This is a genomic window from Leisingera aquaemixtae (assembly GCF_019801145.1).
Classification (GTDB): domain Bacteria; phylum Pseudomonadota; class Alphaproteobacteria; order Rhodobacterales; family Rhodobacteraceae; genus Leisingera; species Leisingera aquaemixtae_A.
The window spans coordinates 1-42,983 of record NZ_JAHVJQ010000016.1 but is presented as its reverse complement, the minus strand read 5'-3'; the positions used below and the strand labels follow the sequence as shown (position 1 = coordinate 42,983).

Annotated in this window: 42 protein-coding genes, 1 tRNA gene and 4 pseudogenes; 14 read left to right on the top strand and 33 right to left on the bottom strand. The window is 62.6% G+C overall.

Going from position 1 to position 42,983, the window contains the following annotated elements:
• Window positions 1–40: 40 nt before the first annotated feature.
• Window positions 41–117 (top strand) — tRNA-Met (locus KUW17_RS22360).
• Here KUW17_RS22360 and KUW17_RS23435 read toward each other — a convergent pair.
• Window positions 96–371: a hypothetical protein gene (locus tag KUW17_RS23435; protein WP_261397363.1), complete on the bottom strand. Its 276-nt coding sequence runs from the start codon at window positions 369–371 to the stop codon at window positions 96–98. The genes KUW17_RS22360 and KUW17_RS23435 overlap by 22 nt on opposite strands.
• Window positions 372–478: 107 nt before the next feature.
• On the opposite strand from KUW17_RS23435, the gene KUW17_RS23430 reads away from it, so the two are divergent.
• Window positions 479–640, top strand: coding sequence for a hypothetical protein (locus KUW17_RS23430; RefSeq protein ID WP_261397362.1), 162 nt, complete (start codon window positions 479–481; stop codon window positions 638–640).
• Between the two features lie 51 nt (window positions 641–691).
• On the opposite strand, the pseudogene KUW17_RS23425 reads toward KUW17_RS23430, so the two are convergent.
• The 3 genes and pseudogenes from KUW17_RS23425 to KUW17_RS22345 all read right to left on the bottom strand — a co-directional run.
• Window positions 692–1,720 (bottom strand): annotated as a pseudogene (locus KUW17_RS23425) (recombinase family protein); the annotation flags it as partial.
• A 223-nt stretch (window positions 1,721–1,943) separates the two neighbouring features.
• Window positions 1,944–3,596 carry an ABC transporter substrate-binding protein gene (locus tag KUW17_RS22350; RefSeq protein WP_222482519.1) on the bottom strand — a complete coding sequence of 551 codons (1,653 nt, stop codon included), beginning with the start codon at window positions 3,594–3,596 and terminating at the stop codon, window positions 1,944–1,946.
• 104 nt (window positions 3,597–3,700) lie between these two features.
• Window positions 3,701–5,359, bottom strand: a complete 1,659-nt coding sequence (locus tag KUW17_RS22345; RefSeq protein WP_222482518.1) for a BCCT family transporter — start codon at window positions 5,357–5,359, stop codon at window positions 3,701–3,703.
• Window positions 5,360–5,478: 119 nt separating this feature from the next.
• Here KUW17_RS22345 and KUW17_RS22340 point away from each other — a divergent pair, with 119 nt between their 5' ends.
• Window positions 5,479–6,411 (top strand): LysR family transcriptional regulator, encoded by a 933-nt coding sequence (locus tag KUW17_RS22340; RefSeq protein ID WP_222482517.1) that lies wholly within the window; start codon window positions 5,479–5,481, stop codon window positions 6,409–6,411.
• 170 nt (window positions 6,412–6,581) lie between these two features.
• Here the strand turns inward: KUW17_RS22340 and KUW17_RS22335 are convergent, their stop codons facing one another.
• The gene (locus tag KUW17_RS22335; protein ID WP_222482516.1) at window positions 6,582–7,103 is read right to left on the bottom strand and encodes a winged helix DNA-binding protein; all 522 of its coding nucleotides are present in this window, start codon (window positions 7,101–7,103) and stop codon (window positions 6,582–6,584) included.
• A gap of 169 nt (window positions 7,104–7,272) precedes the next feature.
• Here KUW17_RS22335 and KUW17_RS22330 point away from each other — a divergent pair, with 169 nt between their 5' ends.
• From KUW17_RS22330 to KUW17_RS22305, 6 genes are read left to right on the top strand one after another with little or no spacing between them, the layout of a single operon-like run.
• Complete coding sequence (locus KUW17_RS22330; RefSeq protein WP_222482515.1) at window positions 7,273–8,244, top strand: TRAP transporter substrate-binding protein; 972 nt, start codon at window positions 7,273–7,275, stop codon at window positions 8,242–8,244.
• A 58-nt stretch (window positions 8,245–8,302) separates the two neighbouring features.
• Window positions 8,303–8,851: a TRAP transporter small permease gene (locus tag KUW17_RS22325; RefSeq protein WP_222482514.1), complete on the top strand. Its 549-nt coding sequence runs from the start codon at window positions 8,303–8,305 to the stop codon at window positions 8,849–8,851.
• 9 nt (window positions 8,852–8,860) lie between these two features.
• Window positions 8,861–10,156: a TRAP transporter large permease gene (locus KUW17_RS22320; protein ID WP_222482513.1), complete on the top strand. Its 1,296-nt coding sequence runs from the start codon at window positions 8,861–8,863 to the stop codon at window positions 10,154–10,156.
• Window positions 10,156–10,902, top strand: coding sequence for a 5-oxoprolinase subunit B family protein (locus tag KUW17_RS22315; RefSeq protein ID WP_222482512.1), 747 nt, complete (start codon window positions 10,156–10,158; stop codon window positions 10,900–10,902). Before KUW17_RS22320 ends, KUW17_RS22315 begins: the two co-directional genes overlap by 1 nt.
• The gene (locus tag KUW17_RS22310) at window positions 10,899–11,915 is read left to right on the top strand and encodes a biotin-dependent carboxyltransferase family protein (protein WP_222482511.1); all 1,017 of its coding nucleotides are present in this window, start codon (window positions 10,899–10,901) and stop codon (window positions 11,913–11,915) included. The genes KUW17_RS22315 and KUW17_RS22310 overlap by 4 nt, the downstream gene beginning before the upstream one ends.
• 9 nt (window positions 11,916–11,924) lie before the next feature.
• A complete protein-coding gene (locus tag KUW17_RS22305; protein WP_222482510.1) occupies window positions 11,925–12,698 on the top strand; it encodes a LamB/YcsF family protein in 774 nt (257 codons plus the stop codon).
• Window positions 12,699–13,499: 801 nt separating this feature from the next.
• Here KUW17_RS22305 and KUW17_RS22300 read toward each other — a convergent pair.
• From KUW17_RS22300 to KUW17_RS22290, 3 genes are all read right to left on the bottom strand, one after another.
• Window positions 13,500–14,165, bottom strand: a complete 666-nt coding sequence (locus KUW17_RS22300; RefSeq protein WP_222482509.1) for an acyl-homoserine-lactone synthase — start codon at window positions 14,163–14,165, stop codon at window positions 13,500–13,502.
• Between the two features lie 61 nt (window positions 14,166–14,226).
• Window positions 14,227–14,862 carry a helix-turn-helix transcriptional regulator gene (locus tag KUW17_RS22295; protein WP_222482508.1) on the bottom strand — a complete coding sequence of 212 codons (636 nt, stop codon included), beginning with the start codon at window positions 14,860–14,862 and terminating at the stop codon, window positions 14,227–14,229.
• A gap of 200 nt (window positions 14,863–15,062) precedes the next feature.
• Window positions 15,063–15,407, bottom strand: a complete 345-nt coding sequence (locus KUW17_RS22290; RefSeq protein WP_222482507.1) for a helix-turn-helix domain-containing protein — start codon at window positions 15,405–15,407, stop codon at window positions 15,063–15,065.
• 227 nt (window positions 15,408–15,634) lie between these two features.
• Between KUW17_RS22290 and KUW17_RS22285 the strand changes: the two genes are divergently transcribed.
• Window positions 15,635–15,937, top strand: a complete 303-nt coding sequence (locus KUW17_RS22285; protein ID WP_222482506.1) for a hypothetical protein — start codon at window positions 15,635–15,637, stop codon at window positions 15,935–15,937.
• A 737-nt stretch (window positions 15,938–16,674) separates the two neighbouring features.
• On the opposite strand, the pseudogene KUW17_RS22275 reads toward KUW17_RS22285, so the two are convergent.
• Window positions 16,675–17,359: pseudogene (locus KUW17_RS22275) on the bottom strand (IS3 family transposase); the annotation flags it as partial.
• A gap of 63 nt (window positions 17,360–17,422) precedes the next feature.
• On the opposite strand from KUW17_RS22275, the pseudogene KUW17_RS23420 reads away from it, so the two are divergent.
• Window positions 17,423–17,574 (top strand): annotated as a pseudogene (locus KUW17_RS23420) (IS3 family transposase); the annotation flags it as partial.
• Between the two features lie 128 nt (window positions 17,575–17,702).
• Here KUW17_RS23420 and KUW17_RS22270 read toward each other — a convergent pair.
• The 4 genes from KUW17_RS22270 to KUW17_RS22255 form a co-directional block, all read right to left on the bottom strand.
• On the bottom strand, window positions 17,703–18,476 hold the full coding sequence (locus KUW17_RS22270; protein ID WP_222482505.1) for an IclR family transcriptional regulator: 774 nt from the start codon (window positions 18,474–18,476) through the stop codon (window positions 17,703–17,705).
• Window positions 18,477–18,489: 13 nt separating this feature from the next.
• Window positions 18,490–19,848 (bottom strand): TRAP transporter large permease, encoded by a 1,359-nt coding sequence (locus KUW17_RS22265; RefSeq protein WP_222482504.1) that lies wholly within the window; start codon window positions 19,846–19,848, stop codon window positions 18,490–18,492.
• Entirely contained in the window at window positions 19,848–20,516 is a 669-nt protein-coding gene (locus KUW17_RS22260) for a TRAP transporter small permease (RefSeq protein WP_222482503.1), read from the bottom strand. The genes KUW17_RS22265 and KUW17_RS22260 overlap by 1 nt, the downstream gene beginning before the upstream one ends.
• Window positions 20,517–20,617: 101 nt before the next feature.
• Window positions 20,618–21,850, bottom strand: a complete 1,233-nt coding sequence (locus KUW17_RS22255; RefSeq protein WP_222482502.1) for a TRAP transporter substrate-binding protein — start codon at window positions 21,848–21,850, stop codon at window positions 20,618–20,620.
• Between the two features lie 104 nt (window positions 21,851–21,954).
• On the opposite strand from KUW17_RS22255, the gene KUW17_RS22250 reads away from it, so the two are divergent.
• Window positions 21,955–23,559 carry a GMC family oxidoreductase gene (locus KUW17_RS22250; protein WP_261397361.1) on the top strand — a complete coding sequence of 535 codons (1,605 nt, stop codon included), beginning with the start codon at window positions 21,955–21,957 and terminating at the stop codon, window positions 23,557–23,559.
• A 92-nt stretch (window positions 23,560–23,651) separates the two neighbouring features.
• Here KUW17_RS22250 and KUW17_RS22245 read toward each other — a convergent pair.
• The 12 genes and pseudogenes from KUW17_RS22245 to KUW17_RS22190 form a co-directional block, all read right to left on the bottom strand.
• Window positions 23,652–23,834, bottom strand: a pseudogene (locus KUW17_RS22245) (integrase core domain-containing protein); the annotation flags it as partial.
• A 459-nt stretch (window positions 23,835–24,293) separates the two neighbouring features.
• A complete protein-coding gene (locus tag KUW17_RS22240; RefSeq protein ID WP_222482501.1) occupies window positions 24,294–25,421 on the bottom strand; it encodes an alpha-hydroxy acid oxidase in 1,128 nt (375 codons plus the stop codon).
• Window positions 25,421–25,975 (bottom strand): sulfopyruvate decarboxylase subunit beta, encoded by a 555-nt coding sequence (comE, locus tag KUW17_RS22235; RefSeq protein WP_222482500.1) that lies wholly within the window; start codon window positions 25,973–25,975, stop codon window positions 25,421–25,423. Before comE ends, KUW17_RS22240 begins: the two co-directional genes overlap by 1 nt.
• The gene (comD, locus tag KUW17_RS22230) at window positions 25,972–26,478 is read right to left on the bottom strand and encodes a sulfopyruvate decarboxylase subunit alpha (RefSeq protein WP_027256510.1); all 507 of its coding nucleotides are present in this window, start codon (window positions 26,476–26,478) and stop codon (window positions 25,972–25,974) included. Before comD ends, comE begins: the two co-directional genes overlap by 4 nt.
• Before the next feature lie 37 nt (window positions 26,479–26,515).
• Entirely contained in the window at window positions 26,516–26,926 is a 411-nt protein-coding gene (locus KUW17_RS22225; RefSeq protein WP_222482499.1) for a universal stress protein, read from the bottom strand.
• Window positions 26,927–26,956: 30 nt separating this feature from the next.
• Window positions 26,957–27,937 carry an alcohol dehydrogenase catalytic domain-containing protein gene (locus KUW17_RS22220; RefSeq protein ID WP_222482498.1) on the bottom strand — a complete coding sequence of 327 codons (981 nt, stop codon included), beginning with the start codon at window positions 27,935–27,937 and terminating at the stop codon, window positions 26,957–26,959.
• On the bottom strand, window positions 27,934–28,695 hold the full coding sequence (locus tag KUW17_RS22215) for an SDR family NAD(P)-dependent oxidoreductase (protein ID WP_222482497.1): 762 nt from the start codon (window positions 28,693–28,695) through the stop codon (window positions 27,934–27,936). Before KUW17_RS22215 ends, KUW17_RS22220 begins: the two co-directional genes overlap by 4 nt.
• Entirely contained in the window at window positions 28,688–29,995 is a 1,308-nt protein-coding gene (gene hisD / locus KUW17_RS22210; RefSeq protein ID WP_222482496.1) for a histidinol dehydrogenase, read from the bottom strand. The genes KUW17_RS22215 and hisD overlap by 8 nt, the downstream gene beginning before the upstream one ends.
• 12 nt (window positions 29,996–30,007) lie before the next feature.
• Window positions 30,008–31,336 carry a TRAP transporter large permease gene (locus KUW17_RS22205; RefSeq protein WP_222482495.1) on the bottom strand — a complete coding sequence of 443 codons (1,329 nt, stop codon included), beginning with the start codon at window positions 31,334–31,336 and terminating at the stop codon, window positions 30,008–30,010.
• Between the two features lie 12 nt (window positions 31,337–31,348).
• On the bottom strand, window positions 31,349–31,861 hold the full coding sequence (locus KUW17_RS22200; protein WP_065266141.1) for a TRAP transporter small permease: 513 nt from the start codon (window positions 31,859–31,861) through the stop codon (window positions 31,349–31,351).
• 110 nt (window positions 31,862–31,971) lie between these two features.
• Window positions 31,972–33,117, bottom strand: coding sequence for a TRAP transporter substrate-binding protein (locus KUW17_RS22195; RefSeq protein WP_222482494.1), 1,146 nt, complete (start codon window positions 33,115–33,117; stop codon window positions 31,972–31,974).
• A 22-nt stretch (window positions 33,118–33,139) separates the two neighbouring features.
• On the bottom strand, window positions 33,140–33,325 hold the full coding sequence (locus KUW17_RS22190) for a hypothetical protein (protein WP_019296365.1): 186 nt from the start codon (window positions 33,323–33,325) through the stop codon (window positions 33,140–33,142).
• Between the two features lie 132 nt (window positions 33,326–33,457).
• Between KUW17_RS22190 and KUW17_RS22185 the strand changes: the two genes are divergently transcribed.
• Window positions 33,458–34,486, top strand: coding sequence for a LacI family DNA-binding transcriptional regulator (locus KUW17_RS22185; protein WP_222482493.1), 1,029 nt, complete (start codon window positions 33,458–33,460; stop codon window positions 34,484–34,486).
• A 763-nt stretch (window positions 34,487–35,249) separates the two neighbouring features.
• On the opposite strand, the gene KUW17_RS22180 is transcribed toward KUW17_RS22185, so the two are convergent.
• From KUW17_RS22180 to cofG, 8 genes are all read right to left on the bottom strand, one after another.
• Entirely contained in the window at window positions 35,250–35,873 is a 624-nt protein-coding gene (locus KUW17_RS22180) for a TetR family transcriptional regulator C-terminal domain-containing protein (RefSeq protein ID WP_222482492.1), read from the bottom strand.
• Between the two features lie 167 nt (window positions 35,874–36,040).
• On the bottom strand, window positions 36,041–37,081 hold the full coding sequence (locus KUW17_RS22175) for a TIGR03842 family LLM class F420-dependent oxidoreductase (RefSeq protein WP_222482491.1): 1,041 nt from the start codon (window positions 37,079–37,081) through the stop codon (window positions 36,041–36,043).
• A 24-nt stretch (window positions 37,082–37,105) separates the two neighbouring features.
• Window positions 37,106–37,774: an NADPH-dependent F420 reductase gene (gene npdG / locus KUW17_RS22170; RefSeq protein WP_222482490.1), complete on the bottom strand. Its 669-nt coding sequence runs from the start codon at window positions 37,772–37,774 to the stop codon at window positions 37,106–37,108.
• On the bottom strand, window positions 37,771–38,544 hold the full coding sequence (gene cofE, locus KUW17_RS22165) for a coenzyme F420-0:L-glutamate ligase (protein WP_222482489.1): 774 nt from the start codon (window positions 38,542–38,544) through the stop codon (window positions 37,771–37,773). Before cofE ends, npdG begins: the two co-directional genes overlap by 4 nt.
• Entirely contained in the window at window positions 38,541–39,200 is a 660-nt protein-coding gene (gene cofC / locus KUW17_RS22160) for a 2-phospho-L-lactate guanylyltransferase (protein ID WP_222482488.1), read from the bottom strand. Before cofC ends, cofE begins: the two co-directional genes overlap by 4 nt.
• A complete protein-coding gene (cofD, locus tag KUW17_RS22155) occupies window positions 39,197–40,165 on the bottom strand; it encodes a 2-phospho-L-lactate transferase (RefSeq protein WP_222482487.1) in 969 nt (322 codons plus the stop codon). Before cofD ends, cofC begins: the two co-directional genes overlap by 4 nt.
• The gene (gene cofH / locus KUW17_RS22150; protein WP_222482486.1) at window positions 40,162–41,433 is read right to left on the bottom strand and encodes a 5-amino-6-(D-ribitylamino)uracil--L-tyrosine 4-hydroxyphenyl transferase CofH; all 1,272 of its coding nucleotides are present in this window, start codon (window positions 41,431–41,433) and stop codon (window positions 40,162–40,164) included. Before cofH ends, cofD begins: the two co-directional genes overlap by 4 nt.
• Window positions 41,430–42,572, bottom strand: a complete 1,143-nt coding sequence (gene cofG, locus KUW17_RS22145; protein WP_222482485.1) for a 7,8-didemethyl-8-hydroxy-5-deazariboflavin synthase CofG — start codon at window positions 42,570–42,572, stop codon at window positions 41,430–41,432. Before cofG ends, cofH begins: the two co-directional genes overlap by 4 nt.
• Before the next feature lie 259 nt (window positions 42,573–42,831).
• Here cofG and KUW17_RS22140 point away from each other — a divergent pair.
• The coding region (locus tag KUW17_RS22140) for a hypothetical protein (RefSeq protein ID WP_222482520.1) at window positions 42,832–42,983 on the top strand (152 nt) is incomplete at its 3' end.

The following is a 42,983-nucleotide window of genomic DNA, read 5'->3' as shown; positions in this document are numbered from 1 at the left end:
AAAATCCAAACATCTCTCTAAACGATACAAAAACACCTGACGCGGGATGGAGCAGCCAGGTAGCTCGTCAGGCTCATAACCTGAAGGTCGCAGGTTCAAATCCTGCTCCCGCAACCAACGTTCGCGAAAATCGCATCACCACGCACGGCGTCGAGTTCTCTCGGCGCCGATTTGCGTAGCATCTCCAACAGGTTGCCCTCGATCGAGAGCCAGTGGCCCTGCGCATCTTCGTCCCAATGCACCACCACACGCTCGACGAACTCATGCAGTTCATCGGCGGCCCGGCCGGCAACAGCCTCGTCCGACAGCGATGCTGCCAGGTCCGCCACCATCGCCCGGTTGAGTTCCGGCAGTTCCTCGGGCAGCTCCACCTGCGGCGAACATACTCAGCGCGTTTGTCCCTCATTGCTGTCAGTTCCTCATGCACGGCGTTCAGGCGCTCATTGATCACCGGTGAGAAGGCCCCGTCTTCAATGGCTTGCAGGAGGTTGCGTTCCTTCGTCTCCAGTTCGTGCAGGCGGGCGTCGTGGATGCGCAGCCTTTCCTCGGCGGCGCCCTGGCTCTCGACGAGACGCTTATGGAACCGTTTCCGGAAGTGCTCGTAGGCCTCGGGCTTCATCAGCTCGCCCCGCAGGCCTGACAGTACGAGAGGCTGGGCTACGCTCTCCCGAAGGCCCCGAAACCCGGTGCAGACGCTGGGACCCATCTCCTTGGCGTTGGCGCAGTAGTAGGTCTTGTATTTGCCGCTCCCGGCGACGGTAATCTTGCCGCCGCAGAGGCCGCAGTGCAGGAGGCCGGACAGGAGGTACTTCCTCCGGCGAAGGGTCTGCCCGGCCGAGAGCTTGTTGCGGTCGCTGGCTTTGATCTTTGCGCTGCGCTTCGACAGGGCGGCTTGCCGGGCTTTCACTTCATCCCAGAGGTCCTGGTCGATGATGCGCAGTTCAGGTACCTCGGCGGTACGCCATTCGCTCTTCGGGTTCGGTTGAGCAACGCGCTTCTCTGTCTGAGGGTTCTTCACAAAGGTCTGCCGGTTCCACACCAGCCAGCCGATGTAGAGTTCATTGTTGATGATGCCGTTGCCCCGCTCCCGGTTTCCGTTGATTGTGTTCTGTTTCCAGCGTCCTGACGACCGGCGATTGGTGCGCGCAGAGGGGGAGGGGATCCCCTCTTCATTCAAGCGATTGGCGATGGCGATCGGCGAGAGCCCTGCGGCATAGTCTCGGAAGATGCTGCGCACCACGGCGGCTTCGATCTCGTCGATCGCGCGTTTGCCTTTGACCGGCGCGCCGCGCTCGTCAGTGCCCTGCTGGTAGCCATAGACCTTCCCGCCGGCGCTAAAGCCTTGTTCGACGCGGCCTTCCAGCCCTCGATGGGTCTTTTGAGACAGCTCTTCCACGTGCATCGCCGAGAACATGGCGGAGAGGCCCAGCGTCAGCGCGTCGACCTTTCCCCGGTTGGAAGAGTGGATCTCAACGCCGCGGAAGCGGGCGCTTTTGTAGAAGGCGGCGATATGCTCCGGGTCTCGGGAAATGCGGTCGATGGATTCGGCCAGAACCACATCAAAACTGCCCCTGGCGAGGTCTGCCGATAGACGCTGGAAGTCTGATCGTGCGCGGCTCACGGTCCCGCTGATGGCGCTGTCAGCGTAAGGGTCTGTAACCTCCCAGCCGCGCTCTCTGGCGTAGCGCTCGCTCAGCTGGAACTGATCCTCGACCGACATCGGGTTCTGCATGTCGGTGGAGTAGCGTGCGTAGAGGGCAACGCGGTGCGGGCGTCCCAGCCCCGGATTTGGTCCTTCCGGACCAAGGCGCCGGTCACGCCCGGACTGGCAGACTTTTGCTCCGCCCCGTGGTCGACTTTCTCACCGCCGTTCTCACGCAGAAAGCGCGCGCCATTACCGGCGCACGCTTTGTTGCTTTCAGGAAAATGGTCAGAGGCAGTGGTCAGGCCTCAAGAGCCAACTTGTGGACGTGGATTTCATTGATCGGGTGGCTCTCGGCGCCGATGACGCCGGGGCGCGCATGGCGGTAGAGCGAGCGCCAGTAAGGCTGGATGATGGTCCCGTCCTCACGCATGAACTGCTCGATCTTTTCCATATGGCCGCGGCGGGTGTCGGCATCGGCAATGGCCGAGGCGGCTTCCAGCATGCTGTCGAACTCTGCGCTGGCGAGGCCGGTTTCGTTCCAGGCCACCCCGGTCTTGTAGGCTAGCGTCAGCACCTGCACCCCCAGCGGGCGGTGGCCCCAGTCGGTGGAGCTGAACGGGTACTTGTCCCAGTCGTTCCAGAAGGTGTTGCCGGGCAGCACGGTGCGTTTGACCTTGAGGCCTGCATCGCGCATCTGCGCCGCCAGCGCATCGGTGGTATTACGCCGCCAGTCATCGTCGATCGAGATCAGCTCGTGTTCGAAATCGAGCATCCCGGCCTCTTCCATCAGCTTGCGCGCGGCCTCGGCGTCGCGCACCGGGGCGCCGATGTCGGCGTATTCCGGGTGGATCGGGCAGACATGGTGGTTCTCGGCCAGGGTGCCGCGGCCATCGTACCCCAGCTCCAACAGAACCTGGTTGTCGCAGGCCAGCGCCAGCGCGCGCCGCACCCGGGCGTCGGCATAGGGACTGGTCCCTTCCACAATGGCGTCGCGGTTGGTGCGCAGCACCAATGTATTGGCTGAGACGGACTCGCTCACGTTCCAGCCGATGCCGGTGAAGATGTCGACATATTCGCCCACGGTCTCATAGACCATGTCGATCTCTTCGGCCTCGGCGGCGGACAGGTGGGTGGCACCGTCGGTGCCGAAGTCGATAAATTCGATCCGGTCCAAATGGGCGCCTTCGCCCCACCATTCGTGATCGGTGTTCTTCTCCAGCACAACTTTCACGCCGACTTCGTATTCGACCAGCTTGTAAGGCCCGGTGCCGACCGGATCGGCGCCCGGATCGCCCGACCAGCCGTCCGGCACGATGGCGGCGGGGTATTCGGTCACCGCCGGGATGATGGTGATGTCCGGGCGGGTCAGTTTCAGTTTCAGCGTCAGGTCGTCGATGATCTCCAGCGCGCCCTCGGCCGGGCCGTCACCCTCCTCGTTCTGCAGCGAGCCCATGCGGGCAGCCATCGAGTTGCCTTCCCATTTGCCATCGCACCAGCGGGCAAAGTTATAGGCGACGTCCTTGGCGGTCAGGGTGCCGCGGCCGTCGTTCCAGTTCACGCCCGGGCGAATGTGCAGCAGGTATTCGGTGGCATCCTCGTTGACCTCCCAGCTTTCCAGCAGGCGGGGTTCAAAGGTGCCGTCGGCGTTGTATTGCACCAGGTATTCCAGGTAGCCGCGCACAAGATTGCCCAGTTGCGGCCAGTTGAACAGCGGCGGATCCAGCAGCGCGCGCACCACCTGCTGGATGCGGATGGTGCCGCCTTCCTGCACATTGGCTGCCGCCTGCACCGGCTGGCTGAGGCCGATCATGCCGTAGGCGGCAGAGGCGGTAACCCCCAGCGCGGTGGCCCGGCTCAGAAATTCGCGGCGGTCCAGCTTGCCTTCAGCCGCTTCCTCAGCGTGCATCCGGACGGCGGGGTGGAGAGTTTCCCTGTTGTAGTATTGTGTCATTTTGCTTCCTTTGTTGCTGTGCTCAGCGCCAGAAAGGGTGCGGGCAGAGGTACGGTGGTTGGAACGGCAGCCCTGCCCGCTGGCCGCCATCCCCGGGGAGAACCTTATTCGGCGGGCTCTTGGGTGATAGTGGCGGCCACGCCTGCCTGTGCGCGGCGGCCGTCGTTGTAGATCGCCTTGATCAGGGCGGCGCATTGCAGCACCATTACCAGCGAAAAGGGCAGTGCGCCGATCACCATCGCGGTCTGGATTGCCTTCAGGCCACCGACCAGCAGCAGCGCTGTGACCACCGCACCCAGCGCCACACCCCAGAACAGGATATGCGGGCGGGCCTTGGGGCCTTCATCACCGGCGGCGTTGATGGTGTTGACGATCAGCACGGCGCTGTCTGCAGTGGTCACCAGATAGGTCATCAGCAGAACCACGATCATCACCGACATCGCCCAGCCCAGCCAGGGCGACAGCATGTATTGTACCATAGCAAAGATCTTGTCGCCATCCGGCGCGCTGGAGATCTGGCCGCCTGCGCCGCCGTACAATTCCAGGTCGATAGCGGTACCGCCGGCCCAGGTGAACCAGACGAAGCACATCAGCGAGGGCACGATCATGGCACCCAGCACGAACTCGCGGATGGTGCGGCCCTTGGAGATTCGGGCCAGGAACAACCCGACAAAAGGCGCAAAGGCAATCCACCAAGCCCAGTAGAACACCGACCAGCCGCCCTGCCAGCCTTCCAGTTTCGATGCCACACTGTCCGGGTTGCCGTCGCCGGTCCAGACGCGGAAGCTCATATCCGGCAGCGCCGCCAGATAATCCCACAGGCCGACAACCAGCGCCTGCAGGCCAAAGAAGGTGGAGCCGAACAGCAGGAAGAAGCTCAGGAGCGCAATGCTGAGCACCATGTTCAGGTTGGACAGCCACTTGATGCCCTTGCCGACCCCGGACAGCGCCGAGGCGGTGGAAGCAGCCATGATCACCACAATGGCAACCAGCACACCGGTGGTGTTGGCGGTGCCTGCCTCATTGGTCAGACCTGTAATACCGATCCGGGTAAGGCCGGAGACAAACTGCTCCACCCCGAAGCCGAGGGTTTGCGCAACGCCGAGAATGGTGGCGACAACGGCGACGATGTCCACCAGATGACCGATCGATCCGGACAGGCGGGCGCCGAACAGCGGCGTCAGCGAGGAGCGCATGGTTAGCGGCAGGCCGCGGCGGTAGCTGAAGAACCCCAGCGCCAGCCCGGCAATGGCATAGCAGGCCCAGGCGCCCAGGCCCCAGTGCAGGAACGACCACTTATACGCCATACGGATATTGTCGGCGGTGCCGCCGTTGGTCAGCCCCTGGATCACTTCCGGGTTGTTGTTCCAGTGGTAGATCGGCTCGGCCACCGCCCAGGTCAGCATGCCGACCCCGATGCCGGCCCCGAACATCATCGAGAACCAGGAGAAGTTGGAGAATTCCGGCGCGTCGCTTTGCTGGCCCAGCTTGAGCCGCCCGGCGGTGGGCCAGATCGCCAGCGCGATGCAGCACAGCACGAACAGCGCCACGGTCCAGATGTACCAAGCGCCGAAGGAAGCGAGGATGAAGCCGTTGATCGAGTTCAAGACCGCACCCGATTGTTCCGGGAAGGCAATCGCCCAGACCACCAGCCCGCCGATCATCAGCTTCGATGAAATGGTGACGATCTGGCTGAAGCCCCGGTAAAATCCGCTGTCGGACGTGCCGATCGGCAGATCCGTTAAAGGAGGTTTTATTGACATGCAGTTTCCCTGTCTTTTCTGATCTGCCAGGAGATGCCGCCGGGGCTGCGGCCTTAGCAGAACTTACGCAGGGCATTTTCTGTTATAAAAATTCGCCCTTTTGCAGTAGGCAATAATTTATGAACGACATTAGCGGAATTAATAGGAGGCTGAGCTACAGCCTGGTTGCGCTGCACACCTTCGACCTAGTCGCCCGGTATGGCAACTTCACCGGTGCCGCCGAAGCGCTGGGGCTGACGCAGTCTGCAGTATCCCAGAAAATCAAGGGGCTGGAAACGGAACTGGGCATAGCCTTGTTCAAGCGCGAGCACCGTGGCGTGTCGCTGACGAACGAGGGCGTCCGGCTGCTCAATGTTGTCCGCCCGGCAATGACGCAGATGGGAAATTCCGTGGCCTCGCTGCTGGAGCGGAAGTCGAAGCCAAGGGTGCGGATCTCGGCCGATTTCGCCTTCTCCAGTTTCTGGCTGCTGCCCCGGCTGTCGCATCTGCGGTCTGAACTGGGGGATGAGATTGAAATCCAGATCCTGGCCTCGCAGGTGCCCCCGACCGATTACGGAGAAGATTGCGACATCAAGATTCACGTCGCCCCGCGCGGCAGCATGGCGGACGGCGATGTCATGCTGCTGCAGGAAAGGGTCGCGGCTGTTTGCAGCCCTTCCTATCTTGATGCCCACGGCCCAATCACGGCGTCAGCCAAGCTGCTGGACTGCCACCTTCTCAGCCTGTCGAAACCGGCCTCGGCGGAATGGCAGACCTGGCAGGGCTGGTTCGACAGTCTTGGCATCGCGGGGGAGCGGTCCAAGAATTATATCAGCTTCAACAACTACGACATGGTGGTGCAGTCGGCGGTCTCCGGCGATGGCATCGCGCTGGGGTGGCTGGGACTGATCGACAACCTGCTGGCAGACGGCAGGCTGGTGCAGGTGACCGGGGATGTCGTGGCCAGCGATGCCGGGTACGTGATGTCACGCGATTACTCAAGCCGCCTGCGCGGCCCGAACCTGGTGTTCGAGTGGATTGCAGCACATACGGCCAACCTGACGCTCAGGTGACCAATCCGGATCTGAGAGGCTTTGGCGTAAACCCATGTCTTCCCCATTGGAAAGCCGTGGCGGCATCGTGCGGTACCAGCACATCGGTCAGCCAGAGAAGGTTGAGCCAATCACCACTCGCTTTTTTGCCGTTGAACAATGCCGAACACGTGAAATCAATGGGTCCGGAGCTATAGTGACGCTGCTGCGCGGCTGGCCTGGTCGTAGTGGCCAGACAGTGCACGCAGGCTGCGGGCCAGCTCGCGCAGGTCCTTACCCGGCAGTTCAGCCGAGTCCAGTCCATCCAGCAGGCAATGGCGGCGGATGTCACGGTAGGCGGCGCAGAGGTCCGCGCCCTCTGCCGAGGTGCGGTAGAAAACCTCCTTGCCGCGTTTCTCCGAGTCCAGCAGCCCGGCCTTCAGCAGTTTGCGCAGCCCGTAGTTCACTGTGTGACTGTCTTCAATGTTGAGCAGGAAGCAGATGTCGGACAGGCGCTTGTCCTTGCCGCGGTGGTTGACGTTGTGAAGGATCAGGATTTCCAGCGCGCTGAGGTTGGGTTGCCCGGCAGCTGTCATGCAGCGGGTCATCCAACGCGAAAAGGCGTTATAAGCCACGATCAGGCCGTATTCCAGTTCCGACAGCTCCCAGCCTTCACCTTCGGCCAGATGGCGCGAGGAGACGATTCGGCGGGATTTTGGCAATTTTTTACTCACTGAATGCCCTTTCTTTGTCAGTAAAACCCCGGTGTTTTGCCTATGTCTGAATATAAAAGGGCAAGATTTCAAGGGGATCAAGCAGGTATTTGGGATATGCTTGCATAACGTTGACAAAATGTAAGCGTTATGAGTACGAAATATGAGTATATCGCATTGGGAGGAGAAAATGCAGATCACGCGTATGCTGGGCAGCGCTGCTGTCCTGATTGCCGGGCTGTCGGTTTCGGCGCAGGCGGCAACCTGGGACATGCCGACCCCTTACCCGGACGCCACGTTCCACACCAAGAACATTGCTGAGTTTGCCGGTGACGTCGCCGAGGCCACTGCTGGCGGGCTGGAGATCAAGGTCCATTCGGCCGGCTCCCTGTTCAAACACCCTGAAATCAGCAAGGCGGTGCGCAGCGGCCAGGTGCCTGCGGGTGAGTTCTTTCTGTCACTGCTCGCCAATGACAACCCGGCGTTCGGCGCCGACTCGCTGCCGTTCCTGGCCACCAGCTATGAAGAGGCCGAGCGCCTTTGGGCGGCGCAAAGGGGCGTAATCGACGGGTTGCTGGACGAGCAGGGACTGATGGCGCTCTACGCGGTGCCGTGGCCGCCGCAGGGGCTGTACACCACCAAAGAGATCAACAGAGTTGACGATCTGGCGGGACTGAAGTTCCGCACCTACAACGCGACGCTCGAGCAGTTCGCCAACTTGGCGGGCGCCGCGCCAACCCAAGTTGAAGTTCCGGACATCCCGCAGGCCTTCAGCACCGGCCGGGTCGAGGCGATGATCACCTCGCCCTCCACTGGTGTGAATTCCAAGGCCTGGGACTTCCTGACCCACTACACCGACATCCAGGCCTGGATCCCTAAGAACATCGTAGTGGTCAACAAGCGCGCTTTCCGCCGTTTGGATGAGGCCACTCAGGCCGCGGTCCTGGAAGCCGCGGCTGAGGCCGAGGCGCGCGGCTGGGAGATGAGCCGGGCCGAAACCACCGGCCAGATCGAGGTGCTGAAGGAAAACGGCATCACCGTGTCTGAACCCTCGGCAGAGCTGATGGAAGGCCTGCGCGCCATTGGCGCCCAGATGCTGGAGAATTGGAAAGGCGAGGCCGGCGAGGCCGGAGCCACCCTGCTGAACACTTACCAGCAGTAACCGCAAAACGGCCGGACGCCGGCTGCGGCGTCCGGTCTCCTGGGGAGGAGGAGCAGCCATGCGGACTGTGCTCGATTTCATCTACCGTGCGGCCGGGGGGCTGGCAGCACTTTTCATCGTCTCTATCGTGGCACTGGTATTTGCACAGGTGTGCCTGAACTTGGCCGACAAGGTCGCGGTGGCACTGCTTGGCAGCGGTATAGGGCTGACGATCCCGTCCTATGCCGACTTCACCGGCTTTTTCCTGGCAGCCTCGACCTTTCTGGCACTGGCCTATGCGCTGCGTGCAGGCGGCCATATCCGGGTGACGCTGCTGACCAACCGCCTGCCAACGCGCGCCCGCGGGGCTGTGGAGACCGCCGTGACCTTTCTGGCGCTGGCGATGAGCGGATATGCCACCTGGTACATGGGTCTGCTGCTGCTGGAGTCGCTGGAGTTCGGCGACCGAAGCGCGGGCATGGTGTCGGTGCCGCTGTGGCTTCCGCAGGCACCGGTTACCCTGGGCCTTGGCATCCTCACCCTGGCGCTGGCGGACGAGCTGGTCTGCATGCTGCGCGGCGCGCTGCCCTCCTGGGAGGGCAAGGGCGAAAACCTTCTGAGCGAATAGGGGATCATCATGTCGGTTGCCGCGCTTTCCATCATTCTTCTGGTCCTTCTTTTCCTGTTCCTGGGTGCAGGCCTGTGGGTGGCCTTTGCCCTCTTGGGCGTAGGCATTGCCGCCATGGCGCTGTTCACCGAGGCGCCGCTGGGGCTGGTGATGGCCACCACCATGTGGGGCCACAGCAACTCCTGGGCTTTGGCGGCGCTGCCGCTTTTCATCTGGATGGGCGAGATCCTGTTCCGCTCGCGCCTGTCGGAGGACATGTTCACCGGGCTTTCGCCCTGGATGAACCGGCTGCCGGGGCAGCTGCTGCATGTGAACGTCTTTGCCTGCGGGATCTTTGCCGCGGTGTCGGGGTCGTCCGCTGCAACCGCCGCCACCATCGGCAAGCTGTCGATCCCGGAGCTGGCCCGCCGCGGCTACCCTGAGAAGCTGGTGATCGGCACGCTTGCCGGTTCTGCAACGCTGGGGCTGCTGATCCCGCCGTCGATCATCCTGATCGTCTATGGCGTGGCGACCGAGCAATCCATCGCCCGGCTGTTTGTCGCGGGCGTGCTGCCCGGCGTGCTGCTGGTCGGGTTGTTCGTGGGCTATGTGGTGGTCTGGGCGCTGCTCAACCGCAACAAGCTGCCGACAGAGGACATCGCCGCCAACTTCCGCGAGAAGCTGAAGCGCGCTCGCAGGCTGCTGCCGGTGGTGCTGCTGATCGGCGGGGTGATCGGCTCCATCTATGCAGGCATCGCTTCGCCCACCGATGCCGCCGCTGTTGGCGTAGTGCTGGCGCTGCTGTTGTCGTGGCAGAGCGGCTCGCTGACCCGGCAGAGCTTCACCGAGGGGCTGATGGGGGCGACCGTCACCTCCTGCATGATCGCCTTTATCCTGGCAGGCGCCTCGTTCCTGACCGTGGCGATGGGCTTCACCGGGATTCCACGCATTCTGGCGGAGTGGATTGGCTCGCTGAACCTGTCGACCTTCACTTTGCTGGCGGCGCTGACCATCTTCTTTGTGATCATGGGCTGCTTCCTCGACGGAATCTCCGTGGTGGTGCTGACGGCGTCGGTGATCATGCCGATGGTGCTGGAAGCGGGCATCGATCCGCTGTGGTTCGGCATCTTCCTGGTGATCGTGGTGGAGATGTCGCAGATCACCCCGCCGGTCGGCTTCAACCTGTTTGTTCTGCAGTCGCTGACCGGGCGGGACATACTGACCGTGGCCAAGGCGGCGCTGCCGTTCTTCTTCCTGATGATCGTGGCGCTGGTGCTGATCGTGCTGTTCCCGACAATCGTGACCTACCTGCCGGAGCAGATGTGATGACTGAGGTGAGCACAGCACCGCCTCTCACCGAAGTCCGCACGGTGGGTGTGGACGGGATGCTGGTGAGCTTTGGCAGCCGCCTGAGCGAGCCTGCCAACCGCGCCGCCCTGGCGTTTCGCGCCGCGCTGGCGGAGGAAAGCTGGGACGGGGTCGAGGAAGTCTCAACCTCGCTGGTGTCAGCTTATGTGCGGTTCGACCTGCGGTACCTGGACCATGCGGGCTTGCGGGCGCGGCTGGGGGCGCTGCTGGCGCAGCGCGACTGGTATGCGGCCGCGCTGCCCCGCCAGCGCCGCCTTTGGCGGATTCCGGCGGTGTTCGGCACAGAGCTGGCGCCGCAACTGCCGCAGGCGGCAGAGGCCGCGGGCATGACAGAGGCAGAGGCGGTGGCCTCGCTATCGGCGGCACGGGTGCGGGTGCAGACCATCGGCTTTGCCCCCGGCCAGCCCTATCTGGGCGAGCTGCCGGAGGCCTGGGACATCCCGCGCCAGACCCAGCTGACCACCCGCATTCCCGAAGGTGCGCTGGCGGTGGCGATCCGGCAGCTGGTGCTGTTCTCGGTGGCCACGCCCACCGGCTGGATGCACGCGGGCCAGACCGCGGTGCGGCTGTTCCACCCGGATGCGGAGGAGCCGTTCCTGCTGCGCCCCGGCGATGAGGTGCAATTCACACCGGTGACGCCGGAAGAGCTGCAGGGATTGCGTCGCGATCCGCTGGGCGGCGCCAAGGGGGAGGCGCTGACATGAGCGGTACATTGACCGTCTTACGCGCCGGACCACGGGTGACGGTTCAGGACAGCGGCCGCCCGGGCTGGCTGGAATACGGGGTCTCGCGCGGCGGCGCTGCCGACCGGCTGGCGCTGGCCGAGGGCGCGGCGCTGCTGGGGCAGGGCGCGGATCTAGCGGCGGTCGAGATGGCCGGTATGGGCGGCGAGTTTCAGGCGAACAACGATCTGCGCATTGCCCTGACCGGCGCGCCGATGCGGGCGAGCATCGACGGTGCCGCTGTGGCCTGGAACGCCAGCTACTTGTTGCCCGCGGGCGCGCGGCTGGCCATCGGCATGGCACGCAGCGGCAGCTTTGGCTATCTGCACGTGGGCGGCGGCATTGAGACACCGGAGCTTCTGGGCGCGCGTTCGGCGCATCTGGCAGGGGGCATTGGCACGCCGCTGGCAGAAGGGGAAGTGCTGGAAACCGGTCCTGACAGCGGCCGCACCACCGGGCTTGGGCTGGCGCCCGAGAACCGGTTCGAGGGCGGCACGGTGCGGGTTGTGCCCAGTCTGCAGACGGCGCTGTTCCCGCAAGCTGAGCTTTCGCGGTTCGAGCAGTCAACCTTCCGCCGCGGCGCCAGAGGCAACCGCATGGGTGTGCCGCTGGAGGGCAGTGGCGTGGGCTTCCGCCCTGAAGGCGCGCGCACGGTGGTGTCGGAGGTGATCGTGCCTGGCGATATCCAGGTGACCGGCGATGGCACGCCTTATGTTCTGCTGTCGGAATGCCAGACCACGGGCGGCTATCCGCGGATCGGCACGGTTCTTCCTTGCGATCTGCCCGTGCTGGCGCAGGCGGCGGCGGGAGTGGCGCTGAAGTTCCGTTTCATTGCGCTGGAGGAAGCGGTGGCGCTGGAGCGGGCCGAGGCGGAGCGGCGTAAGGGTCTGGGCAGCCTGTGCTTTCCGCTGATCCGGGACCCGCGCACCATGTCCAACCTGCTGTCCTATCAGCTGATCAGCGGCGCGATTGCCGGTGAAGATGATGTCGTGTGAGGAGATGACATGACCAGGACTGTCGATCTGAATGCCGACATGGGCGAAAGCTTTGGCAGCTGGTCCTTAGGAGATGATACCGGGCTGCTTGATATCGTGACCTCGGCCAATATCGCCTGCGGCTTTCACGCGGGCGATCCGGATGTGATGGCCGCGACTATGAAGAATGCGGTGGTCAAGGATGTTGGGATTGGCGCGCATCCGGGCTTTCCCGACCTGCAGGGCTTTGGCCGCCGCCGGATGTCAGTGTCCTATGGGACGCTGGGCAACATGGTGCGCTACCAGCTGGGTGCAGCGCAGGCAATGGCGCGCGCAGCCGGAGGTGCAGTGCGGCATCTGAAGCTGCACGGGGCGCTGGCCAATATGGCCTCGGAAGACATTGGGATGGCGCGGGCCTGCTATCAGGCGGCCTTGTCAGTCGATCCGGCGATCATCGTGATGGTGCTGGCGGGCACCGCCCAGCAGCAGGCAGCACAGGAAGTGGGGTGCAACACTGCGTGCGAGATCTTTGCCGACCGCGCCTATAACGACGATGCGACGCTGGTGGACCGCAGCCTGCCGGGCGCTGTGATACATGACCCGGCAGAGGCTGGGCGGCGGATGGTAGAGATGGTGCGCGAGGGAGCCATAATAACAGCCAGCGGAAAACGGATCGGAACCCGGATCGACACCATCTGCCTTCATGGTGACACCCCGGCAGCCCTTGCAATTGCAGTTGCCGTGCGCAGTGCGCTGCAGGACAGTGGCATAAGCCTTGCCAAAACCAATGGCGCGGCACTTTAAGTTTCCGATAGAAACCGCTTTCCGCAGCCTGCCTGAATTGCCCCCTATGATCAGCATTAGTTCTGCAAGCCAGGCTATGACCGGGACTGTCCTGTCACCTAGCGGGAATTTCCCGTGGTCTTGAGCAAGGGCAAGGGAGTGATCCTGAACGTGACATTGGGCGACCGTTCCAGCCATGATGTCTGATCTCGCCCGAAGCCCCATTCCCTGCCTGGAACCAAGCAGGGGATGAGACATCCAATGCTGTATTCCCTGCAAAGCCTCGGACTGCCGAAGGACTGAGTTCTAAAGCCGCGCCGCTGGACATTGCAATCGCTTTTATCGGATGACCGTAAAGCACTAGGCAGCCAAAACGGGCCAGCCCGCCTTCTTGAACTTTTGGACGAGCAGGCTTGGTTCCGGCGGCGCGGGTACGAGCCAAACACGATTTCACGGACGTGGCGAAAACCTTTGATGACAGGCTGCACCGCAGCAAATCGAACTCTTGACCAATGTCTGCAAAGAGCCGTCCTTCACTCGGGTGGGATATTCCAAATGGCGGATGCTGCATCGTTGCTGAAATCAGCTGTAGCCCATACTGGTCATCAGCCAGTGCTCAAGCCTTAGCGCGTGAAGCGTGGGGCAAACAGCACTGACCGACCATTCAATTTGGGGCTTAGATTGGCTGCAGAGCGGGGTGGGTATTCCGGGGTGATCCGGCTTTCGAGTCCGGGAGCATCCGGCTACCCGTAGTGATCTAACCCGGCCACCTAAAGCCGAACAGTCAAAAGCTAAGCATGGACATTGAACCAGTATTTTTTGTTAGGCGGCTCCTTGTAGTTGCAGCGGTGCGACGGGCAGGGAGCCAGGCGAAATGTAGTGAGCGGCCAGATCCTGGTTGACCGCGGGATTGCAGGCCATCAGAAACGGCCGGTACTCGCGCCCGTCGTCGCCGCAGATGTAGCGGGCGGCCTCTTTCCGGACTTTGTAGCCGAACCGTTTCAGCAGCAGCCCCAGGCCGCGGGGCGACAGGGACATCATTTCGGATGCCCCGAAGCTGAACGCCGCCATGCACAGTCCGGCGACGACGAGCTTGGTTTCGATGGAAGGCTGTGCCGTGTCCGCGCGGGTTTCGTCCATGACGAACCGCGTGCATTCCCAGGTCCGGTTTGTCTCCGGGTACTCGCTGAGCAGCCCTCCGGGGATGCCCTGGATCTTGCCGTCCCTAGCGTCCTTGAGCATGTAGCTCCAGTATCCGTCACTATCGCCGCATGAGGCGGCGCGGGCTCCGGCAATGATCCGGCTGCCCCTCGTCACGAGGGAATAGATAGCTCCCGGCCGGTCGTACTGATCCAGCTCGAAGGTTCCGTCGTGATGCAATCCCCAGCCTAGTTCGTCTACCAGCTTTTGTTTGCGCAGCGCGAGGAAGCCTTGGTACTCCGCTTTGAAGGCGGACCGCTGTTCGAATGGAAAGATGTGTAATTGCATGGCGCTCTCCTAATTGCAGCGCCATGTTGAAACGGCCTTAGCCGTTTGAAATATTCAACCTTCAGATTAGTTTGAATTTTATCACTTGTGATATGAGCTGCGCGCTTGTTTTCGCTTCAAGCGCCTGCAGGGCGGTTCTACGTCTTGCCCGGACGGTTTCCAGCTTCACGCCCAAACGGTCCGCGATTTCCTGATCCTTGCAGCCGCCGCACATCAGGCGGAGGACATCCTTCACCGGCTCCGTCAGCGTAACCGGGTTTGACGGCTCGTACTCCAGTGCGTGAAGCGCGTGCAGAGCTGTGCGCGCGATCCGCAGGTCCTCTTTGCCCCACTCAGGGCCGGAGCAGCTCAGAACCGAGACACGCCCGTCAGCGCTGATCGCCAGGGTATTCCCGTGGTGCAGCCCATAGTTCGCGGCATCTTCAAAAAATGCTCTGGATGACGGGAAAAGGCGTTCAAGCTCCTTCCAGGTTGCCTGGCCGGTGCTGCTCAGCCCGAATTGAATAGTCGGATCTATCAGCAGGTAACCCTGATCGACATATCTGTCTATCCAGCGCTGGTTGTAGGTGCTGTGAACAAAGACCGGCTCTACGCCGTCAAAGCCGACTCCGATGGAATAGCCGCATTCCGATAATTGATCCAATGACCTTAAAAGAACGCCCCGAATATCACTTCTCATATTGTGAACCACACGCATAGTATGCAACTTAGTTCAAACATATCGTTTTAGGCGATTATCACAAATGATAATTTTTCATCAGGCCGGAGGGGGAAGTGCAAAGAGACAAAATTACCGCATCCACTCTTGAAACGCTCTTGCACTCAGTTGCTGCCGCCAATCGGGAATGGCCAAGTCAGGGAACCCATTTGTTTATTAAAATCATTGAAAGGATAGAGCTAGCGCGAGCGGGCGCTGTTGATAAGCCGGCTGACTAGCTTGGCGTCGTCCTCGGTAAGTTCCGCCGCCTTGCTTAGAACACTGCGATCAACTGAATCCGTTTCTTCAGAAAAGAGATAGGCCATGTCGATATTCGCCGCTTCACAAATCCGCATGATACGTACCACAGTGGGATTGAAGCGCCCGTTCAACACTTTGCTGACGTATTCGGCGTTGTTGCCTGCGGCTTCAGAGATCTCGCCATAGTCGAGGCCGCGGATGTCCAGCGCCTGGCGCAGGCGCTGCCTCCAACGCTCAGCCTTTACATCATTCGCGGGGTGCGAGCTTACATCTTGTCCAGTCATGCCAGCATCATACATAGAACTACCCCGTCAGCAATTAGAATTATACTTCGGTTTTTAGCAGCATGATCTTGAGTGGGGTAGAAGTATATATCTGGGGGGCAGATCTAACGTGTGGAGCCAGTAGAATTTTACGCCTATCGTGCCGTTTCACTGGAGCAGTGCCGGTTCAGAAGGGGGATCACCGCGACAGGCCCGGCCTGCCCAGAAATTGCCAGGAGTGTTCTTGAATGAGTGCCAATACCGTTAGCTACAAAAAAACGCAGTTCGAGCGGATACAAGCCGTGATCGCCGCCGCCAAAGACTATGCCGAGGCCCGCGAAGCATTTGCAGTTGCCTCTAAGGGCCTGGCACGGTCGCGCCGCCAGAACCCAGGTAATCCTGACCAATACGCGGACGAACTCGACGAAGCCGCGGATTCCGTGGGTAAGGCGCAAGCACGAGTCGCAGATCTTGTTGCTGAATTGGTTGCTGACGGCTCTTTGGAAATTCTGAGTGAGTCTATTGCTTGCGAAACCAAGAGGCTTTCATAGTATTCAGGGTGTTTCTGGGACGAGCCCGGCGATACATGCTGCTGTTGTCACATTCTGCGTCTTGCTGACTTTCGCCCATACTGCACTTACGGCGAATGTCAGTAATATCCCGGTCAGGTTCCGAACGGCGGCCACAGTTCGCAACTTTGCAGCGGCAGCTATCTGCGCACAGTGGACGTAAGAAGATACCTAAGTAGCGCTTGCAACGGATGGCGGCTGGTGACGCAGCGGTAAGTTATCGGGCTTGAATGAAACAGTGTCCAAATCCTGCTCCCGCAGCCACCGTGTCCGACCAAGCCTATGCAAACAGCGGGCGGCTTTTTCGATTCCGGCATCCCCAATGCCATGATCCCCGCCAGTTCCCCAACAAGTTCAAGCTGATGGCCGCTGGGCGCATCAGTGTCCGGAACCATCCGAACTTCCGAAATCAGCGCCCGCAACGACGAAGTGGCCTCCCGCCTCACTTCCTGCGCATTCAGAGAGCCAGCAAGATCCTCGAACAGCTCCCGGTACCGGGCTGAGAGGCTCGGATGCAGCTGCAGGGCAGGGGGCTCCGGGTTGGCAGCGATGACCGCCTCTAGGCGGGCCTTCTCACCTTCCAGCTCAGCCACCTTGTCCTCCATCGATGCGGTGTACATGCCGTCCTCGATTGCCGTCAGGATGTTTTGTATCCGGCTCTCCACCTTCTTGAGGGAGTGTGCGGCCTTCCGCCGGTCATGGCAGTCGCCCGCTGCGGCGACGTTGAAGGCCTTTCCATCATCGGTCCGGCAATTCACGAAGTGGTAGCTGCAGGCGCGGTTGCGATACTCAGGCCACAACCGGACACATGATCCGTCGTTTGTCCCTTCTTCGGTTGTTTCGCAGGCACTTTCAGCCCCTCACGCCGCCACAGGTGTTCGACACGCTTGTCGTTCACTTGCCAGCCGACATCCCTCAGCAGGGCCGCGATCCGCCGGTAACCGTAGAGGCCGTATTGGCGCGCCAGCTCAATTATGTCCGCGACCGGGCGCGCCTCGCCGGCCCGGCCTCTTGGCAACTTTCTCTCCGTGGAACGATGCTGCCCCAGGACACGGCAGGCCTTTCGTTCCGACACCCTGAACTGACTGCGCACATGCACAATGCAGGCTCGGCGGCGAGCGCAGCTCAGAAGTTTCCCTTTGGAGCCTCCGACAGGGTGAGCTTGTCCAGGGTTAGATCCGAAACGGCGCGACGCAGCCGCTTGTTTTCTTTCTGCAGCCGTTTGAATTCCATGAGCTGGTCGGTTCCCATCCCGCCATATTGCTTGCGCCAGCAGTAGTAGGTCTGCTCGGTGATGCGCACTTCGCGGATCGCATCCACGCGCTGCATCCCGTGACCGACAAGCACCTCAACCTGCCGAAACCTAGTGACAATCTCTTTGGGCTTGTGTCGCTTCGTTCCCATTCTGATCTTCCGTTTTCTTAAACATAACGGCGGAGCACTTCAGTGGGGGAGGATCAGGTGACGAACCGCCATTGGTTCATGAGGCTTGAAGATGCTGCAGAGAATAGAAGGCCTGGCGTTGAGACCACAATGAGGAACGCCCCCGCGGAGCTGATAGGACCAAGGCCTTGGCAAACTTGATGAAACCAAAGCACGACACCAGCCCATGCGCCTGATGGAACGGCAAATTCTGGCAACGGCCGACAGCGCCTTGGGCAAACATACCGCTTGAACAGGGTGAAGGAATTAGCACGGACTATGCAGGGAACACTTCAGGGGGGGGTGAATTTTCCGTCGCAGCGCCTCAAGTCAGGCGCGCCAGCTCCCCTGCTCCCTTCTGCAGAGATGGGAGGAACTCTGTCAGCTCTTGCAGGCTGTGACGCTGGACTGGGGCGTGGACGGAGAGCGTTGCAAGCAGCCTGTCGCGGGAGTCCCGCACTGGGACGGCAACGGCGACCATGCCGGCAATGAACTCCTCGTCGTCGGTGGAATAACCGCGCTTGGCAATGGCTTCCAATTCGGCGCTCAGCGCGTCCGCGTCAGTGCAGGTTTTGCTTGTCACCGCCTCCAGCGTTCGGGCGCGCAGCACGGCTGCCAGCGTGCTGGGTTTCAGGGTCGATAGGTACATCTTACCGCTGGCGGTACAGTGAAACGGCACCTGGGTGCCGATCGGCAGCTGGATGCGCAGCGGCCATTTGGTTTCCACCCGGTCAAGATAGATCATTCCCTCGCGGTCAGGGGTGGCAAGGTTGCAGGTCTCGCCCAGCTCCTCGGCGACGCTTTTAAGGATGGTGAGGCGCGCGGTGCGGAGATGCTCGGAGGACATGGTGTTGAAGGCCAGCTTTCGCAGCCGCGGACCGGGCCCGTAGGCCCGGCCGTCGAGGTCGCGTTGCAGAAAACCTTCAGCCTCAGCAGTTTGCATCAGACGGTGGACAGTCGGCTTGGGCAGGCCCATGGCTTCAATCATTTCCGCCGGTTTCACCGCCTCTCCGCGGCGGGCCACTTCCTCCAGCAGCACCAACAGGCGCAGGTTGGTGGGTATCTGCCCTTCTTTCTTCTCCGACGTGTCCTCTGCCATCACCGTCACATCCCTACTTGTTGGGCAGCAGCGCCAAGGCGAAGTCAGGAACCAGCGAGACCAGAACCCACACACCAATCAGGGCTGCAAGGTAGGGAACCGTATAGCGAAGCAGGCGGAAATACGGAACACCGGTCACACCCGATGCGACATAGAGGTTCAGCCCATAGGGCGGAGTGATGAAGCCGATGGAGGCACCGACCAGGAAGATTACAGAGAAGTGGATCGGGTCCACACCGACCGAGGCCGCAATTGGTGCCAGTATCGGGGCGAGGATGATGGTAACCGGCAGGCTTTCCAGCACCATGCCGGAGAAGAATACGATCACCATCGAGGTGAACAGAACCGCGTGGTAGCCGCCCATCGAGGTGACAAACCCGCCGATCGCCTGCTGCGCGCCGAGGAGCGACAGGATCTGCTGCATCACCACGGAAATCGCGATCAGCGGCGCCAGGATGCCGGTGATCTGGGCCGAGCGCACCACGATGCCGGGGATCTGCGGGATGGTGAAGCCTTCGACCACCAGCATTTCGGCATAGGATTTTTCTTCCCATGTCTTGTCGCTGTGGGCACCGGTGATTTTTGTCACCACCCAGGACAGCACGCCTGCGATGACGCAAAAGCCAACGGTCACGCCCGCCGCCTCTGTGGGGGAAAATTTGCCGGTGTAGATGCCCCACAGCACCAGCCCGATGGCAAAGAAGCCGAGCCAGGCGCCGAAGGCGGTTTTCAGGACCCGGTTCAGCTGCAGGGGGATCAGGAAGCCCCAGCCGTTGCGTCGGCAGATGATCCAGCAGGCGAGCTGCATGCCGATGACCATCATTGCACCGGGAAGGATGCCCGCGACGAACAGATCCGAGATCGGCAGGTTCATCAGGAAGCCGTAGACGATGAAGATGATCGACGGCGGAATGATGATGCCGACGGTGCCGCCTGCCGCGGCAGTGGCGGCGGAGAAGCGCTCGTCATAGCCGCCCTTGACCATTTCCGGGTGCAGCATCGAGCCGATGGTGGCGGTTGTTGCCGAGTTGGAGCCGGAAATGGCGGCAAACAGCCCGCAGGCACCAAGCGAGGCCATCGCCAGTCCGCCGCGCATCCAGCCAAGGCAGGCATAGGCGAAATCCGAAAGGCGCCGGGCAATGCCGGACTGGTTGATCAGGTCGCCGGTCAGGATGAACAGCGGCATCGCCAGCAGCGCAAAGCCCTTGTTGAACACATTCAAGAGCTCCGCGCCCATGTTGTCGAGTGTCAGCCCCAGCACGAAGGAGCAGCCGATCACCCAATAGCCAATGACCAGCAGCACCGGCACGCCCAGCATGAACAGGAAGGTGACCCCGAGCGAGATCAGCGTGACCCAGGTTCCAGTATCCATCACACGTCCCCTCCGATCACGGCCTGTTTGATCAGCGGCGCGCCGCTGCGGTAGTTGCGGATGTCGTCAGCCAGGTTTTCAAACACCCGCGCGATCATCAGGACGAAAGACAGGGGCGCGGTGATCAGAAACCACCATTGCAGCACGCTGTCGGTGCCCAGAACAATCTGGAAGTTAGAGGCCGACAGCGCGGTCAGTCTGGTTGTGGTGACAAAGACGATCACTGCAAAGCCGAACCACAGCACCGCATCCAGGGTAAGGCAGCCCATCTGCGCCCAGCGGGGCATAATGGTGCGAAATTCCGAGAAGCTCAGATGTGTCCGCAGCCGAACGTTGAAGGCTGCCCCGAACCAAGCCATGATCATGAACAGCAGCGGCGGAATTGTCGTGGACCAGGGTTGCTGGTTCTTGAAGACGAAGCGGTCAATCACCCCCCAGAAGATGATGAAAGCAATCGCCAGGTAGCTCCACACCATGATGGTGCGCTCCAGGTGCCGGTCCAATAGCGGCACCAGCCGGTAGGTCAGCATCACCAGCAACCCGCCGACCGCGGCGGCAACTGTTCCCAGCACCCAGGCCGCGTTGCTTTCCAAGGCATTGCGGATTTCCCAGCTGTCCTGGGATGCGAAGGCGCTGAAAATGGCGCCGATGTCCGGCCAAAGCTGCATGTTATCCTCCCCTCATTGCCCTGTGATCCTGCTGGATCATGCCGGGCAAACAAGGCCGACGCAGACGGGCGCCGGCCTATTGCTTGCAATTCGGGCCTGTTTCAGCCCTTCCACCAGCGGCGCGGCTCCACGTTTTCGGGCTTCATGTCTTTGTCGACTTCGCGCGCGATGTTGTAGATTTCCTGATAGGTGTCGATGCCGCCGGCCCATTTGTTCAGGCGGTCGCGCCACTGTTCCCACAGCTGCGGCTGGAACTCGGGTGAGCACATTTCCTCGGCCATGCGGATTTCGCTGTCCGGCAGGAAGGCCGGGCGCACGCCGTGTTCCGCAAACACCGTGCCTGGAAGCTGCGGGTCGGAGAAGCCGACGGTCTTGACCAGCGCCGCCTCGTTTGCCGCCTGCACATGGGCCTGCGCCCAATAGGCGCTCTCCATCACTGCGTCCTGCAGATAGCCTTCGAGGCCGTCAAAGACCTTGGCCGACATCGAGGTGTGCTCAGTGCCGCAGAAGAACTTGAGATCGACGGACTGCGAGACCACTGGCGCCATGTTGGCATAGGCCACTGCGGAGGCCCAGGTTTCGGCGCCGTCGATCAGGCCCTGCTTCAGCCCGTCGAGGGTCTCTTCCCAGGCCACAGGCACAGGGTTCAGGTTCAGGGCATTCATCGCAATCCGGCCCAACTGGGTGCCGGTAACGCGGTTCTTGGTCCCGAACAGCTGCTCCAGCTTGGTGATGGTCGGCTGGTCCTTGTATTTGAGGCCCAGCTGGATGCCGCGCAGTTCGCAATGGCTGAACAGGAACTTCAGCCCGTGGCGCTTCTCCAGCGGGTCGCGCAGGATTTCCTGGCTCTTGGGGTGATAGAGGAAGTGGTACTGGGACGCGCGGCCGGGGAACATGAAGGCATAGTCCAGAACGTTCAGGTAAGGTGCACCGCCGGCCGAGTTCTGGGTTGAAGCGGCGTAGATGTCGACGATGCCCTGCTGGGTTTTCTCAACGCAGGACAGCTGGCCGCAAATCTGGTTGTCACCGATGAACTCTATACGGATTTCACCGTCAGTGCGGGCCTCGAGGTCTCGGGCGAACTCCAGCGCGCCTGCCCGCTCGATCAGAAGATTGCGCGCGTTGAAGCCGGAAGCGCCGAACTTCAGAGTGTGCTTGGCGGGCTTGGCGTAGCGCTTCTCATAGGTTGATTCCGCAGCCGAGGCGAGATTCGCCAGGCTCATCGCGCCGCCGAATCCGCCTGCCGCCAGCAGGGTCGAACTCATCCCGTAAGTCCCTGCCACGCGGAACAGATCCCGCCGCGAAATACGGCTCAGTTTTTTGGTCAGCCCCATAATTTTCCTCCCTAAGATCAATTATTGAGACGTTTCGTATCAAAAAACGCTAGACCAATTTACACATTCTGTATAGAAGTTTTTTTATCGAGAGTTCGGGAGGGATGGTTTTGGACGCGGATTTCATTGTCATCGGCGCAGGGTCATCCGGCTGTGTTGTTGCCAACCGGCTGAGTGCGGATCCAAGGAATAAAGTGGTGCTGCTGGAGGCTGGCGGGCGGGATATTAATCCCTGGATCCACATCCCGGTCGGTTACTTCAAAACGATCCACAATCCGTCAGTCGATTGGTGCTACAAGACCGAGCCGGATCCGGGTCTGAACGGCCGCTCAATCGAATGGCCCCGCGGCAAGGTCCTGGGCGGCTCGTCCTCGCTGAATGGCCTGTTGTATGTGCGCGGCCAGCCGCAGGATTATGACCGCTGGCGCCAGATGGGCAATGCTGGCTGGGGCTGGGAGGATGTCCTGCCGCTGTTCAAACGTTCCGAGAACAACGAGCGCGGCGCGGATGAATTTCATGGCACCGGTGGTCCGCTGTCGGTTTCCAACATGCGCATCCAGCGGCCCATTACCGATGCCTGGGTCGCTGCGGCGCAGGCGGCAGGCTACTCGTTCAACCCGGATTACAACGGCGCCAGCCAGGAAGGCGTCGGTTTCTTCCAGCTCACTGCCAAGAACGGCCGCCGCTGCAGCTCTGCGGTGGCCTTTCTGAATCCGGTGAAAAACCGCGAGAACCTGCAGATCATTACCCGCGCGATGGTGCAGAAGGTCGACATCCAGGAGGGCCGCGCCGTGGCGGTTCTGTACAAGAACCGGGCAGGACAGATCCAGCGCATAACAGCGCGGCGCGAGATCGTGCTGTCAGGCGGTGCCATCAACTCGCCCCAGGTCCTGATGATGTCTGGCATTGGCGAGGCCGCACAGCTTGCCGAACACGGCATTGAGGTGAAAAAGAACCTCTATGGCGTTGGCAAGAACATGCAGGACCACCTGCAGGCACGTCTGGTCTACAAATGCAACGAGCCGACGCTGAACGACGAGGTCCGCACTCTGTTCGGCCAGGCCAAGATTGGCCTGAAGTATGCTCTGTTCCGGGCCGGCCCGATGACAATGGCTGCAAGCCTTGCTACCGGCTTCATGAAGACCCGCGACGATCTGGAAACCCCGGACATCCAGTTTCATGTGCAGCCGCTGTCGGCCGAGAACCCTGGCAAGGGGGCGGATCCCTTCTCAGCCTTTACTATGTCGGTGTGCCAGCTGAGGCCGGAAAGCAAGGGAGAGATCCGGATCGTGTCCTCGGACCCGAACACCTATCCAAAGATTTTTCCGAATTACCTCTCGACTGAAACCGATTGCTGCACATTGGTGGCCGGGGTGAACATCGCCCGCAAGATCGCCCGCCATGCGCCGCTGAATTCGAAGATCTCGGAAGAATTCCGCCCCAGTGCAGACCTGCCAATGGATGATTACGAAGCCACGCTGGACTGGGCGCGCAGCAACACCGCCTCGATCTACCACCCCACCGGCACCTGCAAGATGGGCCAGGGCGAGGATGCGGTGGTCGACGCCGAGCTCCGTGTGCATGGAATTCGCGGACTGCGGGTGGCAGATTGCTCAATCATGCCGGAGATCGTCTCGGGCAACACCAATGCGCCTGCAATCATGATCGGAGAAAAAGCCAGCGAACTGATTACCCGCCAGACTAATTAGGCAGTACAGATTCTGAATAGCTGAGGAATGCGGAGCTCCTGGAGGTAATTGGCATCACTGATCAGCCTCACTTGAGTGGTCCAGTCTGACTGTTAGTGCATGACCGGCCTGCGATCCACCGGAACGATGGTTTCCAGCGCAGGCGGTTGATACCCCAGAGCACTGTGAGGCCGTTTGATGTTGCCGTGTTTTCTCCATTGCTCGATCAGGACTTGAGCCTCGCGCAGGCTGTAGAAGTTTTCTCCGTTGAGCAGTTCTTCGCGGAGCCGGGCAGATTAAGAAACGCGCAAGCTGATCCTGCGATGGATGGAGGAACCGCTCGCGATCGGTTCACAGTGCCCTTTGCCAGGACGCTTCCATGAACGACTGCACATTTCCATCCGCCAGTACACAAGAGTGGTTCGTGAAAGGGGTAGATCTATTGGCCTCGATCCGGATTCCTATGGTGCCCACTCAATGCGCAAAACTAAGGTTGCGCGAATCTACCGCAAGACCGGCAACCTGCGCGGTTCAGCGGCTTGAGCTACAGCACTTGGCGGCGCAAGTTCGGTGGAATGATCAATAAGGGAGGGTGCTGCTCCTGCTATCCTCTCGACGACTTATGGTATTTCAAAAGTGCAGCAAGCTCCAAAGGGACAGACCGCGTTTCGGCATGTCGAAAGCCTCACGCATCGCAGCGAGGGCTGAACTGCCTTCCGCGGTTTCTCTGCAGCCGCCGCGGTCGCAGGGAAAGTTCACTTTAACTGGGCTGCTGCCGCGCCCTCCAGACTGCTGCCGGTCAACGACGTCAGCCCGGTCTGCGCCATGGCGATGCTCAGCTCTTCACTTAGAGCATCCCACAGCTGTTCCAGCCCCGGCTCTCCAGCGGCGGCGATTGCATATTGCAGAATTCGCCCGGCAAACACGAAGTCCGCTCCAAGCGACAGAGCCTTGAGAACATCTTCGCCGGACCGGATGCCGCTGTCGTAGAAAACCGGAAACTCCGGCCCAAGATCGGAACGGATTTCTGCAAGCCTTTCTATCGGGGCGGGTGCAGCCTCCAGTTGCCGCGCGCCGTGACTGGAGACCTGAATGGCATCAACGCCCGCGGACACCAGCGCGCGGGCGTCTTCGGCGTCCAGCACGCCTTTCACCACCAGCTTGCCGGGCCAGAGATCGCGCAGCCGGGCCAGCGTGTCCCAGGTGGCACGGGCCCGGCTTTCGGTGCGGTCGAAGTCATAGCCCTCCATCTCGAAATTCGCCATCACCGGCTTGCCCTTCAGCAGCGCCGTCAGCGACCAGCACGGGTGCAGGGCAAAGTCGAGGAACTGCCGCGGGCCGATGCGGAACGGCATTTTGAAGCCGTGGCGCAATTCGCGCGGGCGGCGGCCGACCTCGGGCACGTCGACCGTCAGCACCAGCGTCTGATAGCCGGCCGCGCGGGCGCGCTCGGCCAGCTTGAAGGTGCCGGTGCCGTCGCCGCTGAAATAGAGCTGGAACCAGGCATAGCCCTCTGCCGCCTCCAGGATGGTTTCCAACGGTGTCGAGGCGACTGTGGAAACCCCATGCGGCACCCGGTAGCGCGCCGCCAGCCGGGCCAGCATCAGGTCGGCGCCGGGGGCTGCCAGGTTGCACATGCCCATCGGGGCAATCCCGAAGGGGCGGTCTGCCTCGGCGCCGAAAACCCGGGTGGCAAGCGAGCGCCGGCTGACATCGCGCAGGATACGGGGCCGCAGGGTGATGGCGTCCAGGGCAGCGCGGTTGCGCGCTGCCCCGGTTTCCTGCCCGGCGGCGCCGTCGATATAGTCAAACACCATCCAGGGCAGCCGCCGCCGGGCCAGGCGGCGGGCATCCTCGGCGGAATGGATGGCGCCTGCGGCCATCAGCCGGCCACGGCCTTCATGAAGCGGTCGCGGATCACCACCGGGTCCATGGTGATCACCGGCATCTTGGCGTTGCCGCTGTCGCATTTGACCACCAGCACCGTTGCCTCGCCGCTGGATAGGGCTTCCTCCAGCGCCGGGCCGGTGTCCTTGTCCTGCACCTCCACCACCCGGGCGCAGCCGGCGGCGCGGGCCATGCCCGCCAGATCGGTGCGCTGGCTGGTATAGGTCGGCTGATCACCGGTGGAGCCATAGGATCCGTTGTCGATGATCATGAGGATGTAGTTCCCGGGCGCGTTGTTGCCGATCGTGGGCAGGGTGCCGAGGTTGGTGAGGATCGAGCCGTCGCCGTCGATCACGATCACCGGTTTCGGCTGCGCCAGCGCCAGCCCCAGGCCGATGGAGGAGGCCAGACCCATGGTGCCCAGCATGTAGAAATTGGTGGGCTGGTCGTCGATCGCGTGCAGCTCCTGGCTGGGGATGCCGATATTGCAGACCACCAGCTGGTTGCGCAGGATGGGTGCGATCTCTTTCAGGATTTCGGAACGGATCATTGGTCGCCGTAGCCTCCCCAGAAATTGGCGTCGGTCAGGATGGCAACGGGCTTGTTGCACATGAAGGTGTATTTCAGGATGTTGTCCAGCTCCTCGACGTCTTTCTGCCAGTGGAAGTGGTAGGTCGGGATGTTGAGCTGGGCCAGCAGCGCCTTGGTATGCACCGCCATTTCAACCTGGCAGGCCACCGGCTCGCGCAGCTCGCCGCGGTAGGAAATCAGCATCGGCAGCGGCATCCGGTAATATTGGATCAGCGTCGCCAGCGTGTTGATGGTGACCCCGATAGCGGTGTTCTGCATGATGATCGCCGGGCGCTTGCCGCCCATCCAGGCGCCGGCGCAGAGCCCCATGCCCTCATCCTCCTTGTTGGAGGGGATGTGGAAGATGTCGTCGCGCTGGTCGATCTCCTCGATCACGCCGGCCAGCTGCTTGCAGGGCACGGTCGTGACGAAGGAGACGCCGTTGGCGGCCAGATCGTCAGCGATCCTCTTGTCTATGTTCATGGTCGGTAGCCTTTGCTTCGGGTGTCGTGTTTCGGGGTCAGGCGGTCCGGCAAACGTGGACCGCGCAAGGGGCGTGGCGGACAACGCGGGCCGCTGTCGAGCCGAGGAAAAAGTCGCTGAGCCCCGGTTTATGGGAGCCGACGACGATGCAGTCCACGCCGTGCTGCTCCGCGTAATCGATGATGGCGCGGTAAGAGCGGCCCTTGACGATTTCCGCCGTCACATTGTCCAGGCCTGCGGTCTTGGCCGCGAGCAGCTGGCGGGCCTTGTCGAAGCCTTCGCGCACGGTGTCTTCGTCCAGGTAGGCGGTGACCGAACTGTGCACCGCCTCATAGACATGCAGCGCGGTGATCTGCCCTCCCGGATTGCACAGGGTGGCGGCGGCCTTCAGCGTGGTCTCAGAGACCCCGTGATCCAGGGCCATGGGAACCAGGATTCTGTCATACATGGTTGCTCTCCGTTTGCTCCGTGCGCGGGCTCATGCCCAGGGGTCGAGGATGATCTTGGGTGCCGCCACCGCGCCGGACCGCAGGTCGCGAAAGGCAGCGGCGCCGTCCGACAGCGGCCGCTGCTCGGGCCAGTCCAGCGGGCCGAGACGGCCGTCGAAAATTGCCTGCGCGGTGTCGCGGAAATCCTGCGCGGTATAGGTGTAGGTGCCGATGAAGGTGATTTCCTGCAGCGTCATGCGGCGGATATCCAAGCCTCCCGTATCTTCGCCCAGTCCGACATGGGCAATCACCCCGCCGGGCGCGGCAGTTGCTGAGGCCGCGGCGCGGGTGGCGGCATAGCCCACGGCGTCCACCACCAGCGGCACCATACCCTGGAACTCTGCCACCGCCTTTTGCCCGCAGCGGTCCGTCAGGAAGGCCCGGCGCGCTTCGTTCGGCTCCTGGATGGTCACCTCCGCCACCCCCATCGCCCTGAGCGCCAATGCCGCAGCCAGGCCGATGGCGCCGCCGCCGATTACCAGCGCGCGGCGCTCTGTGCTTGGATGCAGCGCCTCCAGCGCCAGCCGGGCGGCGTGCCAGCTGACAGCCAGCGGTTCTGCCAGAGCGGCCTTTTCCAGAGGCACCGCCTCCGGCACGGTCACAAGGTTGCGCTCCGGCATCGCCACGAACTGGGCAAAGGCGCCCTCGCGCGGGGGCATGGAGATGATCTGGCGGCTGGCGCAGAGGTTTTCGCGCCCCGACGCGCAGGCAGCGCAGCTGCCGCAGGTCACCAGCGGATTGATCGTCACCCGGCGGCCCGCCTGGGGGCCGTCCTCGATCACGCCGGCGGCTTCATGCCCCAGGATCAGCGGCGCAGGCCTGCGGTTGTCGTGGCCCAGGTAGGCGTGCATGTCCGAGCCGCAGATGCCGGCGGCGCGGATGCGGATCAGATGTTCGCCGTCCCGGCCCGCTGCCATTGGCACATCGCGCAGCGCAAGCGTCTCAACCCCTTCATAAACTAAGGCTTTCATTTCGCCGTGAACCCCCCGTCAACCATCAGGATTTGTCCGGTGACATAGGCCGACGCCTCCGAGCACATGAACAGCAGCGGCCCGTCGATATCCTCCAGCCGCCCGTTGCGGCCGATGCAGGTCTGCGCCGCATTGCGGGCGGCGCGGGCGTCATCCTCGAATACCGCCTGGGTCAGCTCGGTCGGGAAGAACCCCGGCCCGATCGCGTTGGCGGTGATGCCATGAGACGACCAGGCTTCCGCCATGGCGCGGGTCAGCTGGCCGATCCCGCCCTTACTGGCGCCATAGGCAATGCCGCCGGGAAAGGCGCGGGTTGTCTGGAGCGAGGCGAAATTGACGATCCGCCCCCAGCCCCGCTCCTTCATCGCCGGCACCAGCGCCTGGCTCAGGAAGAAGGGCGCCGAGAGGTTCAGCGCCAGGGTCTGATCCCAGCCCTCCGCTGTCACCTCATCCGCAGTCTGCCGCGTGTTGACGCCCGCCGCATTCACCAGGATATCCGGCGCCCCGAAGGGGGCGGAGACCGCCTGCCGCAGCGCTTCCAGCCCGCTGCGGTCCGCCACATCCGCGGCTGCATATGCGGCCGCCGGCCCGATCTCCGTGCAGAGGCTTTCCAAAGCCTCCGCCCGCCGCGCCACCACCACCACCTGCGCCCCGGCTGCGGCCAGCGCGATCGCTGCCCGCCGGCCCAGACCAGAGCTGGCGCCGGTGATGCAGGCGGTCCGGCCTGCCAGATCGAACAGGGTTCGCGGGTCAGCCATTGGCGGTCAGGTCAAAGGTTTCATCCGGGAAATACTTGGCCAGCCGCACGTCGGCCGCGCGGGCGTGGCCCTCCATCCCCTCCAGCCGGGCAATCCGGGCCGTGGCCTCCGCCACCGGCTTGGAGCCCTCGCGGGTGGCGCGCTGCCAGGTGACGATCTTCATGTATTTGTGGACACTGAGACCACCGGTATAGCTGGCCGCGCGCGAGGTCGGCAGCACGTGGTTGGTGCCCGCCGCCTTGTCGCCGTAAGAGACCGTGGTCTCCTCGCCCAGGAACAGCGAACCGTAGCAGGTCAGTTGCTCCAGCCACCAGTCCAGGTCCTCTGCCTGCACGGTCAGGTGCTCGGGCGCGTATTCGTCGGAACAGGCGGCCATATCCTCGCGGTCCGCGCAAAGGATCACCTCGGCATAGTCGCGCCAGGCCGCGGTGGCGTTCTCGCGGTTCACATCTGGCAGATCGTCGATGTAGCCAGGCACCAGCCGCATCACTTCTTCCGCCAGGGCGCGGTCGTCCGTCACCAGCCAGACCGGAGAATTGTAGCCATGCTCTGCCTGGCTCACCAGATCGGTGGCGACGATATGCGCATCCGCCATGCCGTCGGCCAGGATCAGGCTGTCGGTCGGGCCTGCAATCATGTCGATGCCGACCCGGCCGAACAGGATCCGCTTGGCCTCTGCCACGAACTGGTTGCCGGGGCCGACCAGGATGTTGGCCTTGGGCAGGCCAAAGAGGCCGAAGGTCATCGCAGCAACCCCCTGCACGCCGCCCATCGCCATGATCTTGTCGGCGCCGCAGATGTGGGCGGCATAAACAATGGCCGGTGCCACGCCGACGCCGGGGCGCGGCGGCGAGCAGGCAGTGATGTGCTTGCAGCCGGCCACCTTGGCGGTGGTCACGGTCATGATGGCGCTGGCAATATGGCTGTAGCGGCCGCCCGGCACATAGCAGCCCGCCGCATCCACCGGGATCACCTTCTGCCCGGTGACAAACCCGGGGGAGATTTCGGTCTCCACATTCTGCATCGTGCTTTTCTGCAGCTCGGCAAAGCGGCGCACATTGTCGTGGGAAAACTGAATGTCAGCCTTCAGCTTTTCCGGCACCAGGGCGCAGGCGGCTTCGATCTCCTCCGCCGTCAGCAGCACATTGCCTTCGTAACGGTCGAACTTGGCAGCATATTCCAGCGCCTTGGCATCGCCGCCGGCCTCAATATCATCCAGGATGCCTTGCACGATCTTATGGGTCTCAGAGGCATCCGACTTGGGGGTCAAGGCAGCTTTTTTCAGGTATTCACGGGTCATTTCCAGGGGGTCCTACTTGTAGATATCAGGAAGCAGCGTGGTGGAGATCGGCGGGATGTAGGCGATCAGCAGCACCACGATCAGCATGGTCAGCACGAAGGGCACGGCGCGGGCGGCGATCTTGAGGATGGATTCGCCGGTGATGCCGGAGACGACGAACAGGTTCAGCCCCAGCGGCGGGGTGATGAAGCCCACACCCAAAGCAGTGATCATCATGATGCAGAACTGGATTTCGTTCATGCCGATGTTGTCCACCAAGGGCTTCAGGATCGGCGCCAGGATCACGATGTTGGGGGTTGTCTCCATTACGCAGCCGGCGGCGATCAGGATGCAGATCATCAGGAGGATCAGCAGCGAGGGATCATCAGTCAGCCCGGTCACCGCGGTCACGAAACCCTGCGGCACGCCCATGATCGCCAGCGCCTCGGCCAGCGGGGCGGAGAAGGCGATGATCGGCAGGATCACCCCGTTCACCTTGGCAGAGCTGACCAGCATCGCCGGGAAGTCCGACAGCTTCAGGGTGCCGAGCAGGAAGCCCATCAGGATGGTGACGACCACCGCGGTGGCGCCGGCCTCGGTCGGGGTCAAGCGGCCGGAGAAGATGCCGTAGAAGATGATGCCCGGCACGATGAAGGCATACCAGCCGGATTTCAGCGCATGGCCCAGGTTGCCCAGCCACTCGCCCAGCCCCATGTTGCCGCCGGTCTCATAGGTATAGAGCCGGTTCATGATGATGTTGGTGACCAGGATCGACACTAGGATCGCCAGACCCGGGATCAGCGCCGCCAGGAACAGGGTGGAGGCGGAAATGCCCAGCACCAGGCCGATGATGATATAGGCGATGGAGGGCGGGATCAGGATGCCGGTGCAGGCGCCCGCCGCCACCAGCGCGCAGGCATAGGGCCGCGGGTAGCCGCTTTCGACCAGCCGCGCGATGGTCATCCGCCCGACCGCCGCGGCGCCGGCTGCGTCAGAGCCGGAGATCGCCGCGAACATGCCGCAGACCAGCACCGTGGCAGAGCCGAAGCCGCCCCGTGTCCAGCAGGTCAGCGCCTCGGCCACATCCAGGAACTTCTTGCTGAGGCCGGTCCGGACCAGCACGTCGCCGGTCAGGATGAACAAGGGCACCGCGGTCAGCGCAAAGGCGTCGATGCCGGTGAACAGGCTTTCGCCGATGGCGCTCAGCGGCAGGTCGCCGGACATCACAAGCATGGTGATCGCCGCTGCGCCGATGGCAGCCCAGACCGGCACCGCCAGCGCAATCAGCGCCACGAACATGATCACCGGCAGGTAGAAGTCCCAGCCCAGTTCGACCGTTTGATTGAGTGAATTCCACAGCATCGCTCAGGCCCCTCAATCAAACAGCTTGTCGCCTTCAAAGACGGGCGTGCCGTCACGAAGGCTGCGGTAATCGCGCAGGAAGGATTGCAGCAGGCGCCAGATCATCAGGGCAAAGCCCGCGGGCACCGCCATCAGGAACCAGACCATCGAAACCCGCAGCCCGTGGCTGACCGATCCGAACTTGGCCGAGACCAGCACCGTCTCGAACGACCAGTAAAGCGCCACCAAGGCCACGATGAACATCACCAGGTCGCCGAAGATATAGATCAGCGCCTTGGGCCGGGGCCCCAGGTAATGCAGGATCACGTCGATACGGATATGGGCGCGCTCCTTGACCGCCGCCGCGGCGCCGATCCAGGCCAGGTAGATAAAGGAATAGCGGACGATCTCCTCGCCCCAGATCGAGGAAAAGGCAAACAGCTCGCGCCGGATCACCTCGATCGCCATGGTGATGACCAGCATCACATAGAACACCAGGAGCAGCCAGCGTTCTGCGTTCTTGTCGATGTTTCGCAGGATGTGCATTTCCATTCCCGGGGTTCAGGCACACCCCCGCAGCCAGCCCAGCGGGCTGTTGCAAAGGCGGCTGTTGAAAAATGCGGGGGCCGGACGAAGGCGCCCCCGCCCTACTAGGCTCAGGCGTCGTGGACGTAGTATTTGCCCTGGGTGCCTGCGGCCTCTTCCAGCTTGGCGAAGCTCTCCATCGAGCCTGCCAGCTCGGTCTTGAAGGAGTCCCACTCGCTGCGCTGATAGCCGCCGGCCTCTTGCCACTCGCCCAGCTGATCGTCGCTGAGAGTATGGAATTCGACACCGGCCTTGGTCAGTTCCGCCATCGCATAGGCGCGGGCGGAGGGCACTTTGGACAGGTTCTGATGCGCGGTCATTTCCGACCCCCACATCACGCCGTCCTGCACGTCGGCAGGCAATGAGTTGAACCATTCCAGATTGCAGGAATAGACCTGACTGTCCGGCACCGCCTGGGTGAAGGTCACATGGCTCAGGATGTCCTTGAAGCCAAAGACATAGAGTGCCCCGACCGACGGATCGAGCGCATCCGCCACCCCCTGCTTGATGGCTGAGGGCGTCTCGCCCCAGGCCACCGGCGTCGGGTTGGCACCGACCATGCGGTAATACTGCTGCAGCATCTTGGATCCCGGCACCCGGAATTTCACACCGGCCATGTCGCCCGGCGACATCACCGCGTTGCCGCCCTTGCGCACCGCCACCACGCGGGGGTCGATATTGACATAGAACAGCGCCTTGAAGCCGGCGGCCTCCACCTTGGGGTGCACTTCCGCCTTCCAGAAGTCGGAGTTCACCAGATTGGTGAACCGCTGGTTGGAGCCGCAGAGATAGGGCATGTTGATCAGGTCAACGGTGGAGGCGAAGGGCGCAAAATTCGACAGCGAATGCTGCGCCGCCTGAATGGTGCCGCCCTGCACCTTCTGCACCAGCGCACCGCCCGCACCCAGCTGTCCGCCAGGGGCCAATTTGACATAGATCTTGCCGTTGGTGGCGTTCTGGATGTTCTCCTTGAGATCCAGCTGCATGATCGGATAGCTGCGCGACGCGCCCAGCACATAGGCCGTGGCAACGGTCATGATATGCTCGGCCGCGCGCTCCCGCTCTTTCTCTTCCTTGGCGGTTTGCGCGGCGGCTTCGGACGACCAAAGCACCCCGCCGGCGCCGGCCACCAGCGCCGCGGTGAAAGAGCCGGCCGAGGCCAGTTTCAGAAAGTTGCGGCGCTCAGCAGATTTGAGGCCATCCTTGCCATTCGTCATTGTCTTCCTCCCTAAAGATCCGTCAGCTGCCGTTCTTGTTCTTGTGGTCAGCCTCGCGCTTGAGAATGGCCGCCACGAACAGGATCGAGGCAGCGAACAGAACCAGCATCTCTCCGACATCGCCCAGGAAGCCGCCGCCGCCAAAGGCGCCCATGGCGACATTGGCAAAGAACACGGCAAAGACGGCAGCGGCAGCCCAGAGAAACATCGCAAGTTCCCGGTTTGTTATCCCAACCCTATTTGTAAGCGCTTACATCAATAATGCAAGCGCTTACATCGACGGCTGGCAAGCGCTGCATTTTGTGGTATGACGAGGGGCAAAGGAATTGGCAGACGTCACATGGGAAAAACCCGCTCAGCTCCGACACTTAACGATGTTGCAAAGGCCGCGGGCGTTTCCACCGCCACGGTGTCGCGCTGCCTGAATTCTCCGGACCGGGTGATCGAGGCAACCCGCCAGAGGGTGATGCAGGCGGTCGAATCACTGGGCTATACGCCGAATTTCGCGGCCCGCGTGATGGCAGCCAAGCGCAGCTTCACAATCGGCGCCATCATTCCAACCATGGACAACGCCATTTTTGCCCGCGGGCTGCAAGCTTTCCAGGATCAGCTGCACGAGAACGGCTATACGCTCCTGGTGTCCAGTTCGGCTTACGACCCTGAGGCGGAACGCGAGCAGATCCGCACCCTGGTGGCCCGCGGCGCCGACGGGCTGCTGCTGATCGGGCACGCGCGCGACGCAGAAATCTACGAGTATCTGGAGCGCCACCAGGTCCCGTCACTGGTCGCCTGGTCCTACGATCCCGAGGCGCAGCGGCCCTCTGTCGGATTCAGAAACACAGGCGCCATGTGCGAACTGGCACGGAGCGTGATTTCAGCCGGCCACCAGCGGATTGCCATGATCTCGGGAATGACACAGGGCAACGACCGGGCGCAGGGCCGGGTGCAGGGCGTCAGGCAGGCGATGGCGGAATGCGGGCTGGACCCCAGTGCCTTGACACTGATCGAAACAGCCTACGAGATTGACAAGGGCGCCGAGGCCTTCGGGCGGTTGATGGCCCTGACGCCACGCCCGACGGCAGTCATGTGCGGCAACGATGTGCTGGCCGCCGGCGCTCTGCGCGAGGCGCGCAAACTGGGGGTCCAGGTGCCTGAGCAAGTTTCGGTGACGGGGTTCGATGACATCGAACTGGCAGAGATCGTCAGCCCCGCCCTGACCACTGTTCATGTTCCCCACCGTGAAATGGGACGCAAGGCAGCCTGCGAACTGACAGCAATGGTGGAAGGTAAGTCAGAAGGCCGGTCAATCTGCATCAACACAAGGGTTGTGTCCCGCAATTCATTGGCCGAGCCTCCTATTCAGACATAGGGAAACCGCCCACTGCTTTTTTTAGTACGTCCTGAAGCATTGGGAAATTTACCCTTGCACTGTGAGCGACCGTTTCTAGCTCGTAAGGGTTGCGCTCACGCATGCAGCGGGTTTCCACTTCGTCCGCGCTGTGCCGGCCTCTCCGAGGCCTCCGCTCACGATGATGCGGGTAGTGGTGATATTTCTCACCGCGCCAGACTGGATCAGTTGCCAGGCAAGGCGCAGGGTCGCAAACAGGTGTTCATTCACACCTACTCATACCAAGTCTCATACCAAGGGCAGCCATTTCAGCTGTACACGAAGCCGTTTAGCAGCGGTTTGCTGGTTCTCAGCAGATTTCTTCGCAGACGCCTGCCGGGCCGCGGGGAATATCATTGCCAAACGACTGTGGTGCCCTCTGAGGTGCGTACGGATCCACCTGCACGCTTGGGAGAATGGTTCGGAAGCCAACGCAGGTGTCTGCACTGGATTGAGTTCTGCAATCGAAGGTGCCCTCACTAAGCCATGTCGGCGGGCCGCCAACTGCAGTCCTCCGGCTGGGAGAGGGAAACCAAACCCGATCAGCAGGAGCAGTGAAAAATCTGAGTTACGCATCATACTGCCCCAGCTTTGGGAAGCAGCTCAACTCCGCGTCACACAGCGCTGCCAGCCAGCGTTAGGCAGGCATTATGACCCGTGCTCTTGCTGTTGTAGCGGCAGGGAAAGGGAGCTCCTCGCTCTGGGAATGCGTCCTGCAAGGGGAAGGCGGGACAGCGCCTGTGCCTCAGACCGTGAGCAGCTTCTTGTACATCTCCAGAAGAAATACCTCCGCTTCAACATAGCGGTCTTCCGCCTTGGCAGGGGCAATTTCCTCAATCTGGACATCGAAGTCGGCATAGTGCTGTGTGGTGGCCCAGATCGAGAACAGCAGATGATGCGGGTCGACGGTTGCGATCTTGCCCTCCTGCATCCAGTCTTCCAGCATCAGGATCTTGGCATTGTAGAGGTCCTTCAGCGGGCCGAATATCTCGCTGCGGTTTTGCGGCTGGCCGCTCAGCAGCTCATTGGCGAAGAACTTGCTTTCCCGGGGGAAGTTCCGCGACACCTCCAGCTTGCGGCGGATGTATTCGCAGATCTCGTCGATCGGTTCGCCGCGCGGGCTGAGCATGCTGAGGGGGGCCATCCACAGCTGCAGCGTGCGGCCCAGAAGCTCCTGCCGGATCGCGTCCTTGCTTTCGAAGTAGTAGAGCAGGTTGGGAGTGGTCAGCCCGGCGGTCTTGGCGATCATGTTGATCGATGCGCCGGAGGAGCCGTGCCGGGCAAAGACCTCAAGCGCGGCGGCCATGATCTGTTCCGTTTTCTGACGCTGAATCTTGGTCTTCGGTTTCTCTGATGCCATGCGCGCCATGCGGAATCCGCCATTTCATATCAATCTGAATCGGCGCTGTCTTGGCACAACTCGAGAGCGAAGGCCAGCGGGCCGGGCGGTTGGGCGGTCCGAAGAAGGGCGCCGGAGTCAGAACCGGCGGGCAGGGGAGGCTGCCCGCCGGAAGGCTGTGCCGTCAGGGGAGATGGTTACGACGCAGCCAGCATCGGGGACGACAAGGTGCTGTCCTCGCGGAAGGCCGGGATGATGTGATCACCGTAGTCGGCGATGATCTTCTCCTCGTCGCCGCTGTCCAGGTAGATGTTGAACTGGGTGGTGCCAGCCGCTTCGAGATCGCGGATCTTGGCGATATGCTCATCCGGGGTGCCCAGCACGCAGAAGCTCTTGACGATGTCTTCTGTGATGAAGTCCAGATACGGGTTATCGCTCTGGCCGTGCTTGGAGTAGTCGTAGCCCTTGCGGTTCTTGATGTAGTCGGTCAGGCTGGTCGGTACGTGATCGCCGCCGGTGCCGTATTTCTCAACGATGTCAGCGACATGGTTGCCGACCATGGCAGGGAACCACTTGGTCTTTTCGATGCCTTCCTCAATCGAACCGGTATGGGCGGGCGCTGCCGCCATCACGCGGTAGTTCGACATGTCGCGGCCTTCGGCCTCACCGCCGGCCTTGGCCTGATCCGCCAGCCATTTGATGATCTTGGGCTCGGCAATCTGCAGCACCACGCCGTCGCCGACCTTGCCGGCCGAGGCCAACGCCTTGGGGCCGTAGGCGCCGATCCAGACCGGCAGCTCATAGCCGTTGGCCCAAGGGAATTTCACCGGTTCGGGGCATTCGCCGTACTGCACTTCCTCGCCGCGGATCAGCGATTTGACCACATGGGTGAATTCTTCCATCCGCTTGATGGTCGAGGGCTTCTTGCCCATCACCCGCACGGCGCTGTCGCCGCGGCCCAGGCCGATGTCGAAACGGCCGCCGGACTGTTTCGCCAGCGAGCCGAACAGCGAGGCCGCAACCGACCATTCGCGCGAGTTCGGGTTGGTCACCAGCGGGCCGAAGCGCATGTTGGTTGTGTGCTCCATGCACATCGCCATCGCGACAAAGCTTTCGCGCCACAGGATGTGGCTGTCGTAGAACCAGCAGTAGGTGAAGCCTGCGTTCTCGGCCTGGCGGACCAGAGCGCGTGCGCGTTCGGGCTCAACGAAGCCCTTGAAGCAAATACCGAATTCCATGTGTGTTTCCTCCTCGTTGGAATCTCAGTGATCGGGGGCCCAGATGCGGATGCCCGCATGGGTGAAGGGCACCGCCTTGGAAATGTTCTGGCGGATCAGGATCGGGGTGATCGCCTCGATGCAGCGGGCGGCCTCGGCGTCGCCGGCGTTGTAGGCCTGGACATCCAGCGTGCCGACCAGTTCGATCACCTTCTTGCGGGCAGGCAGGCTGTTGCCGCAGACCAGGATGTCGCAGTTGATCGGCCAGTCCAGATTGTTGAGCGTGGTGGCAGAGACGTTGTGCAGCGCGCCGATCACCGGGATATCGTCGCCCAGAAGCGCCTGCGCGGCCTCGGTGGCGGAGCCTTCGGGGGGCATCTCCACCTTTTTGGGGTCGCCTTCTTTCAGCGGCACCACGATGTCGACCAGGATCTTGCCCGCGAGGCCCGGCTTCAGCGCCTCCAGCGTGGCGTTATGGGCCGAAAACGGCACCGCTAGGATCACCATCTCATCCGCCGCCGCGGTGGCGGTTTCGTTGTCGAGACCGGTGATTTCGGCGGCGCCCGCGGGCAGCTTCGCCATCAGCTCTGCCGCGATGCCGGCGCTGCGTTCGCCATCGCGCGAGCCGAGCGCCACTTTGATCCCTGCGCGGGCAAAGCGCAACGCAAGCCCCTGTCCCTGCGGTCCGGTGCCGCCAATGATTGCGATCCTCATCGGAACATATCCTCCTGTTTTTTCCTAAGTATGTCGGCGCCGCGGCTGTCGGCGGGCTGCCAGTCGAGCCCGCGCAGAAGCACCGCCGGTGTCTTTCCGTTCTTGCGCACCACCAGCCCCGAGGCGGCGGCGATTTCATCCGCCAGTGCGGGTTCGGTCACCTGCAGCGGCCTGCCCCAGGCGTCGGTATTGCCCTGTTCGCGGATGGTTGCGGGCACCTTGGCCAGGCCGATGGCCACATTGACCTGGCCCAACCGCCAAGGACGGCCGAAGGTGTCGGTCATCACCACGCCGATTTCGGCGTCAAAGCGGTGCGACAGATCCTGCTGCAGCCGGGCGCAGCTGGCATCCGGATCGGGCGGCAGCACCATCGCCGCGTCCTCCTCGCCGAAGTTCGATTCATCCACCGCCGCATTGGCGGAGATGAAGCCGAGCCGGTGCTCACAGATCATCGTGCCCTCGTTCTGGTCCGGGCGGCGGAAAGCGCGCACCACGCGGGTGCTTTCGCGCAGCACGATCTCGACCTTGCGGGGGTCCTTGTTCAGCTCTTCGGCGTATTTCAGCGCTTCCGCCGAGGGCGTCACCGAGGTCAGCGGGATGATGCAGCCCTCCGCTTTGGAAAATACCTTCTGCGCGACACACAGGATGTCGCCGCGTTTCAGCGGCAGGCCGGCCCGAACCAGGCAATCGCCCAGAACCGCGGCCAGATCGTCGCCGTTCCGGATATCCGGAACGCCGGGAATTGCGGTGAGAGAGACGGAGAGGCTCATTGCGCGCCCTCCCGCACCAGCGCCTGCGGGTTATGGGCCAGCAGGTGATCAAGATCCTCGGCGGTGTCGACGTCGATCCGCAGGCTGGTGAGCGGCAGAACCTTGGCACAGAGCCCGGCAGCCTCAGCCGCCTGCAGATGCGCGATCAGCGATTTCGGCCCGTAGCGGAACGGGAAGGGGCAGGGCAGGGGCGCCAGCAGCGCATTTGTGCCCAGATCCTTGGCCGGGCAAAACACCGCGCTGGCCTCATCCAGCGGGTGCGCCAGCAGCCGGGTGAAGTCCTCCACCGCGGGGGCGGCGAGGTCGCCGGGCAGAACGCAGAGCGCTGCGTACCCCTGCTGCGCCGCCCAGCCGGCGGCGGCTTCCACCGCCAGCGACAGCGAGCCGGGGTCCTGGTCGTCGATGCAGAAGAGGCCGACCTGGCGGGCAATCCGGGAAATCACCGGGCTGTTGCTGACCACGGCGATGTCAACCGCATCGCCGGGGAGCCGGGCAAGGGCCTCTTGCAGTTTCGCGACGGTGGCCTGGAAAAGGCCCTCTGCCAGCACCTTTCGCTCCTGCGGCGTCAAGGCAACCGCAAGCCGGGTCTTGGCCTTTGACGGGTCTTTCATCGGGATCACGGCCAGCCGCTTGCCGCTGTTCGCTCCGCGGGTCATGCGTTTGCCTCCAGATGGGCCGGGGCAAAGGCCAGGTCGACGATTTCGCGGGCCAGCCGGGCCTTGTCCTCTTGGGTCTGCATCAGGATGCGGCTGCAGACCGGCTCCAGCCCCTCGGCGCGGATGGCACCCCCAAGCGCAGCGTCGGCGTGGTCGATGAACAATGACGCGGCGAGACCGCGGTAGCGGCGGGCGACGCCAATTGCATCTGCCCGCTCCCCCAGTGCCTGCATCATCCGGTCGGCGGGGCCTTTCACGACTTTGCCGGCGATGAAGGGGCTGACCGCGATCTTGGGGGCGGCGGAGGCCTGCACCGCGTCCGCTATGCCCGGCACGCCCAGGATCGGGGCTATGCTGACCAGCGGATTAGATGGCGCAATCACGATCAGGTCTGCCGCGCGGACCGCTTCCAGCGCCCCCGGCGTTGGGCGGGCCTGGCCGAGGCCCTCGAAAGCCAGTTCCCGGACCTCCGGCGCGCAGCGTTCGCGCACGAAATACTCCTGAAAACTCAGCCAGCCTGCATCGGTGCGCACCCGGGTCTGCACGGTATCATCGGTGGGCAGCACGATCTCTGCCGCGACGCCAAAAGCGCGGGCAACGTCGCGGGCAATATCGCTGGGCCGGTCGCCGCGCCGCCGCCGCATGGTGCGGTAAATATGCAGGCCGAAGTCGCGGTCGCCCAGCGACATCCAGGTGTCTGCGCCCAGCTTGTTCAGCGTCTCCAGCGCCCGGTGGCCCTCATCCGCGACGCCCCAGCCCTGGTTGCGGTCGATCACATTGCCCAGGCTGTAGGTCAGGGTGTCGATATCGGGCGACACCCAGAGACCGTGAAAGTTATCGTCATCCGCGACGTTGCCGATCACCGACAGTGCCACGTCCGGCAGAGCTGCCAGGCCCTCGGCCATCTTGGCACCGCCGACGCCGCCGGCCAGCAGCGTCACCTTATGTTTGCCTGCGCTGCTCATTCCGCGGCCTCCAGCGCGGGGCGCTCCGGGAACATCTCGAGAAAGGCCAGCGGGTCGCGGCCCTGGCGATCCACCAGCGGCGCGATCACCTCGGGGTCGTGGTGTTCATAAACCTCGCGGACGCCGTAGGTCGTGCCGCGGCGCACCGGCACCCGGCCCGCGGCGCGAATGATCTGCACCAATTCGCGGGCGGTGATTTCCTGGCCGTGGTCCGATCCGGCCGCGCGGGAGATGCTTTCGTTCATCAGCGTGCCGCCGAGGTCATTGACCCCGCGCGACAGCATCTCTTGCGCCCGCGCCGCGCCCAGCTTGGTCCAGCTAACCTGGATGTTGTCGATCCAGCCGTGCAGCATGATGCGCGAGACCGCGTGCATCAGGTCCACCTCCAGCGCGGTGGGGCCGGGGCGCACCTTGTCCGGGTTCTGCGCCCAGAGGGGCGATTCCGTGTGCACGAAGGAGAGCGGCACCAGCTCGGTAAAGCCGCCGGTGTCCTTCTGGATGTCGCGCAGCAGGCGGATGTGCGCGGCCCAGTGCTGGGGCCCGTCGATATGGCCGTACATGATGGTGGCGGTGGTCGGGATGCCAACCTCATGCGCGGCGCGGATGATCTCGACCCATTTCTCGGCGCTCAGCTTGTTCTTGGTCAGCTGCATCCGCACTTCGGTATCGAGGATTTCCGCCGCGGTTCCGGGCATCGAGCCGAGGCCCGCCTCCTTCAGATCGGCCAGGAAGTCATGATAGGACATCTTGGTCTTGGAGGCACCGTACCAGATCTCAAACGGCGAGAAGGCGTGGATGTGCATGTCCGGCAGCGCCGCTTTGATGGCACGGACGACGTCGCGGTAATAGGTGCCTTCCATCTTTGGGTGCAGGCCGCCCTGGATGCAGACCTCGGTGGCGCCGCGGTCCCAGGCCTGCTGCGCGCGCGCCACGATCTGCGCGGGCTCCAGCCATTCGGCGTCCTTGTCCTCGCTGCGCTTGGCAAAGCCGCAGAAGCGGCAGCCCATGTAACAGATGTTGGTGAAGTTGATGTTGCGGTTGACCACGAATGACACCCGGTCGCCGTTGGCGCGGCGGCGCAATTCGTCGGCAGTGGCATAGACCGCTTCTGCATCGTCGCCCGTGGCGCGGAACAGCTCTGTGCCCTCGGCTTCGGAAACCTCTCCGCCTTCCAGAGCCATCTCCAGAATGGCGCGGACCGGGGCAGAGGCGGCGCTGACGGCAGCCGGGACTGCGGCAAACTTCTCTGCGGGGGGCTGGATGGTCATGCTGTTTCTCCCATGTGCTGCTGGTCGCGTGCCAGGCCGTTGGCCTGCGCCATGCCGGAGGCGCGGGCCAGAATTTCCGGGTCGATGAAGCCGCTTCCGGCGGCCAGGTAGCTGGGGTAGACCGTCAGCCGCTCGCGCAGCTGGAACCGGGCCTGGGTGCAGGAGGCGGCAAGCTGGCGGATTTCCGGCCATTCATGCTGCGGGTTGATGAAGTCGATGGTGACCGGCGAGATCCCGCCCCAGTCGTTGATGCCTGCGTCCAGGTAGGCCAGGTGGCGGGCGCTGAGATTCGGCGGCGCCTGCAGGCTGATGTCCGGCGACAGGATGATGCGGGCTGCCGCGATGGTGCGCAGCATGTCTTCCAGCGGCGGCTCCGGGTGGTTCGCCATGGCGATATCCGGCTTGCGCTGGAAGTTCTGGATGATCACTTCCTGGATGTGGCCGTGGCGGGCGTGGGCGTCATTGATCGCGTGCAGCGCCTCGATCCGCTCTTCGAAGGTTTCTCCGATTCCGATCAGAAGGCCGGTGGTGAACGGCACCCTTTTCTCGCCTGCTCGCTCCAGAGTGCGCAGCCGCTGCACCGGAACCTTGTCAGGGCAGGCATAATGCGGCTGGCCCTTGCGGGTCAGGCGGCGGCTGACGGTTTCCAGCATCATGCCCATCGAGGCTGACACCGGCCGCAAGAGGTCGATCTCTTCGCTGGTCAGCGTGCCGGCATTCACATGCGGCAACAGCGAGGTTTCCCGCAGCACCAGCGCGCACATCTCGGCCAGATAGGCGGTCAGGCTGGAATAGCCGAGCCTCTCCAGCGCTTTGCGTGCCTTCTCGTAGCGCAGTTCCGGTTTCTCGCCGAGGCTGAACAGCAGCTCCTTGCAGCCTTCCCGTTCGCCGCGGCGGGCGGTGGCCAGCACCTGCTCCGGCGTCATGATGTTCGCCTCGGGCGAGTCGGGATGCTTGACGAAGGTGCAGTAGCCGCAGGTGTCACGGCACATGTTGGTCAGCGGCACAAAGGCCTTGCGGGAATAGGTGACGGTGCGCCCCCAATGGGCATCGCGGATCTGGCGGGCGTGGGCCATCAAGGCGTGCAGGTCCCCGGTCACCGCCCAGGATTCACTCGGTTTGGTCAGTTGAATGTTCATGGGCTCCTCCTGCATCTAGGTTTGTGGGAGTCCCGGATTCTGTCAACAAAATTTTTGACTACTAGATAAAAAATATTACCAGAATGCTTGTTAACAATATGAAATTAAAAGAAACAATGCGCATTGCGTAGTGCAGAGGTATATTTTTATTGACTGTGTGCTAAAAATTTGACTAGCTGGTAAAAAACAAGAAACATGATGAATGACGCCATCCGACTCACCCGTGAGACGGGTCCGGCGCAATGGGAGGAGAACGGCCGTGCTGATTGGAACGCCAAAAGAGCTGGCGCCAGGTGAAAACCGTGTAGCGATGACGCCGGAGTCTGCGGCGCAGCTGCAGAAGCTGGGGTACACTTGCGCGATCGAGACCGGGGCGGGGGCTGCGGCGGGGTTTTCCGATGCGGCTTATGA

What these genes read in the sequence shown, in the direction of transcription:
- KUW17_RS22225 (WP_222482499.1), bottom strand. Translation starts at nt 26,926, where the DNA reads ATGTATGACAGAATCCTGGTTCCCATGGCCCTGGATCACGGGGTCTCT.
- KUW17_RS22180 (WP_222482492.1), bottom strand. Translation starts at nt 35,873, where the DNA reads ATGGCGCGCATGGCATCAGAGAAACCGAAGACCAAGATTCAGCGTCAG.
- KUW17_RS22345 (WP_222482518.1), bottom strand. Translation starts at nt 5,359, where the DNA reads ATGTCAATAAAACCTCCTTTAACGGATCTGCCGATCGGCACGTCCGAC.
- cofG (WP_222482485.1), bottom strand. Translation starts at nt 42,572, where the DNA reads ATGAACATTCAACTGACCAAACCGAGTGAATCCTGGGCGGTGACCGGG.
- KUW17_RS22205 (WP_222482495.1), bottom strand. Translation starts at nt 31,336, where the DNA reads ATGCTGTGGAATTCACTCAATCAAACGGTCGAACTGGGCTGGGACTTC.
- KUW17_RS22265 (WP_222482504.1), bottom strand. Translation starts at nt 19,848, where the DNA reads ATGGATACTGGAACCTGGGTCACGCTGATCTCGCTCGGGGTCACCTTC.
- KUW17_RS22270 (WP_222482505.1), bottom strand. Translation starts at nt 18,476, where the DNA reads ATGGCAGAGGACACGTCGGAGAAGAAAGAAGGGCAGATACCCACCAAC.
- KUW17_RS22310 (WP_222482511.1), top strand. Translation starts at nt 10,899, where the DNA reads ATGAGCGGTACATTGACCGTCTTACGCGCCGGACCACGGGTGACGGTT.
- KUW17_RS22185 (WP_222482493.1), top strand. Translation starts at nt 33,458, where the DNA reads ATGGGAAAAACCCGCTCAGCTCCGACACTTAACGATGTTGCAAAGGCC.
- KUW17_RS22290 (WP_222482507.1), bottom strand. Translation starts at nt 15,407, where the DNA reads ATGACTGGACAAGATGTAAGCTCGCACCCCGCGAATGATGTAAAGGCT.
- cofD (WP_222482487.1), bottom strand. Translation starts at nt 40,165, where the DNA reads ATGAGCAGCGCAGGCAAACATAAGGTGACGCTGCTGGCCGGCGGCGTC.
- KUW17_RS22300 (WP_222482509.1), bottom strand. Translation starts at nt 14,165, where the DNA reads ATGCAATTACACATCTTTCCATTCGAACAGCGGTCCGCCTTCAAAGCG.
- KUW17_RS22220 (WP_222482498.1), bottom strand. Translation starts at nt 27,937, where the DNA reads ATGAAAGCCTTAGTTTATGAAGGGGTTGAGACGCTTGCGCTGCGCGAT.
- KUW17_RS22340 (WP_222482517.1), top strand. Translation starts at nt 5,479, where the DNA reads ATGAACGACATTAGCGGAATTAATAGGAGGCTGAGCTACAGCCTGGTT.
- KUW17_RS22250 (WP_261397361.1), top strand. Translation starts at nt 21,955, where the DNA reads ATGGTTTTGGACGCGGATTTCATTGTCATCGGCGCAGGGTCATCCGGC.
- KUW17_RS22190 (WP_019296365.1), bottom strand. Translation starts at nt 33,325, where the DNA reads ATGTTTCTCTGGGCTGCCGCTGCCGTCTTTGCCGTGTTCTTTGCCAAT.
- KUW17_RS22320 (WP_222482513.1), top strand. Translation starts at nt 8,861, where the DNA reads ATGTCGGTTGCCGCGCTTTCCATCATTCTTCTGGTCCTTCTTTTCCTG.
- KUW17_RS22330 (WP_222482515.1), top strand. Translation starts at nt 7,273, where the DNA reads ATGCAGATCACGCGTATGCTGGGCAGCGCTGCTGTCCTGATTGCCGGG.
- KUW17_RS22200 (WP_065266141.1), bottom strand. Translation starts at nt 31,861, where the DNA reads ATGCACATCCTGCGAAACATCGACAAGAACGCAGAACGCTGGCTGCTC.
- KUW17_RS22305 (WP_222482510.1), top strand. Translation starts at nt 11,925, where the DNA reads ATGACCAGGACTGTCGATCTGAATGCCGACATGGGCGAAAGCTTTGGC.
- KUW17_RS22240 (WP_222482501.1), bottom strand. Translation starts at nt 25,421, where the DNA reads ATGGCCGCAGGCGCCATCCATTCCGCCGAGGATGCCCGCCGCCTGGCC.
- KUW17_RS22350 (WP_222482519.1), bottom strand. Translation starts at nt 3,596, where the DNA reads ATGACACAATACTACAACAGGGAAACTCTCCACCCCGCCGTCCGGATG.
- KUW17_RS22255 (WP_222482502.1), bottom strand. Translation starts at nt 21,850, where the DNA reads ATGGGGCTGACCAAAAAACTGAGCCGTATTTCGCGGCGGGATCTGTTC.
- KUW17_RS22295 (WP_222482508.1), bottom strand. Translation starts at nt 14,862, where the DNA reads ATGCGTGTGGTTCACAATATGAGAAGTGATATTCGGGGCGTTCTTTTA.
- comD (WP_027256510.1), bottom strand. Translation starts at nt 26,478, where the DNA reads ATGAACATAGACAAGAGGATCGCTGACGATCTGGCCGCCAACGGCGTC.
- cofH (WP_222482486.1), bottom strand. Translation starts at nt 41,433, where the DNA reads ATGACCATCCAGCCCCCCGCAGAGAAGTTTGCCGCAGTCCCGGCTGCC.
- KUW17_RS22215 (WP_222482497.1), bottom strand. Translation starts at nt 28,695, where the DNA reads ATGGCTGACCCGCGAACCCTGTTCGATCTGGCAGGCCGGACCGCCTGC.
- KUW17_RS22315 (WP_222482512.1), top strand. Translation starts at nt 10,156, where the DNA reads ATGACTGAGGTGAGCACAGCACCGCCTCTCACCGAAGTCCGCACGGTG.
- KUW17_RS22195 (WP_222482494.1), bottom strand. Translation starts at nt 33,117, where the DNA reads ATGACGAATGGCAAGGATGGCCTCAAATCTGCTGAGCGCCGCAACTTT.
- hisD (WP_222482496.1), bottom strand. Translation starts at nt 29,995, where the DNA reads ATGACCCGTGAATACCTGAAAAAAGCTGCCTTGACCCCCAAGTCGGAT.
- comE (WP_222482500.1), bottom strand. Translation starts at nt 25,975, where the DNA reads ATGATCCGTTCCGAAATCCTGAAAGAGATCGCACCCATCCTGCGCAAC.
- cofE (WP_222482489.1), bottom strand. Translation starts at nt 38,544, where the DNA reads ATGAGCCTCTCCGTCTCTCTCACCGCAATTCCCGGCGTTCCGGATATC.
- KUW17_RS22260 (WP_222482503.1), bottom strand. Translation starts at nt 20,516, where the DNA reads ATGCAGCTTTGGCCGGACATCGGCGCCATTTTCAGCGCCTTCGCATCC.
- KUW17_RS22175 (WP_222482491.1), bottom strand. Translation starts at nt 37,081, where the DNA reads ATGGAATTCGGTATTTGCTTCAAGGGCTTCGTTGAGCCCGAACGCGCA.
- npdG (WP_222482490.1), bottom strand. Translation starts at nt 37,774, where the DNA reads ATGAGGATCGCAATCATTGGCGGCACCGGACCGCAGGGACAGGGGCTT.
- KUW17_RS22285 (WP_222482506.1), top strand. Translation starts at nt 15,635, where the DNA reads ATGAGTGCCAATACCGTTAGCTACAAAAAAACGCAGTTCGAGCGGATA.
- cofC (WP_222482488.1), bottom strand. Translation starts at nt 39,200, where the DNA reads ATGACCCGCGGAGCGAACAGCGGCAAGCGGCTGGCCGTGATCCCGATG.
- KUW17_RS22325 (WP_222482514.1), top strand. Translation starts at nt 8,303, where the DNA reads ATGCGGACTGTGCTCGATTTCATCTACCGTGCGGCCGGGGGGCTGGCA.